This window comes from Rhodopseudomonas sp. G2_2311, from assembly GCF_047501505.1.
In the GTDB taxonomy this organism is placed as follows: Bacteria; Pseudomonadota; Alphaproteobacteria; order Rhizobiales; family Xanthobacteraceae; genus Rhodopseudomonas; species Rhodopseudomonas palustris_H.
Map to the genome: position 1 here is coordinate 1 of NZ_JAZDRK010000022.1, position 55,411 is coordinate 55,411.

At 65.7% G+C, this 55,411-nt stretch carries 55 protein-coding genes, 1 other RNA gene and 1 riboswitch (1 of these 57 cut by a window edge); of the genes, 23 read left to right on the forward strand and 33 right to left on the reverse strand.

Annotated elements, in window-relative coordinates; genetic code table 11:
* Window positions 1-826 precede the first annotated feature (826 nt).
* Together VRZ08_RS21420 and VRZ08_RS21425 are read left to right on the forward strand one after the other, a co-directional pair.
* Window positions 827-2,857, forward strand: coding sequence for a M23 family metallopeptidase (locus VRZ08_RS21420; protein WP_107346000.1), 2,031 nt, complete (start codon window positions 827-829; stop codon window positions 2,855-2,857).
* Between the two features lie 145 nt (window positions 2,858-3,002).
* Window positions 3,003-4,631: a hypothetical protein gene (locus tag VRZ08_RS21425; protein WP_414533831.1), complete on the forward strand. Its 1,629-nt coding sequence runs from the start codon at window positions 3,003-3,005 to the stop codon at window positions 4,629-4,631.
* A gap of 150 nt (window positions 4,632-4,781) precedes the next feature.
* Here the strand turns inward: VRZ08_RS21425 and clpB are convergent, their stop codons facing one another.
* On the reverse strand, window positions 4,782-7,421 hold the full coding sequence (clpB, locus tag VRZ08_RS21430) for an ATP-dependent chaperone ClpB (RefSeq protein WP_414533832.1): 2,640 nt from the start codon (window positions 7,419-7,421) through the stop codon (window positions 4,782-4,784).
* Between the two features lie 225 nt (window positions 7,422-7,646).
* On the opposite strand from clpB, the gene VRZ08_RS21435 reads away from it, so the two are divergent.
* Entirely contained in the window at window positions 7,647-8,435 is a 789-nt protein-coding gene (locus VRZ08_RS21435; protein ID WP_414533833.1) for an MOSC domain-containing protein, read from the forward strand.
* 188 nt (window positions 8,436-8,623) lie between these two features.
* Here the strand turns inward: VRZ08_RS21435 and VRZ08_RS21440 are convergent, their stop codons facing one another.
* The 3 genes from VRZ08_RS21440 to metX all read right to left on the reverse strand — a co-directional run bounded on the left by VRZ08_RS21440 (window position 8,624) and on the right by metX (window position 11,487).
* The gene (locus VRZ08_RS21440; RefSeq protein WP_414533834.1) at window positions 8,624-9,364 is read right to left on the reverse strand and encodes a TIGR02594 family protein; all 741 of its coding nucleotides are present in this window, start codon (window positions 9,362-9,364) and stop codon (window positions 8,624-8,626) included.
* Window positions 9,365-9,586: 222 nt separating this feature from the next.
* Window positions 9,587-10,282 carry a methionine biosynthesis protein MetW gene (metW, locus tag VRZ08_RS21445; protein ID WP_414533835.1) on the reverse strand — a complete coding sequence of 232 codons (696 nt, stop codon included), beginning with the start codon at window positions 10,280-10,282 and terminating at the stop codon, window positions 9,587-9,589.
* Between the two features lie 2 nt (window positions 10,283-10,284).
* Window positions 10,285-11,487, reverse strand: a complete 1,203-nt coding sequence (gene metX, locus VRZ08_RS21450; RefSeq protein ID WP_107356956.1) for a homoserine O-acetyltransferase MetX — start codon at window positions 11,485-11,487, stop codon at window positions 10,285-10,287.
* A 104-nt stretch (window positions 11,488-11,591) separates the two neighbouring features.
* Window positions 11,592-11,671, reverse strand: a riboswitch (SAM riboswitch).
* Between the two features lie 170 nt (window positions 11,672-11,841).
* On the opposite strand from metX, the gene VRZ08_RS21455 reads away from it, so the two are divergent.
* The 5 genes from VRZ08_RS21455 to VRZ08_RS21475 all read left to right on the forward strand — a co-directional run bounded on the left by VRZ08_RS21455 (window position 11,842) and on the right by VRZ08_RS21475 (window position 15,894).
* Complete coding sequence (locus VRZ08_RS21455; RefSeq protein WP_107356957.1) at window positions 11,842-12,687, forward strand: chorismate mutase; 846 nt, start codon at window positions 11,842-11,844, stop codon at window positions 12,685-12,687.
* 42 nt (window positions 12,688-12,729) lie between these two features.
* Window positions 12,730-13,827, forward strand: a complete 1,098-nt coding sequence (hisC, locus tag VRZ08_RS21460) for a histidinol-phosphate transaminase (protein ID WP_107357621.1) — start codon at window positions 12,730-12,732, stop codon at window positions 13,825-13,827.
* The gene (locus VRZ08_RS21465; protein WP_107356958.1) at window positions 13,824-14,765 is read left to right on the forward strand and encodes a prephenate/arogenate dehydrogenase family protein; all 942 of its coding nucleotides are present in this window, start codon (window positions 13,824-13,826) and stop codon (window positions 14,763-14,765) included. The genes hisC and VRZ08_RS21465 overlap by 4 nt, the downstream gene beginning before the upstream one ends.
* Before the next feature lie 585 nt (window positions 14,766-15,350).
* Complete coding sequence (locus tag VRZ08_RS21470) at window positions 15,351-15,629, forward strand: BrnT family toxin (protein ID WP_414533836.1); 279 nt, start codon at window positions 15,351-15,353, stop codon at window positions 15,627-15,629.
* Window positions 15,616-15,894 carry a BrnA antitoxin family protein gene (locus VRZ08_RS21475; protein ID WP_414533837.1) on the forward strand — a complete coding sequence of 93 codons (279 nt, stop codon included), beginning with the start codon at window positions 15,616-15,618 and terminating at the stop codon, window positions 15,892-15,894. The genes VRZ08_RS21470 and VRZ08_RS21475 overlap by 14 nt, the downstream gene beginning before the upstream one ends.
* A gap of 80 nt (window positions 15,895-15,974) precedes the next feature.
* Here VRZ08_RS21475 and VRZ08_RS21480 read toward each other — a convergent pair whose 3' ends face one another.
* Window positions 15,975-16,955, reverse strand: a complete 981-nt coding sequence (locus tag VRZ08_RS21480; RefSeq protein ID WP_107346012.1) for a magnesium transporter CorA family protein — start codon at window positions 16,953-16,955, stop codon at window positions 15,975-15,977.
* A 345-nt stretch (window positions 16,956-17,300) separates the two neighbouring features.
* On the opposite strand from VRZ08_RS21480, the gene VRZ08_RS21485 reads away from it, so the two are divergent.
* Window positions 17,301-17,984 carry a L,D-transpeptidase gene (locus VRZ08_RS21485; RefSeq protein ID WP_107346013.1) on the forward strand — a complete coding sequence of 228 codons (684 nt, stop codon included), beginning with the start codon at window positions 17,301-17,303 and terminating at the stop codon, window positions 17,982-17,984.
* A 290-nt stretch (window positions 17,985-18,274) separates the two neighbouring features.
* On the opposite strand, the gene VRZ08_RS21490 is transcribed toward VRZ08_RS21485, so the two are convergent.
* A complete protein-coding gene (locus VRZ08_RS21490; RefSeq protein WP_414533838.1) occupies window positions 18,275-19,354 on the reverse strand; it encodes an extensin family protein in 1,080 nt (359 codons plus the stop codon).
* A gap of 120 nt (window positions 19,355-19,474) precedes the next feature.
* Here VRZ08_RS21490 and VRZ08_RS21495 point away from each other — a divergent pair, with 120 nt between their 5' ends.
* The 3 genes from VRZ08_RS21495 (at window position 19,475) to VRZ08_RS21505 (ending at window position 22,818) form a co-directional block, all read left to right on the forward strand.
* Complete coding sequence (locus VRZ08_RS21495) at window positions 19,475-21,103, forward strand: fatty-acid--CoA ligase (protein WP_414533839.1); 1,629 nt, start codon at window positions 19,475-19,477, stop codon at window positions 21,101-21,103.
* A gap of 207 nt (window positions 21,104-21,310) precedes the next feature.
* A complete protein-coding gene (locus VRZ08_RS21500) occupies window positions 21,311-21,679 on the forward strand; it encodes an endonuclease domain-containing protein (protein ID WP_408018776.1) in 369 nt (122 codons plus the stop codon).
* A gap of 293 nt (window positions 21,680-21,972) precedes the next feature.
* Window positions 21,973-22,818: a DUF1499 domain-containing protein gene (locus tag VRZ08_RS21505; protein WP_107346016.1), complete on the forward strand. Its 846-nt coding sequence runs from the start codon at window positions 21,973-21,975 to the stop codon at window positions 22,816-22,818.
* Between the two features lie 71 nt (window positions 22,819-22,889).
* On the opposite strand, the gene VRZ08_RS21510 is transcribed toward VRZ08_RS21505, so the two are convergent.
* The 5 genes from VRZ08_RS21510 to VRZ08_RS21530 all read right to left on the reverse strand — a co-directional run bounded on the left by VRZ08_RS21510 (window position 22,890) and on the right by VRZ08_RS21530 (window position 25,111).
* Window positions 22,890-23,177: a cysteine rich repeat-containing protein gene (locus tag VRZ08_RS21510; RefSeq protein ID WP_414533840.1), complete on the reverse strand. Its 288-nt coding sequence runs from the start codon at window positions 23,175-23,177 to the stop codon at window positions 22,890-22,892.
* A 96-nt stretch (window positions 23,178-23,273) separates the two neighbouring features.
* Entirely contained in the window at window positions 23,274-23,717 is a 444-nt protein-coding gene (locus VRZ08_RS21515) for a periplasmic heavy metal sensor (protein WP_107346018.1), read from the reverse strand.
* Window positions 23,714-24,133, reverse strand: a complete 420-nt coding sequence (locus tag VRZ08_RS21520; protein ID WP_414533841.1) for a hypothetical protein — start codon at window positions 24,131-24,133, stop codon at window positions 23,714-23,716. Before VRZ08_RS21520 ends, VRZ08_RS21515 begins: the two co-directional genes overlap by 4 nt.
* Complete coding sequence (locus VRZ08_RS21525; RefSeq protein ID WP_414533842.1) at window positions 24,130-24,756, reverse strand: RNA polymerase sigma factor; 627 nt, start codon at window positions 24,754-24,756, stop codon at window positions 24,130-24,132. Before VRZ08_RS21525 ends, VRZ08_RS21520 begins: the two co-directional genes overlap by 4 nt.
* Before the next feature lie 4 nt (window positions 24,757-24,760).
* The gene (locus tag VRZ08_RS21530) at window positions 24,761-25,111 is read right to left on the reverse strand and encodes a hypothetical protein (protein ID WP_414533843.1); all 351 of its coding nucleotides are present in this window, start codon (window positions 25,109-25,111) and stop codon (window positions 24,761-24,763) included.
* 535 nt (window positions 25,112-25,646) lie between these two features.
* Here VRZ08_RS21530 and VRZ08_RS21535 point away from each other — a divergent pair.
* From VRZ08_RS21535 to VRZ08_RS21550, 4 genes are all read left to right on the forward strand, one after another.
* A complete protein-coding gene (locus tag VRZ08_RS21535) occupies window positions 25,647-27,338 on the forward strand; it encodes a methyl-accepting chemotaxis protein (protein WP_414533844.1) in 1,692 nt (563 codons plus the stop codon).
* Between the two features lie 209 nt (window positions 27,339-27,547).
* Window positions 27,548-29,140, forward strand: a complete 1,593-nt coding sequence (locus VRZ08_RS21540) for a hypothetical protein (RefSeq protein ID WP_414533845.1) — start codon at window positions 27,548-27,550, stop codon at window positions 29,138-29,140.
* The gene (locus VRZ08_RS21545) at window positions 29,130-30,365 is read left to right on the forward strand and encodes an ATP-grasp domain-containing protein (protein WP_264074693.1); all 1,236 of its coding nucleotides are present in this window, start codon (window positions 29,130-29,132) and stop codon (window positions 30,363-30,365) included. Before VRZ08_RS21540 ends, VRZ08_RS21545 begins: the two co-directional genes overlap by 11 nt.
* Window positions 30,362-31,822, forward strand: a complete 1,461-nt coding sequence (locus tag VRZ08_RS21550; protein WP_414533846.1) for a pyridoxal phosphate-dependent decarboxylase family protein — start codon at window positions 30,362-30,364, stop codon at window positions 31,820-31,822. Before VRZ08_RS21545 ends, VRZ08_RS21550 begins: the two co-directional genes overlap by 4 nt.
* Window positions 31,823-32,088: 266 nt before the next feature.
* On the opposite strand, the gene VRZ08_RS21555 is transcribed toward VRZ08_RS21550, so the two are convergent.
* From VRZ08_RS21555 to ssrS, 3 genes are all read right to left on the reverse strand, one after another.
* Window positions 32,089-32,916 (reverse strand): TIGR00282 family metallophosphoesterase, encoded by an 828-nt coding sequence (locus VRZ08_RS21555; protein ID WP_013504318.1) that lies wholly within the window; start codon window positions 32,914-32,916, stop codon window positions 32,089-32,091.
* A gap of 1 nt (window position 32,917) precedes the next feature.
* The gene (locus tag VRZ08_RS21560; protein WP_414533847.1) at window positions 32,918-33,511 is read right to left on the reverse strand and encodes a 5-formyltetrahydrofolate cyclo-ligase; all 594 of its coding nucleotides are present in this window, start codon (window positions 33,509-33,511) and stop codon (window positions 32,918-32,920) included.
* 83 nt (window positions 33,512-33,594) lie between these two features.
* Window positions 33,595-33,755: non-coding RNA, 6S RNA (gene ssrS / locus VRZ08_RS21565), on the reverse strand.
* Between the two features lie 164 nt (window positions 33,756-33,919).
* Here ssrS and VRZ08_RS21570 point away from each other — a divergent pair.
* Window positions 33,920-34,384, forward strand: a complete 465-nt coding sequence (locus VRZ08_RS21570; RefSeq protein WP_107346026.1) for a hypothetical protein — start codon at window positions 33,920-33,922, stop codon at window positions 34,382-34,384.
* 13 nt (window positions 34,385-34,397) lie between these two features.
* Here the strand turns inward: VRZ08_RS21570 and VRZ08_RS21575 are convergent, their stop codons facing one another.
* The 13 genes from VRZ08_RS21575 to soxY all read right to left on the reverse strand — a co-directional run bounded on the left by VRZ08_RS21575 (window position 34,398) and on the right by soxY (window position 45,400).
* The gene (locus VRZ08_RS21575; RefSeq protein ID WP_414533848.1) at window positions 34,398-34,577 is read right to left on the reverse strand and encodes a cadmium ABC transporter ATPase; all 180 of its coding nucleotides are present in this window, start codon (window positions 34,575-34,577) and stop codon (window positions 34,398-34,400) included.
* Window positions 34,578-34,690: 113 nt separating this feature from the next.
* Window positions 34,691-35,140 carry a hypothetical protein gene (locus tag VRZ08_RS21580; RefSeq protein WP_414533849.1) on the reverse strand — a complete coding sequence of 150 codons (450 nt, stop codon included), beginning with the start codon at window positions 35,138-35,140 and terminating at the stop codon, window positions 34,691-34,693.
* Between the two features lie 152 nt (window positions 35,141-35,292).
* Complete coding sequence (locus VRZ08_RS21585) at window positions 35,293-35,682, reverse strand: rhodanese-like domain-containing protein (protein WP_414533850.1); 390 nt, start codon at window positions 35,680-35,682, stop codon at window positions 35,293-35,295.
* A 23-nt stretch (window positions 35,683-35,705) separates the two neighbouring features.
* Window positions 35,706-36,182: a methyltransferase family protein gene (locus VRZ08_RS21590; RefSeq protein WP_414533851.1), complete on the reverse strand. Its 477-nt coding sequence runs from the start codon at window positions 36,180-36,182 to the stop codon at window positions 35,706-35,708.
* A 24-nt stretch (window positions 36,183-36,206) separates the two neighbouring features.
* On the reverse strand, window positions 36,207-37,499 hold the full coding sequence (locus VRZ08_RS21595; RefSeq protein ID WP_408018787.1) for an FCSD flavin-binding domain-containing protein: 1,293 nt from the start codon (window positions 37,497-37,499) through the stop codon (window positions 36,207-36,209).
* Window positions 37,500-37,538: 39 nt separating this feature from the next.
* Window positions 37,539-38,804, reverse strand: coding sequence for an FCSD flavin-binding domain-containing protein (locus VRZ08_RS21600; RefSeq protein ID WP_414533852.1), 1,266 nt, complete (start codon window positions 38,802-38,804; stop codon window positions 37,539-37,541).
* Between the two features lie 27 nt (window positions 38,805-38,831).
* Window positions 38,832-39,251 (reverse strand): c-type cytochrome, encoded by a 420-nt coding sequence (locus VRZ08_RS21605; protein ID WP_414533853.1) that lies wholly within the window; start codon window positions 39,249-39,251, stop codon window positions 38,832-38,834.
* Window positions 39,252-39,290: 39 nt separating this feature from the next.
* The gene (locus tag VRZ08_RS21610) at window positions 39,291-40,403 is read right to left on the reverse strand and encodes a YeeE/YedE family protein (RefSeq protein WP_414533854.1); all 1,113 of its coding nucleotides are present in this window, start codon (window positions 40,401-40,403) and stop codon (window positions 39,291-39,293) included.
* A 210-nt stretch (window positions 40,404-40,613) separates the two neighbouring features.
* Window positions 40,614-41,381, reverse strand: a complete 768-nt coding sequence (locus VRZ08_RS21615; RefSeq protein ID WP_414533855.1) for a c-type cytochrome — start codon at window positions 41,379-41,381, stop codon at window positions 40,614-40,616.
* Window positions 41,365-42,660, reverse strand: a complete 1,296-nt coding sequence (gene soxC, locus VRZ08_RS21620; RefSeq protein WP_414533856.1) for a sulfite dehydrogenase — start codon at window positions 42,658-42,660, stop codon at window positions 41,365-41,367. The genes VRZ08_RS21615 and soxC overlap by 17 nt, the downstream gene beginning before the upstream one ends.
* A gap of 69 nt (window positions 42,661-42,729) precedes the next feature.
* On the reverse strand, window positions 42,730-44,427 hold the full coding sequence (gene soxB / locus VRZ08_RS21625) for a thiosulfohydrolase SoxB (protein ID WP_414533857.1): 1,698 nt from the start codon (window positions 44,425-44,427) through the stop codon (window positions 42,730-42,732).
* Between the two features lie 142 nt (window positions 44,428-44,569).
* The gene (gene soxZ, locus VRZ08_RS21630) at window positions 44,570-44,899 is read right to left on the reverse strand and encodes a thiosulfate oxidation carrier complex protein SoxZ (RefSeq protein WP_013502840.1); all 330 of its coding nucleotides are present in this window, start codon (window positions 44,897-44,899) and stop codon (window positions 44,570-44,572) included.
* A 36-nt stretch (window positions 44,900-44,935) separates the two neighbouring features.
* Window positions 44,936-45,400 carry a thiosulfate oxidation carrier protein SoxY gene (gene soxY, locus VRZ08_RS21635; protein WP_107356982.1) on the reverse strand — a complete coding sequence of 155 codons (465 nt, stop codon included), beginning with the start codon at window positions 45,398-45,400 and terminating at the stop codon, window positions 44,936-44,938.
* 185 nt (window positions 45,401-45,585) lie between these two features.
* Between soxY and soxA the strand changes: the two genes are divergently transcribed.
* From soxA to VRZ08_RS21650, 3 genes are all read left to right on the forward strand, one after another.
* Window positions 45,586-46,407: a sulfur oxidation c-type cytochrome SoxA gene (gene soxA, locus VRZ08_RS21640; RefSeq protein WP_414533858.1), complete on the forward strand. Its 822-nt coding sequence runs from the start codon at window positions 45,586-45,588 to the stop codon at window positions 46,405-46,407.
* Between the two features lie 13 nt (window positions 46,408-46,420).
* On the forward strand, window positions 46,421-47,164 hold the full coding sequence (soxX, locus tag VRZ08_RS21645; protein ID WP_264074707.1) for a sulfur oxidation c-type cytochrome SoxX: 744 nt from the start codon (window positions 46,421-46,423) through the stop codon (window positions 47,162-47,164).
* A 164-nt stretch (window positions 47,165-47,328) separates the two neighbouring features.
* Entirely contained in the window at window positions 47,329-47,826 is a 498-nt protein-coding gene (locus VRZ08_RS21650; protein WP_264074708.1) for a GlcG/HbpS family heme-binding protein, read from the forward strand.
* 143 nt (window positions 47,827-47,969) lie between these two features.
* Here VRZ08_RS21650 and VRZ08_RS21655 read toward each other — a convergent pair whose 3' ends face one another.
* Together VRZ08_RS21655 and VRZ08_RS21660 are read right to left on the reverse strand one after the other, a co-directional pair.
* A complete protein-coding gene (locus VRZ08_RS21655) occupies window positions 47,970-48,563 on the reverse strand; it encodes a SoxW family protein (RefSeq protein ID WP_414533859.1) in 594 nt (197 codons plus the stop codon).
* A 28-nt stretch (window positions 48,564-48,591) separates the two neighbouring features.
* On the reverse strand, window positions 48,592-49,335 hold the full coding sequence (locus VRZ08_RS21660; protein WP_414533860.1) for a cytochrome c biogenesis CcdA family protein: 744 nt from the start codon (window positions 49,333-49,335) through the stop codon (window positions 48,592-48,594).
* Between the two features lie 40 nt (window positions 49,336-49,375).
* On the opposite strand from VRZ08_RS21660, the gene VRZ08_RS21665 reads away from it, so the two are divergent.
* The 3 genes from VRZ08_RS21665 (at window position 49,376) to VRZ08_RS21675 (ending at window position 51,466) form a co-directional block, all read left to right on the forward strand.
* Window positions 49,376-49,774, forward strand: coding sequence for a thioredoxin fold domain-containing protein (locus VRZ08_RS21665; protein ID WP_414533861.1), 399 nt, complete (start codon window positions 49,376-49,378; stop codon window positions 49,772-49,774).
* Window positions 49,775-49,812: 38 nt separating this feature from the next.
* Entirely contained in the window at window positions 49,813-50,187 is a 375-nt protein-coding gene (locus VRZ08_RS21670) for an ArsR/SmtB family transcription factor (protein WP_011160008.1), read from the forward strand.
* A gap of 76 nt (window positions 50,188-50,263) precedes the next feature.
* Window positions 50,264-51,466 (forward strand): YeeE/YedE family protein, encoded by a 1,203-nt coding sequence (locus VRZ08_RS21675; protein ID WP_414533862.1) that lies wholly within the window; start codon window positions 50,264-50,266, stop codon window positions 51,464-51,466.
* On the opposite strand, the gene VRZ08_RS21680 is transcribed toward VRZ08_RS21675, so the two are convergent.
* The 4 genes from VRZ08_RS21680 to VRZ08_RS21695 form a co-directional block, all read right to left on the reverse strand.
* Entirely contained in the window at window positions 51,381-51,833 is a 453-nt protein-coding gene (locus VRZ08_RS21680; RefSeq protein ID WP_346295717.1) for a hypothetical protein, read from the reverse strand. The genes VRZ08_RS21675 and VRZ08_RS21680 overlap by 86 nt on opposite strands.
* A gap of 237 nt (window positions 51,834-52,070) precedes the next feature.
* Complete coding sequence (locus VRZ08_RS21685; RefSeq protein ID WP_414533863.1) at window positions 52,071-53,126, reverse strand: YeeE/YedE family protein; 1,056 nt, start codon at window positions 53,124-53,126, stop codon at window positions 52,071-52,073.
* A gap of 203 nt (window positions 53,127-53,329) precedes the next feature.
* A complete protein-coding gene (locus VRZ08_RS21690) occupies window positions 53,330-53,635 on the reverse strand; it encodes a DUF3240 family protein (protein ID WP_107346047.1) in 306 nt (101 codons plus the stop codon).
* Window positions 53,632-55,411, reverse strand: the 3' portion of a protein-coding gene (locus tag VRZ08_RS21695; RefSeq protein ID WP_414533864.1) for an efflux RND transporter permease subunit. The gene runs 1,310 nt beyond the window's last position; 1,780 of the gene's 3,090 nt are visible here — the last part of the coding sequence; its start codon lies off the right edge, out of view; it ends in the stop codon at window positions 53,632-53,634. Before VRZ08_RS21695 ends, VRZ08_RS21690 begins: the two co-directional genes overlap by 4 nt.

Below are 55,411 nucleotides of genomic sequence, written 5' to 3' on the forward strand. Positions count from 1 at the left end.
GTCTTTCGTCCGGTCCCAATCCCAGAAAGCCGAAGCTTCCTAAAACCGAGACCCGCAAGGACTTCGCCGTCCACGTTTCTCTTTCTTCTTCTTCACTTGTCAAACAGCCCGAGATCCAAAGATCTCAACAAAGCCTGAGGTCACAGAGACCTTCGAGACTTCAACTCCTACACTTAATAGGAGTTTGGAAATCCAAACCGACGGCGAATGGCAACCGACAACTATCGGCTGCTGTTGCACTCATCGAATTCGATGGATGTTCCAGAGGCACGGAAGCTCGCTGGGGCCCGGAGGGCTCAGCGGCGCCGCGCTCAGTGGCCGTCTTATAGGCCCGCCCCCTTGGAGCTGTCAACGGCCTCGTCAGAAAAATGTCGTGCAGGTTGGGATGATTCAATTTCTGTAGTTTTCCCAAGGCTTTCTCAGACCCAACGCCGCACTCAGGCCACATTCCGGAGGCGTTCTCCCCAGGCAGATCGAAAAAAACTGTTCGGCTCTCCGGGTCGGCGGACGGGGTCTTTGGGCCTCGGCGAGGCTCCTTCGGGTGAAGACAGCCGTCTCGGAGCCAGCAGACTGCGGCAATTGCCGCTTTCGATTGACGCAAATCGCCGGCGCCAGCACTTTGGCTGCCCGTGACAAGTGTCAGACCTGTGACTGTTGGCGTACGCCGTCAGAGGCGGACAAGCCGGCGGCAATCAGGTAGAAGGCTCCGGTCCGCGGGCGCGGAACGGAGACGTTTGATCGGCCGATGGCCTGATCGTTCAGACTAGCCGACCGGCCGCGAGCGCGGCCGATTGCGAAATCGGGGGACGACGGATTGAGCCAAAGGGTGTCACGCGGGCGCAGCACCGGGCGCGAGGTCGGCTATATCGACCTTGGTCACGAGCCGCCGCTTTCCGTCGACGGCTCCGAGGCCGCAGTCATCGATCGCCGACGCGTATCGGTGCAGTGGTTCAGCGGCACGATCCTCACCGGTCTCTGTGGTGCCGCGCTGATTGGTGGCGCGGTATTCGCCTCGCTCGACGGCGAGACCACCTTCGCCAAAGCTCCCGAACTGGTTCAGGCCGCCCTCCGCGGCGCGTTCGGAGCCGACAAGACCGCCGCCCTGCATAAGAGCGACCGCCTGCCGCCGCCGAGCGAAGCCGCTTTGGCGCGCAGCGTGATCCGAGTCTCCACGGTTTCGCGGGTCGGCCAGCGCGACGTCGTCCGGGTCCGCCCCTTCGTCAAGATTTCCGGCAACCTGTCGCTGACCACCAGCGATCTGTCCGCCAAGATTCCCGCCTTCAATGCCCAGCGCATGCTGAGCGACGTCGGCGCCCCGGCGCAGAGCGCCGAAGATGCGCAGAATCCCGACGCGGTCGAGCCCGACGCCGAAGTCTCCTTCGTCACCCGCGATCTCGGCACCGTACTGCCCCGCGCCAAGATTGCCGGCCAGATCGCACCCGATGAAATCCTGATGCGCGTGCGCGACGCCGCGAACTGGAAGGGCAACAGCGGCGTTCGCTACGCCAGCGCCGCCGGCGATTTCGGCGGCGACGTGAAGCTCGCTTACGCCCCCGAAGGTCCGTCCGCCGATCCTTACGCCGGCTTCGAAACCCGGATCATCCCGGAAAACGTGACGCTGCTGCCGAAGACCAAGGAGCAGGTCACCGGTGGCAATCCGACCGGCGAACGAACTCACATCGTCAAGAAGGGCGACAGCGTCGTCTCGGTGCTGCGCGATCAAGGTGCCGCCGAAGAAGATGCCCGTGCGGTCGCCGCTGCGCTTGGCGCGCGCGGTCGCGACGGCGGCCTGAAGGAAGGCCAGAAACTACGCATCCTGATGGAATCGTCAGGCCCCGGCAAAGCGCCCCAACCGTTCCGCGTGATCGTCGCAAACGACTCCGCGGTCGAAGCGGTCGCAGCGCTCTCCGATCTCGGCCGCTACGTCGCCGTCGACGTTCAGAGCCTCAACACCGTCAGCGACACCGCCGACAACAGCGATGAGGATGAGGACGACGGCACCGGCGTCCGGCTGTATCAGTCGATCTACGAGACCGCGCTCCGCAACAAGGTGCCGCAGTCGGTGATCGACGACATGATCCGGATCTACTCCTACGACGTCGATTTCCAGCGCAAAGTCCAGGCCGGCGACTCGTTCGAAGTGTTCTACGCGGGCGACGACGAAACCACTTCCACGGTCGAAAAGAACGACGTGCTGTTCGCCTCCCTCACCGTCGGCGGCGAAACCAAGAAATACTACCGCTTCCAAACTCCCGATGACGCCGCGGTCGATTTCTACGACGAGACCGGCAAGAGCGCGAAGAAGTTCCTGGTCCGCAAGCCGGTCAATCAGGCGATCATGCGCTCCGGCTTCGGCGCCCGCCGCCATCCGATCCTCGGCTACGTCAAGATGCACACCGGCGTCGATTGGTCGACTCCCTACGGCACGCCGATCTTTGCCTCGGGCAACGGCGTCGTCGAAAAGTCCGGCTGGGAAGGCGGTTACGGCAAGTACATCCGTATCAAGCACGCCAACGGCTACGAGACCGCCTACGGCCATATGTCGGCGTTCGCCAAGGGCATGGAGCCCGGCAAACGCGTGCGCCAGGGCCAGGTGATCGGCTTCGTCGGTTCGACCGGCCTGTCGACCGGCGCGCACGTCCACTACGAAATCATCGTCAACGGTCGCTTCGTCGATCCGATGCGTGTGCGCCTGCCGCGCGGCCGGTCGCTCGAAGGCCCGATGCTCGCCGGCTTCGAGAAAGAACGCGACCGGCTTGACGCGATGATGACCGGCCGCGGTGGCGGACGACTGGCGGAAGATCTCACCGCCTCGGCCCCGGTTCGCACCTCCTCCACCGCGCAAGCGCGGCGCTGATCCTCGCTTAGTTCGAAGCCTGTCCCGCCGCGCAGCATTCCGCGGCGAGGAATCTGCTGCAGCGCGGCTTCGATTCCATTTGCCAACTTCCTAGCCCCGCCGAATACTCTCGCCATAACAACGAGAAGATCTCGGAGGGAATGCAATGAAGGGCAAACTTGCGCGCGGCGCGAGCGCGTTGACGATCGGCCTGCTGATGCTGTCCGCCGCACACGCCGACAGCTATCAGGTGACCAAGCTGGTCCCGGGCTCGGCGTTTCACGGCGTGCACGGCCTTGCGGTCGACAAGGCCGGCAAACTGTTCGCCGGCAGCGTCGCCGGCGCGGCGCTGTATGAGGTCGATCGCGCCGCCGGCACGGCCAAGATCGCGGTGCCAACGCCGGAAGGCATGGCCGACGATATCGCGATCGCGCCGGACGGCACGATGGCGTGGACCGGCTTCCTCACCGGCGATCTCTATGCACGCAACGGCGACGGCCCGATCAAGAAGCTCGCCTCCGGCCTGCCCGGCATCAACTCGCTGGCCTTCCGCAAGGACGGGCGGCTTTATGCGACCCAGGTGTTTCTCGGCGACGCGCTGTACGAGATCGACGTCGAGGGCGCCAAGCCGCCACGCAAGATCATGGAGAAGATGGGCGGTCTGAACGGCTTCGAGTTCGGCCCCGACGACAAGCTGTACGGCCCGCTGTGGTTCAAGGGGCAGATCGTCAAGGTCGACGTCGACAAAGGCGAGCTCAGCGTCGTTGCCGACGGCTTCAAGGTGCCGGCAGCCGCGAATTTCGACTCCAAGGGCAATCTGTGGGCGCTCGATACGGCGCAGGGTCAGCTCGTCAAGATCGATCCGAAGACCGGCGCCAAACAGATGGTGGCGCAGCTCAAACCGTCGCTCGACAATCTCGCGATCGATGCCAATGACCGCATCTACGTCTCCAATATGGCCGACAACGGCATCCAGGAAGTCGATCCCGCAACCGGCGCGGCCAAGCAGGTGATCATCGGCAAGCTGGCATTTCCCGGCGGCATCGGCGTCGTGTCCGACGGCGGCAAGGACACCATCTATGTCGCCGACGTCTTCGCCTATCGCACCGTCGACGGCGCCAGCGGCGACGTGCGCGAAGTGGCGCGGATGCACGCTGACGGCACCACGCTCGAATATCCGATGAGCGCCACCGCCAAGGGCGACGAGGTGATCCTGTCGAGCTGGTTCACCGGCACGGTGCAGACGATCGACCGCAAGACCGGTCAGAGCCGCGACATGCTGCATGGCTTCAAGGCGCCTTACGACGCGATCCGGCTCGGCGACGGCAAGCTGCTGGTTGCCGAACTCGGCACCAAGTCGCTCGTCGAAGTCTCCGGCGAGCACGGCAAGGACCGCAAGGCGATCGCCACCGATCTGGCTGGTCCGGTCGGCCTGGTGCTCGGCAAGGACAACGCGGTGTATGTCAGCGAAGCGTTTGCCGGCCAGATCAGCAAGATCGACCCGGCGACCGGCGCCAAGACCGTCGTCGCCAAGGACCTGAAGATGCCCGAAGGCGTTGCGCTGGCGCCATCCGGCAAGCTGATCGTCGCCGAAGTCGGCGCCAAGCGTATCGTCGAAGTTGATCCGGCCAGCGGCAGCGTCACCGAAATCGCCGGCAATCTGCCGATCGGCCTCGTAGGCGCCCCCGGCCTGCCGCCAACCAACATGCCGACCGGCATCGGTGTCGGCGCCGGCGGCACGATCTACGTGTCGTCCGATATCGAGAACGCGATCTACAAGATCGAAAAGAAGTAGGCCGAAACGCGACGTGCTCCGCAGCGATCGCTTCGGAGCACATCGTCAACTTCTCATCCTGTCATTGCGAGGAGCGAAGCGACGAAGCAATCCAGGCTCGGTTCGCGGAGCCTCTGGATTGCTTCGCTGCGCTCGCAATGACGGCGCGCGTCAGTTCAGCATCCGCTTCGGCGGGCGTCCCGTGAACGGCTCGATGTCCGCGCTGTGCGGCGGCTTGCCGTTGAAGGTCAGGACACCGCCTTCGGCCGAGATCGCGACGTGGTCGCCGTCCTTGACGGTGCCTTCCAGGATCATCTCGGCGAGCGGGTCCTGGACGCTGCGCTGGATCACCCGCTTCAAGGGACGGGCGCCGTAAGCCGGATCCCAGCCCTTCTCGGCCAGCCAGTCGCGGGCCGCAGCATCGAGATCGAGCACGATCTTGCGGTCCTCGAGCAGCTTGGTGAGCCGCGCGAACTGGATGTCGACGATCCGGCCCATCTCGCTCTTCTGCAAGCGGTGAAACAGGATGATCTCGTCGACGCGGTTGAGGAATTCGGGGCGGAAGTGCGCGCGCACCATTCCCATCACCTGCTCGCGCACCGCGCCGGTGTCCTCGCCCTCCGCCTGGGCGACCAGATACTCCGAGCCGAGGTTCGAGGTCATCACGATCAGCGTGTTGCGGAAGTCCACGGTGCGGCCCTGACCATCGGTCAGGCGGCCGTCATCGAGCACCTGCAGCAGCACGTTGAACACGTCCGGATGCGCCTTTTCGATCTCGTCGAACAGGATCACCTGATACGGCCGGCGCCGCACCGCTTCGGTCAGCACGCCGCCTTCGTCATAGCCGACGTAGCCGGGAGGTGCGCCGATCAGCCGGGCCACGGAGTGCTTCTCCATGAACTCCGACATGTCGATGCGGACCATCGCGGTCTCATCGTCGAACAGATACTCGGCGAGCGCTTTGGTCAGCTCGGTCTTGCCGACGCCGGTCGGACCTAAGAACATGAACGAGCCCATCGGCCGGTTCGGGTCCTGCAGGCCGGCGCGCGCGCGGCGGACCGCGGTCGAGACCGCGTGCACGGCTTCGAACTGCCCGACCACGCGCTGGCCGAGCTGCTCTTCCATCCGCAGCAGCTTTTCCTTCTCGCCTTCGAGCATCTTGTCGACCGGCACGCCGGTCCAACGCGACACCACTTGGGCAATGTGGTTGGCGGTGACCGCCTCCTCCACCATCGCGCCGGCGTTCTCGTTGGTTTCGATCTCGGCGATCTTCTTCTCGAGCTCCGGAATCCGGCCATAGGCGAGCTCGCCTGCGCGCTGATACTCGCCGCGGCGCTGCGCATTGGCGAGTTCGATCCGCAGAGCGTCGAGTTCGCTCTTCAGCTTCTGGGCATCCGACAGCTTGTTCTTCTCGGCACTCCAGCGCTGGGTCAGCGCCGCCGACTTCTCTTCGAGATCGGCGAGCTCCTTCTCAAGCGTCACCAGGCGCGCCTTGGAGCCCGGATCGCTTTCCTTCTTCAGCGCCTCCTGCTCGATCTTGAGCCGCACGATTTCGCGGTCCATCGAGTCGAGCTCTTCGGGCTTGGAGTCGACCTGCATCTTCAGCCGCGCCGCGGCTTCATCCATCAGGTCGATCGCCTTGTCGGGCAGGAAGCGGTCGGTGATGTAGCGGTTCGACAGCGTGGCCGACGCCACGATCGCCGAGTCGGCGATGCGCACGCCGTGGTGCTGCTCGTACTTGTCCTTCAGGCCGCGCAGGATCGAGATGGTGTCCTCGACCGTCGGCTCGGTGACGAACACCGGCTGGAAGCGCCGCGCCAATGCAGCGTCCTTCTCGACGTGCTTACGATACTCGTCGAGCGTGGTGGCGCCGATGCAGTGCAATTCGCCGCGGGCAAGCGCGGGCTTGAGCAGGTTCGAGGCGTCCATCGCGCCGTCCGCCTTGCCGGCGCCGACCAGGGTGTGCATCTCGTCGATGAACAGGATAATGCCGCCCTCGGCCGCAGTGACCTCGGTGAGCACGGCCTTCAGCCGCTCCTCGAACTCGCCGCGATATTTCGCGCCGGCGATCAGCGCGCCCATGTCGAGCGCGAGCAGCTTCTTGTCCTTCAGGCTCTCGGGCACGTCGCCGTTGAGGATGCGCAGCGCCAGGCCCTCGACGATCGCGGTCTTACCGACGCCGGGTTCGCCGATCAGCACGGGATTGTTCTTGGTGCGCCGGGACAGAACCTGGATGGTGCGGCGGATCTCCTCGTCACGGCCGATCACCGGGTCGAGCTTGCCGTCGCGCGCCGCCTGGGTCAGGTCGCGGGCGTATTTCTTCAGCGCGTCATAGGCATTCTCGGCGGTCGCCGAATCCGCAGTGCGGCCTTTGCGCAGGGCATTAATGGCTGCGTTGAGGTTCTGCGGGGTGACGCCGCCCTTCGTGAGCAGCTGGCCGGCCTCGCTGTCCTTATCCAGCGACAGCGCCAGCAGCAGTCGCTCGACGGTAACGAAGCTGTCGCCCGCCTTTTCGGCGGCCTTCTCGGCAGCGTCGAACGCCCGGGCGGTCGCCGGGGCCAGATAGACCTGGCCGGCGCCCGAGCCGGACACCTTCGGCATCTTGCCGAGCGCCTCTTCGGTCGCCTTCAGGATCGCACGCGAATTGCCGCCGGCACGGTCGATCAGACCGCCCGCCAGCCCTTCGGAATCGTCGAGCAGCACTTTCAGAATGTGCAGCGGCGAGAACTGCTGATGGCCCTCTCGCATCGCCAGCGATTGCGCCGACTGGATGAAGCCGCGCACACGTTCGGTATATTTTTCTACGTTCATTGGTTCGGTCCCTCAGCCTGCCCTCGGCGCCTTCGAAAAGCACGCCCGACGGCATCTTCATTGGGGTTCCGCCGGCCGCGCTGACATTCCTCAGCCGGAGGCGGTCGTCACCGTGCGGACCGCATCGGCTTGACGGAAATGTGGGCATCTGTTCCGGCAAACGGAAGGCCCCGGCTCACATTTTCGTGGGCTGCCGAAGCCGGCGCGATCCCTTAAAGACCCGCCATGACAGACCCTGCACTCGCCTCCGTCGCCTCGATCTATCGCTATCCGGTCAAGGGCTTGTCGCCCGAGCCGTTACCCGCCGTCGCCCTGGATGTCGGCCAGACCTTGCCCGGCGACCGGGCGTTCGCGATCGAAAACGGGCCGATCGGGTTCGACCCGGCCAATCCCCGCTACTTCCCCAAGATCAGGTTTCTGATGCTGATGCGCAACGAGCGGCTCGCCGCCCTGCGCAGCCGCTACGATGCCGCGACCGGCGAGCTCAGCCTCTCCCGCGACGGCGCCGAACTGGCCCGCGGCGATCTTCGGACCGAACCCGGCCGCGCCGCGATCGAACGGTTCTTCGCCGGCTATTGCGCCGACGAGCTGCGCGGACCGCCCAAGCTGTTGGCCGGCCAAGGCCACAGCTTCTCGGACGTCGCCCGCAAGGTGGTGTCGATCATCAACCTGGCCAGCGTCGCGGCGCTGGAAGCCATGATCGGCCGCGCTGTCGATCCGCTGCGCTTCCGCGCCAACCTCTATGTCCAGGGCTGGCCGGCCTGGCATGAATTCGACCTGATGGACCAGACGCTGCTGATCGGCAACGCCAAGCTCAAGGTGGTCAAACGCATCGTCCGCTGCGCCGCCACCAATGTCGATCCGCAGACCGCCGCCCGCGACATGTCGATTCCCGAGACCCTGCAGCAGAACCTCGGCCACGCCGATTGCGGGGTTTATGCCGAAGTGATCGAAGCCGGCGACCTCGCGCAGGGCGATGCGGTGCAGGTCGAGCAGCCGGCGCTGTTCGCGTAGCGTGCTTGCAAGATCGCGCTCAACACCCCTGAGGTCATCGCCGGGCTCGACCCGGCGATCCATCTTCTTCGAAGAGGCGCGCTCCGCGCGCGATGGATCCGCGGGCCTTCGCCGCGCCGAAGCGGCTTCGGCCGCGCAGGCGGGTCAAGCCCGCGGATGACGTTGTGCCTTGAGGGAAGCGCCTCGTATCAGCTCGACGGCATCACGTAAGCGTAGATGCGGCTCTTCGAATACACCGACTCGGCGACGCGGTGGCTGTGATTGCCGGACACCACGATCGGGTTGCCGTTCGCATCGATGCCGCTGACGACGCCGACGTGGCCGCCGCGCTTGCCGCGCGACATCACCGCGATCGCGCCGACCTGCGGACCGGAGATGCGCTGGCCGTAGCGCGCGAACGAGCTCGCCATGTCCGAACCGGTGCCCTGATGGCCGGTGCGCTCAAGCACCATGTTCATGAACCGCGCGCACCACAGCGCACGACGGCCGGTCGGATTGCCGCTGCCGATGTAGCTGCGCGCAGCTTCCACCAGGCTCGAGCCGGTACCGCCGCCATTCCACGACTGCGTTTGGAAGTCTTGGGCGGCGAGGCGCTGACGACGACTGGTGCGCTTCTGCGTCGCGGGCTGCAGCTGCGGCTGCGCCATCGCGGCCGAGACATCCATGGCCGGATCGTTAGCGGGGAAACCGAAAGCCGACGGCGCGACCTCCGCCTGCTGCTTCGCGATGCGGCCGTGACGGCGCCACGCGTGCGAGCGACGATGATGGTGCGCGTGACGAGACGCGGAGTGATGCGAATAGCTGGACGCGTGAGCGTGGTGACGATGCAGCGGCTTGGCCGATGCGGGAGCGGCGATCGCCGCGAGCGCCACGAACGACAGGGCGGCAGCGACGAAGCGGAACAATCCAAACGCAGAAAACACAACCATACAGTCTCTCTCTCCCGGAACTCCTCGAGACGCGCCGACCCGCACGGGCCAACATCGGGGTCGACGCGTTAATCGATCAGGGATGGCGAGAGGATGGCTTTGAGAAAGCGAGAGTCAGATTTTAGGGGAAATTTCGAGGAAATTTCATGATACGCAACATTTTTACACGTATCGCGTGCGGTGAACTGATCACCGCACGTATTAACGACTTATTAAGTACGACTAAGGTGCCACGTAGTCGGCGGCCTGCAGCGGCGGTTTTTTCTGCGCGCGGCTGAGCAAAAACACCCCCTGCTCACCAAACATATTCCAGAACCACCACGGCGCATTCAGCCGCAGCGGCCGACCGTAGCGGTCGAGCGCCACCGCGCGCTCCATCTTGACGCCGATCTGATCGCACAGCCCGATGAAGTCTTTGATCGTGCAGAAGTGAATGTTCGGCGTGTCGTACCAGGTCGCCGGCAGGTTCTCGGTGCGCGGCATCTGACCGTGGATCAGCAGCTGCAGCCGCATGTTGATGTAGCCGAAGTTCGGAAACGACACGATCGCGCGGCGGCCGATCCGCAGCAGATTCTCCAGCACCTCTTTCGGCTGCCGCGTCGCCTGCAGCGTCTGCGACAGGATCACGTAGTCGAACGCATCGTCGACGTAGTGATCGAGGTCGGTGTCGGCGTCGCCCTGCACCACCGCAAGGCCGCGCGCGACGCAGCGATTGACGCCCTCGCGCGACAGCTCGATGCCGCGGCAATCGACGCCGCGAGACTCGAGGAGCTGCATCAGATCGCCTTCGCCGCAGCCGACGTCGAGCACCTTCGAGCCGGTCTCGACCATATCGGCGACCAGCAGATGGTCGGCGCGATGCACGCGCAGTTGCGGACGCGCGTGATCTTCCAGCGGCAAGCCTTCCTGCACCGACATGATCAGTGCTCCGCCTTACCGAGGCCGCGCGCAGTGCCGGCCGATTGCAGGAAAGCGCGCGCGATATCGATGAATTCCGGCTCGTCGAGCAGGAACGCGTCGTGTCCCTTGTCGGTGACGATCTCGGCGAACGAAACCCGTGCGCCGCCGGCATTCAGGGCATGCACGATGGCGCGCGATTCCGAGGTCGGAAACAGCCAGTCCGACGTGAACGACACCACGCAGAACCGCGTCTGCGTGCCGCGGAACGCGGCAGCCAGTACGCCGTCATGGTCGGCCGCGATATCGAAGTAATCCATCGCACGGGTCAGATACAGATACGAGTTGGCGTCGAACCGCTCGACGAAGGACGAGCCTTGATAGCGCAAGTAACTCTCGACCTGGAAATCGGCGTCGAACGAGAACGTCGGCAGGTCGCGATCCTGCATCTTGCGGCCGAACTTGCGATGCAGCGCCGCGTCCGACAAGTAGGTGATGTGCGCGGCCATCCGCGCGACCGCGAGTCCGCGATGCGGGAAGCAGCCGTGCTCGAAGTAGCGGCCGTGCTGCCAATCCGGATCGGCCATCACCGCCTGGCGGCCGAGTTCGTGGAAGGCGATGTTCTGCGCCGAGTGCCGGGTCGCGCAGGCGATCGCCAGCGCCGAGAACACCCGCTCCGGGAACGCCACCGACCATTGCAGCACCTGCATGCCGCCCATCGAGCCGCCGACGACGCAGAACAGTTTGTCGATGCCGAGCCGGTCGATCAGCATCGCCTGGGCACGCACCATGTCGGGGATGGTGATGACCGGGAAATCCAGCCCCCAGGGCTTGCCGGTGGCGGGGTTGGTGGAGGCGGGGCCGGTGGAGCCCATGCAGCCGCCGATCACGTTCGAGCAGATCACGAAAAAGCGGTCGGTATCGATCGGCTTGCCGGGGCCGACCAGGGTCAGCCAGCCGCCGGGTTTGCCGGTAATCGGATGCACGTTGGCGATGTGCTGATCCATCGTCAGGGCGTGGCAGACCAGGATGGCGTTGCTCTTGTCGGCGTTCAGCGTGCCGTAGGTCTGGTAGGCGATCTGGAATGGGCTGAGCTCGATGCCGCAATCCAGCGGCAGCGGCTGGTCGGCCCCGAACTGCGCGATGAGCGAATGCGGGTGGTCGACCTCCTGGGTCCGCTCGCCGGCGGCGATCTTCTGCCCCTTCACCGAATGGATATTCATCATACGCCTGCCAACGGCCTCGACATCCCGGGGACGCCCCGGTTCGACCTCAGATAAGAACGGCAGGGCGAATAAAAAACCCGGCCTGAACATTGGTTCGGCCGGGATCGGAACTGTCCCCGGCCTGTTTAGCGAGTTGTTTAACGTGGCTGCAAGCCGGCCGGCTCAAATGACCACGAGTTCTGGCCCGGACGATAATTGCAAAGCCGAAAGCCGTCAACACGACGGCCGCGCAGCCTGGCCCGGAAAGGGTCAATGTTTCCTTTGCCTTCGCTGCCCCCGTTTCTTAAGCAGAAGGACGCACCGCGGCACCGCCGCGACTGCCGATCCCCGTTTCTGTCCGAGGTTCTAAAAGCAATGACCAAGCCGCCCTCGCCGCCGTCGCTCGCCGACCTGCGCCAGGAGATCGACAGCATCGACGAGCAGGTGCACCAGCTGCTGATGCAGCGCGGCGAGATCATCGATCGGCTGATCGCGGTGAAGCAGACCCAGGAGGTCGGCTCGGCATTCCGCCCGGCGCGCGAGGCCGACATGATGCGGCGCCTGGTGCAGCGGCACCACGGCATCCTGCCGCTCGACACTGTCGAGAGCATCTGGCGGGTCATCATCGCGACTTTTACCTATGTGCAGGCGCCGTTTGCGGTGCACGCCGACCAGTCACTCGGCGAGTCGGCGATGCGGGATTCCGCCCGCTTCCATTTCGGCTTCACGGTGCCTTACGTGGCGCACTTCTCGGCTTCGGCGGCGGTCGAGGCGGTGGCGAAGTCCAAGGGCGACCTGGCGTTGGTGTCGGCGACCTCGGGCAACAATCCGTGGTGGCTGGCGCTGGAAGCCGACGGCGCGCCGAAGATCATCGCCCGGCTGCCGTTCATCGAGCGCGCCGACCACCCGGCCGCACTGCCGGTCTTCGTGGTGTCCCGGGTCGCCGACAGCGCCATGGTCACCGAGGTCGAGACCTGGAGCATCCGAGTGTCGGGCTGGAGTGCCGATACCGCCCGGGCACTGTCACCGCTGGCCGACGTCGTGGCGGTCCCGGACACCGCTTTTGACGGCGCCGCCCTGCTGGTGTCGATCCCGGCGCCTGGCGGCCTCGATCAGATCAAGGCTGCCCTGATCGCAGCGGGGGCCTCCCTCCGTTCGTCGGCCCTCGTCGGCAGCCACGCAAGGCGCTATACGGTGCCCCCGAGCGGCAAGTCCGCGTAATTACCGGCTCTCAGCCGCCCGACGATTTTTCCGGAGTTGACGATGTCACGTCCCGTGCCGAATCCCGGCATCCTCGATATTGCGCCCTACACCCCTGGCAAGAGCCCGGTGGCCGAACCCGGCCGCAAGGTGTTCAAGCTCTCGGCCAACGAGACCCCGTTCGGCCCGTCGCCGCACGCGATCGCGGCCTATAAGAGCGCGGCGGATCATCTCGAGGACTATCCGGAAGGCACCTCGCGGATTCTACGCGAAGCGATCGGCAAGGCCTACGGCCTCGATCCCGACCGCATCGTCTGCGGCGCCGGCTCGGACGAAATCCTCAATTTGCTGGCGCACACCTATCTGGCGCCCGGTGACGAGGCGATCTCCAGCCAGCACGGCTTCCTGGTGTATCCGATCGCCACGCTGGCGAACGGCGCCAAGAACGTGGTCGCGCCCGAGAAGAACCTGACCACCGACGTCGACGCGATCCTGGCGGCGGTGACGCCGAACACCAAGCTGGTGTGGCTCGCCAACCCGAACAATCCGACCGGCACCTACATCCCGTTCGACGAGGTCAAGCGGCTGCGCGCCGGCCTGCCCAGCCATGTGGTGCTGGTGCTCGACGCCGCCTATGCCGACTACGTGATGAAGAATGACTACGAGCTCGGCATCGAACTGGTATCGACCACCGAGAACACCGTGCTGACCCACACCTTCTCCAAGGTGCACGGCCTCGCCGCGCTGCGCGTCGGCTGGATGTTCGGTCCGGCCAACATCGTCGATGCGGTCAACCGCATCCGCGGGCCGTTCAATGTCTCGGTGCCGGCGCAGCTCGCTGCGGTCGCGGCGATCCAGGACACCGGCCATGTCGAGCGCTCGCGCGCCCACACCGACAAGTGGCGCAACACCCTGGCCGAAGAGCTGCCGAAGCTCGGGCTGACGGTGACGCCGAGCGTGTGCAACTTCGTGCTGATCCACTTCCCGACCACAAAGGGCAAGACCGCGGCGGAAGCCGACGCGTTCCTGACCAAGCGTGGCCTGGTACTGCGCGCGCTCAACAATTACGGCCTGCCGCATGCGCTGCGCATGACCATCGGCACCGACGAAGCCAACGCGCTGGTGCTCGAGAACTTGCGCGAGTTCATGGGCCAGCCATGAACTCTGCGCCGATGTTTCGCAAAGTTGCGCTGATCGGCTTCGGCCTGATCGGCGGTTCGATCGCGCGTGGAGCGAAGTCGCTCGGCCTCGCCGGCGAAATCGTCACCACCGCGCGTTCGGCAGAGACCCGGGCGCGGGTGCGCGAACTCGGCATCGTCGACCGCGTGGTCGAGAGCAACGCCGAAGCCGCCGAGGGTGCCGATCTCGTCATTCTGTGCATCCCGGTCGGCGCCTGCGGCGATGTCGCCAAGGAGATCGCGCCGCATCTGAAGCACGGCGCGATCGTCTCCGACGTCGGCTCGGTCAAGGCCGCGGTCGTCAAGGCGATGGCGCCGTTCCTGCCGGAGGACGTTCACTTCGTGCCGGCGCATCCGGTCGCCGGAACCGAGAACTCCGGCCCGGATTCCGGCTTCGCCGAGCTGTTCATCAACCGCTGGTGCATTCTCACCCCGCCCGAAGGCACCAACGCCGAAGCGACCGAAAAGCTCGCCGCGTTCTGGCGCGCGCTCGGCGCCAATGTCGAGATCATGACGCCCGAGCACCACGATCTGGTGCTCGCGGTGACCAGCCATCTGCCGCATCTGATCGCCTATACGATCGTGTCGACCGCCGAAGAACTCGAAGGCGTGACGCAATCGGAAGTGCTGAAGTTCTCGGCCGGCGGTTTTCGCGATTTCACCCGCATCGCCGCGTCCGACCCGACGATGTGGCGCGACGTGTTCCTGACCAACAAGGACGCGGTGCTGGAGATGCTCGGCGAATTCCAGGAAGACCTGTCGAAGCTGACCCGCGCCATCCGCCGCGGCGACGGCGACGCACTGTTCGACCACTTCACCCGCACCCGCGCCATCCGCCGCGGCATCGTCCAGATCGGCCAGGACGAAGCCGCCCCGGACTTCGGGCGGCGGCACAAGCAGCTCGGCCAAGGGGCGGAGTAAGCGGGCAATCTTCCGCCGCTCTTACCTCGCCTCTCCGCCGTCTCACGTCGTCCCTCCACCTCTCACGTCGTCCCCCGCGCAGGCGGGGGACCCAGTATCGCAGAGCATTCGTAGTCAGCATCGAGCGCTCCCAGCGAGCGCTCTGGAATACTGGGTCGCCCGGACAAGCCGGGCGAGGACGGTGGAGATTGGAGCGCGCGCTCTGCGCCGTATCGTCTCTCTATTCAGATATCAAACAGCCACACCCATCCGTTCTCGCGGCTCCGCTGAGCCCTAGCTATGCGCCCGTCGTCATCACGACGAGGGGCGGGGGCGCGCCGCTTGGCGCAGGTTGGTGGATGGATCGCGATGGCTTGCGAACCATCGCGCAGGCGCCGCGGACTATAGTCCTTGCAGGAATGTCAAGACCACCTTTGCACGCCCTCGCGTCGTCCCCGGGCTTGACCCGGCGACCCATCGCTCTGACGATGGCAACGATTGGACACACCGAACAAATTGCACCCGCCGCCCAGCCTTTAAAGCCTCGCGTCAAATGACTTGAAAACCCCTTTTTTGTATCTACAATAATTAGCAGAAGAGACTGCCTTGAGGATCACGTTCGATCCTGCCAAACGCCAAGCGACGCTGCAGGAACGTCAGCTCGACTTTATCGATGCCGCGGAGGTCTTCGCCGGGAAATGCATCTACATCCCGGACGACCGGCGCGACTACGGCGAGGAGCGGATCATCACAATCGGAAAACTGCTTGGCCGGATGGTGATCGTGGTGTGGACACCCCGCGGTGAAGCGCGGCATGTGATCTCGATGAGGAAAGCCAATGACAGGGAAAAAGCGCGCTTTGGGCAGCGACTTGAAGAAGGTTGATGCCCACATCATCGCGCCGGAAGAGTACGACGAGATTCCGGAACTAACGGACGAAGACTTCGCGCGCGGCGATCTCTATCACGGCGACAAGCTGATCAGCCGCGGTCGGCCTAAATCCGACGATCCCAAGCAACTGGTTTCGCTGCGCCTCGACGCGGAGGTGCTGCGCTGGTTCAAGTCGACCGGTCCCGGCTATCAGGCGCGGATGGGCGAGGTGTTAAAGTCGCACATGACTCGGAAGAAGGCGACGGAGAATGAAGCGTAGCGTGGGTTGAGCGCAGCAAAACCCACGGACGAGGTGCAATGGGTTTCGCCTTCGTCTCACCCCATCCGACGACAACTTCATCACAACCACTTTTTCCACTTGAAGAACATGTACGGCAGCACTGCTGCCAGCAGCATCATGCCGAGTGCCATGGTGTACCCGTGCTGCCATTCGAGTTCGGGCATGATCTTGAAGTTCATGCCGTAGATCGAGGCGATCAGGGTCGGCGGCATCAGCACGACGGCCATCACCGAGAACAACTTGATGATGTTGTTCTGCTCGAGATTGACGACGCCGAGCATCGCATCGAGCGTGAAGGTGATCTTGTTCGACAGGTAGCTGGCGTGGTCGGTCAGCGACAGCACGTCGCGCTGCATGGTCTTGAGCTGGGTGCGCAGTTCCTTGGTGCGCTTGACGCCGTCGCCCTCGACCGAAAGGAACGCCACCACCCGGCCGATCGAGACCAGGCTTTCGCGGACCTTCGACACCAAGTCGCCCTTGCGGCCGATTGCGATCAGGATGTCGGAATAGCGCTTGGGGTGGCCGGTGCGGGCGGCCCCCTCCGGCTCGAAAATCTGGCGGCTGACGTCGTCGACGTCGGCACCGGCGCGCTCCAGGATGTCGGCGCAGCGGTCGATCACCGCGTCGAGCAGTTCGAACAGCACGCTTTCGCCGCTGCTGCCCGAGCCGGGCGCCCGTGCCAGCCGGCTTTCGACCACCGCGAACGGGCGCGGCTCGTCATAGCGCACCGTCACCAGCCGGCGGCCGGCCAGAATGAAAGTCACCGGCGAAAGCCGCGGCGAGGTGGTGTCGGCGCCGCACATCAAGCTGGCGGTCATGTAGCGGGCACCGTTCTCGATATAGAGACGGCTGGAGATCTCGATCTCCTGCATGTCTTCGCGGGTCGGAACCTCGATCCGTGCCAGCCGCTCCACCGCCTTGTCCTCGTCGGCCGTCGGCCGATCGAGGTCCACCCACACCGTGTCCTCAGGCAGCGCCGCGAGATCCTCCGCAGTGGCGCGCTTCAGGGTGGCTTCGGCGGGGGCGAAGAAAGCAAGCATGGCAACTCCAGGCTGGGACAGGATTGGTCAGAGGGGGCGCGGCCGGGGACCGCGGCCGCCGGCGGCAAGTGTGACACAGCGCGGCGGGACAGCCGACGCATTTTGTGGCCAGGGCGTGGCAGCGGCATGACAATGCACCGCCGAACACCGCACCCGTTGCTCGAAAATTAATCGGCGGCCGGATTCTATGCGGCAGAAATGCAACAACGCTGCGGCCACGTTACGAACGGCTCGCCGAAATGCTGGCAAACCAGCGTGTTTGCGAGATACTAACAAGAAGAATCGTGGAGTTTCGCGGTGTCTCCCGGCGTGCGGTGGCGCGCCTGATCGTGATTGGAATTGATAATGGCCTTGAACGGAACGAAGCTGGGACTGCTGGCGCTTGCCGGCTTGCTGCTGTCGGGTTGCATGCAGACGACCTATCAGGCCGCCCCGGAAGCCAACCTGAAACCCAATGACAAGGCCCAGCTCGCCAAGGCGCGCTATGCCAAGGTGTCGGTGCCGGAACCGTTCCGTCGCGCGATCGTCGATTATCATCGCAAGGAAGCCCCCGGTACCATCGTTGTCGATTCGGACAACCACTTTCTGTATTACGTGCTCGATAACGGCAAGGCGCTCCGCTACGGCGTGACCGTGGGCGAAGAGGCGCTGGCGTTCTCCGGCATCGCCCGGGTCGGCAACATGGCCGAATGGCCGAAGTGGACCCCGACCGCCGACATCCACAAGCGGATCGAAGGCCTGCCGGCTTCGGTGCCCGGCGGCATCGACAACCCGCTCGGCGCCCGCGCGCTGTATCTTTACCAGGGCAACAAGGACACCCTGTTCCGGATCCACGGCACCAACCAGCCGGAATATATCGGCGCCTCGATCTCGTCGGGCTGCATCCGCATGACCAACGAGGACGTGATCGACCTGTACAACCGGGTGAAGATGGGCACGATCGTCGTTGTGCTCGACCCGAAGCAGGGCGACTCGCCGATGAACTCGAAGATGGCCCTGCAGGGCGGCAGCGGCACCGCGACCCAGTAATCGCGCCGCGGCCTTCCCGCCAGAGTTTGAAAAAGCGCCGGGTTGCCGGCGCTTTTTTTATTGGCGGTGAGGTGATGGTGGGGCTCGGCCCAGCGGTGGGCCGCATGTTATCCGCGGTGGCTGCGCAGTCGCTGAGCGCTCCCTCGCCCGCTCTTCGCGGGGAGAGGGGCGGACGCAAGCACTGAGTCTCGGCTGGCGGAAACGCCCCCTCAGCCGACCGGCTTCGCTTCGCTCACCCCGTCGACCTCTCCCCGCGAGCGGGGAGAGGTCAGCCTCGCCGCGGGGAAAGATCAGGCCGGTGGGCGTGCCGGCGCGGGCTTGCTGCGCGCCGCCGGCTTTGCGGGCGGCGCCGCTTGTGGCTTGAGATCGATCGGCTTGCTCGCGGCCGGCTTCGCGGCGGCAGCTTTGGCCTTGGCGCGCTTGGTCGGCTTCGGCGGCGGAGGCGGCGGGGCCTCGGCCTGCTCGCGTTCGGCCTCTTCGCCCGGGACCTGCTCGGCAGCCTCGGGCTGTGACGGAGCAGCTTGCTGCGGCGCGCGCTCCTCGTCGGCGGCGACTTCGCGCGGCGGCGCTTCGGCCGGCCGCGGCAGCGGCATCACCGGGGCAATATTCGGCAGCCCCTCGTACAGGGCCCATTGGCACATCCGGTAACCGCCGCGACGCTCGGCGAGATCGAGGTGGATGTGGTCCTCGTGATAGCCGTCCGAGCCCGGGCCGAGCACGGTGGTGAAACGCGCGCACACCGACTGCATCACCGCTTCGCGGGGGGCGCGCGGGGCGTCGCGGTCGGTCAGCGAAATCATCCGCCCGTCGGCCAGCTTGATGCCGCGGACGTCGAGCGCGTTGGCGCGGCCATGCTCGCTGAGCTTGGCACCGCGCACCCGGTTGCGACCGCGGCACTCATAAGAATCGAAATTGTCGAGATCGGCGACGCGGCTGCCGAGCGAGGCGCCCAGCGGCGCGATGTCGGCGCGCACCCAATCGGCGATCGCCCGCGCCATCCCGCAGCGCAGGGTCGCAGCCGGCGACACCGACACGCGGCGGCCGTCCGACAGCACCACCGCTTCGAGCCGCACCAGATCCGGCCCGCCGCAGGCGCCCGGCCCGGTGATATCCGGAATGCTCGGCGCGATCGCGATCTGCTCGGTCAGCGCCAGCCGGCATTCGGACGGCGGCTTGGCAGCCGGCGCCGCGTCGGCTCTGGCGGCGGGCGCGCTGTCCGGCGCAGCGGCTTCGGCGGGCGCTGGCTCGTCCTCGCCGGGCTCGGCCTCGCGTGCATTGATCTGCGGCGCTTCGGCCGGACGCGACTTCGGCAGCGGCACGTGTTCTCGCGCGCCGGCGGCCGAGGTGCCGCCTGCAACCAGCGCGATCATCAGCCCCCAGAATGGCGCTTTGCCGCGGAGCGCCTGAAAACAAGACCGTTTTCCGCAAAGCGGGTAAGCGCTAAAGTCAGCACCAATCCCAAGGGGATAACGAACAGGAGGAAAATTCGGATGCTTGGACTGATGCAAGACTGGCCTTTGCTGTGTCATCGGATCATCGAGCACGCGGCCCGGATCCACGGCAACCAGGAGGTGGTCACCCGCTCGGTCGAGGGTCCGATCGTCCGCACCACCTATGCGCAGATCCATCAGCGGGCACTGAAAGTCAGCCAGATGCTGGATCGCGCCGGCATCAAGCTCGGCGACCGCGTCGCGACGATCGCCTGGAACACCGCCCGGCATTTGGAATGCTGGTACGGCATTATGGGAATCGGCGCGATTTGCCATACGGTCAATCCGCGGCTTTTTCCGGACCAGATCGCGTGGATCGTGAACCACGCCCAGGACCGGGTGATGATCACCGATCTCACCTTCGTGCCGGTGCTGGAGAAGATCGCCGACCAGATTCCGAGCGTGGAGCGCTTCGTGGTGCTCACCGACGCCGAGCACATGCCGCAGACCACGCTGAAGAACGCGGTCGCGTATGAAGAGTGGCTGAAGGAAGCCGACGGCGACTTCGAATGGAAGACCTTCGACGAGAACACCGCGGCGGCGATGTGCTACACCTCGGGCACCACCGGCGATCCGAAGGGCGTGCTGTATTCGCACCGTTCCAACGTGCTGCACGCGCTGATGGCCAACAACCCGGACGCGCTCGGCACCCGCGCCGCCGACACCATGCTGCCGGTGGTTCCGCTGTTCCACGCCAATAGCTGGGGCATCGCGTTCTCGGCTCCGTCGATGGGCACCAAGCTGGTGATGCCCGGCGCCAAGCTCGACGGCGCGTCGGTTTATGAGCTGCTGTCGACCGAGAAGGTCACCCACACCGCCGGCGTGCCGACCGTGTGGCTGATGCTGCTGCAATATATGCAGAAGGAAAAGCTGACGCTGCCGCATCTGAAGATGGTGGTGTGCGGCGGCTCGGCGATGCCGCGCTCGATGATCAAGGCGTTCGTCGACATGGGCGCCGAGGCGCGCCACGCCTGGGGCATGACCGAGATGAGCCCGCTCGGCACGCTCGCCACGCTGAAGCCGCCGTTCGACCAGACCACCGGCGACGCCCGGCTCGACGTGCTGGCGACCCAGGGCTACCCGCCGTTCGGCGTGCAGATGAAGATCACCGACGACGCCGGCAAGGATCAGCCGTGGGACGGCAAGACCTTCGGCCGGCTGAAAGTCTCGGGCCCGGCGATCGCCAAGGCGTATTACCGCGTCGACAAGGAGATCCTCGACGACGCCGGCTTCTTCGACACCGGCGACGTCGCGACCATCGACAAGGACGGCTATATGCGGATCACCGACCGCTCCAAGGACGTGATCAAGTCCGGCGGCGAGTGGATCTCCTCGATCGACCTCGAAAACCTCGCGGTCGGCCATCCCAAGGTGGCGGAAGCGGCGGTGATCGGCGTGTATCACCCGAAATGGGACGAACGCCCGCTGCTGATCTGCCAGCTCAAGCCAGACGTCACCTGCACCCGCGACGAGATCCTGCAGTACATGGACGGCAAGATCGCCAAATGGTGGATGCCCGACGACATCGTCTTCGTCGACGCCATCCCGCATACGGCGACCGGCAAGATCCTGAAAACCGCGCTGCGCGATCAGTTCAAGACCTACACGCTGCCTGGGGCAGCAGCGTAGGCACTCGGTCAGGGCGCAGGCTCACTGCCCGGGTCGCCCTCACCCCAACCCTCTCCCGCAAGCGGGAGAGGGTTGGGGTCGGAGCAATTACTTACCTTCCCCACTAACAGAGTGACTACTCGTCCGCCGCGCCCTAACCTCTCCCCGCTCTTGGCGGGGAGAGGTCGGATCGCATCGTGAGATGCGATCCGGGTGAGGGGCATGGCAATGCGTGGGCCCAGCCGAAAGACCATCGGATTTGCACGGCGGCTGCGCGGCAATCAGACCGACGCTGAGAGCGCGTTGTGGCATCGCTTGCGCAATCGCCAGATCGACGGACGCAAATTCGTCCGGCAGATGCCGATCGGCTGCTACATCTGCGACTTTGTCTGCCGCGAGCGGATGCTGATCGTCGAGGTCGATGGTGGCCAGCATGCGGGCTCATCCCGCGACGCCGTTCGCGACCGATTCCTCCGCGAAAAGGGCTACCGCGTGCTGCGGTTCTGGAACAACGAAGTGCTTGGCAATGCTGAGGGCGTGCTGGACGTGATCGCGGGCGCGCTCCGGGATCACGGCCAGCAGGACGAAGCTGGCTGAGCGCGCCAGCGTCTTTGAGGCCGTGCCCAGCCCCTCACCCCACCCCTCTCCCCGCCAAGAGCGGGGAGAGGGAGCGCGCTGCGTTCGCGACAACTACTTACCTTCACGGCGGACGAGGCGATTCTCGTCCTTGGGTCCCGATCGCCCTCTAACTCTCCTACAGAACGGCCGCCCTGCGCGCCCGTCAGACAAGCGGTTCCCTCTCCGGCCTTGAATTCGGCTGCCGCCCGTGGTCTCAACGGAGGCTCCTGCGGCGCGATGTCTGCCGCGATCAACCCGGCAGTCCTCACGCGATGGCGCGCAGATTTTCCGCTCCGTATCTGAAGGAGCCTGTCTCCGGACTCGCCACCTGGGCGCGCAATCTCGCGGTGTTCTCCGCGGTGGCGACGCTGGTGTCGATCGGTGTGGTGCGATTCGGCTTTCTCGAAATGCGCCCGGCGATGGCGACCTGGTTCGGCGCGCTAGCGCTCGCCGGGGTGTCGATCCTGCTGGCGCTCGCCGGCTTCGCGGCGATCTGGCAGAACGGCTCGCGCGGCATCCCGCGGATTCTGCTGGCGCTGCTGCTCGACGCGCTGATCCTCGCCTACCCGGCCTATCTCGGCTGGCAGTACCGCAGCCTTCCGGCGATCCACGACATCACCACCGATTCGATCGATCCGCCGCAGTTCGAGACCCTGGCGCGGCTGCGCGTCGGCGACGACGTCAACACCGCGGTCTATGCCGGCCTGTACTCCGCCGAGCGGCAGCGCGCCGCCTATCCGAACATCGAGACGCTTCAGGTCGAGATGCCGGTGCAGCGCGCCTATGACATCGTGCTGCAGCTGGTGAATCGGCGGAAATGGCGGGTGGTCGACGAGCGCCCGCCGCAGCTGCCGAAGCGTGAAGGCCATATCGAGGCGGTGGCCCGCACCACCATCCTGAGCCTGCCCGAAGACGTGGTGATCCGGCTGCGGCCGGACGGCGAGGACACCCGGATCGATATCCGGTCGTCGTCGCGCTATTTCGAAAGCGACCTCGGCAGTAACGCGGCGCGGATCGCCAAGCTCACCGAGGACATCAACACCGCGGTCGAGAACGCGCCGACCCCGAAGGCCGAGCCGGCCGCCAAGCAGCCTGCCAAGGCGAAAGCCAAGAAATAATCAGGCGCCGGCGCAATCCGCACCGACGCCCGCAATGGACTGAATTCAGCAGAGGCCGAGACCCGCGCCGCTTACTTGTCGGCGCCGCCGAGCGCCTGCTTGCACGGATCGGACAGCGCGCTGAAATTGTCGTTCAGGCACTTCTTGATGCGGCCGCCGCCGGGCGACACCCCGTTGCAGAGCTTCTGATAGTCCGCCTTGCAGGCTTCGCGCGCCGCACCGCGATCTTGCGCGCTCGCCATCTGCAGGGTCAGCATCAGGCCCGCAACCACGCAGGCCGCGGCGAGCGTCGCGCGCACCAGCACGTCGGGCGCACGAAACAGCGGCGCGGGACGATCGGACCGATTCGAAGTGTTCATTCGTTGCACAATGGCGAATCCTTGGGTTCGAAGTGGACGCCGTCGAGGCGGATGTAATTGATACCTTCGAGCCCGTCCGATCCTTCGCGCGCCAGTTCAGCGAAACAGCCGGCCGGCGAGTTGCCGGCGTCCTTCCGGAGAAATCTGCTCCAGCGTCTCGACGAAGGTGTCGATCATCGCGTCGCCGACCTTGCTGCGCTTGTCGCGCGCGTTCTCGACCGCAGCGCGGAGCGCCGGCTTGTCGAGCTCGGGCTGCGCGGCGAGATTCAAGGTGGTGCGCAGCGCCGCCACATAGTCGCGCTGCAGCGGCTGCAGCGTCACTTGCTTGGCGTTGAAGTTGCGCCACAGGATGTCGGCATCAGCCGGCGGCAGGCGCGAGGCGACGCGCTCGATCAGCCGCATCGGCATGCCGGCATGCGGGGGCGTCCATTGCGGCCGCAGCCACTGGGCGCCGATATAGGCGCCGAGCGCGACGTTGATACACAGCGAGGCCAGCAGCAGCCAGCGCTCCGGGGTGAAGCGACCGAGCGAGATCGTCATTGTGGACTCCACAGCGTCACGGCGGAGGAATCGAACACCGCATCCATCGCCGCGATCGCCTCCTGCGAATGGTGATAGGGCAGCGTGCCGGCGAGCCACAGGCCGACCAGCGCCGAGCAGGCAAGGCTGCCGGCCGGCAGCAGCGAGGTGGGCTGCAGCAGCCGGCGATACCAAGGCTCGCGCGCTTCGCCGGCGCCGATCCGTTGCAGCACCCCCAGCGCGACCCGCCCTGCCCGAGCCGGCATCACCTCCGGCGGCATCGCCAGCAGCGCGTCGAACGCGCTCGCTTCGCGCAACACCGCCGCGCCCGGTTCGGTGGCCGCGACCACCCGCGCGGCGCTCCGCGCCTCCGCCGGCCAGCGTTCGATGTCGCCGCCCCAGGTGTCGGCCAACTGCCTGAATTGATCGAGCGTCATGCCCGCCTCCTGTCGTCCTGTCGTTTCTCGACTGCTTTCTTGAGTGTCAGCCGCGCCCGTCCGAGCAGCGACTCGAACGCCTTCGCGCTGAGATTCATCGCGCGGGCGGCCTCTTCGCCGGACAGCCCTTCCATGTGAAACAGCGCGATCGCGCCGCGCTGCCGCTCCGGCAGATCGGCCAGCGCCGCCTCCAACAGCCGCTGCTGCTGCGCGGCGATAAGCGTTTCGACCGGCGCCGGGTCGGCCGACGCCACCTCGGCGGCGTCCTCGATCGGCGCATGCCGCGGCTTGCGGGTGCGATCGAAGCTGAGGTTCAGCACGATCCGGTACAGCCAGGTCGAGAACCGCGCGATCTTCGGATCGAACGACGACGCCTTATTCCAGACCCGCAGAAACGCCTCCTGGCCGATATCGTCGGCTTCGGCGGGATCGCGGACGATGCGCTGCGCGAGCCGGATGGCGCGGGGCATGTGCCGCGCCATCAGCACGCGAAAGGCCTGCTGTCGGCGCTCTGCAACCGCCAGCATCAGCACCTCGTCGCTATCGTGTTCGATGCTCAACGGTCGCAGCCCGCCGGCCTGAACCGGCGCCGCGCGGTCGAGCTTGATGATGACAGCCGACACGCGGTCAGCACGGCCGCCAGGCGCCGGCGATCCAGCATTGCCGCGGCACCGGCACCACGGGCGCGCCCGCGACCACCACCGGCGCGCCGTAAACCGGCGCCACTGCATACGGCCGCACCACATAATAAGGTGCGGGCCGGTAGTACGGCCGGCGATAATAGCCGCAGCCGGGGTACACCCCGACGCCGCGCCAGCCGCCCCGGACGCAGGCCACGGTTTCGATCGGCAGCGCGGTTGCGGCGGCAACCGCCGCCGAGGGGCTCACGGGCGCCAGCGGCGCCGCGATCGCGGCCGAGCCGGCGAAGGCCAGTGTTGCAGAGACGGCGAGCGCCGCAGTCCTGATCGGTTTGCGCATCACGACATCCTTCCCTGGTTGGAGCCAGACCCGGCGAGCCGGGCCGATGTCGGGAATACGGGACCAAGGCGGATTTCCTTCGCGAGGGCGGCGACGAGTCTGCGACTAAAGGTATCACTTCGTAGAATACCGGAGTACGGAATGCTCAATCACGGTATCCATGTGTAGAATTCCGAACCATTCTCAAGCTGAAGTTGAGTAGCACTCTTATTAGTTGAGACCCGTCTTTACTAAAACGATAATGTTTGGATCGCATGGTTTGTGGAAATACTGGCCCTGCTACCTATTCGTCGCAACGGCCAGACCTGCTGATACCCTTGGGTGACACAGGAGGTCTCCTCATCCGCATCCGCTGGGCGTTGCGTGCGCGCGCCCGACGAGTCCGGACCGATCAGCATCGCGATGTCGATGCGATCCCGAGTGAGACGCGAGGCAAGACACAGGGCGCGAGCCGGCCTGTGAGCACCCATCGGAAATTATGCTGCGCACGGACCAGCTGCGAGGCCGGCCGCATTGTTATTTTGGAGCACGATTAATGCTGTCTCGACTGCACTTGACGATCGGCCGACGCATCTACTTGCTGATCGGTCTCGGTTTTATCGGCCTTCTCGGCCTCACCTTGCTGGACTCGCGCGAATTAGCGACCAGCCTGCAGCAGCAGAAACAGATCGAGCTCAAACACCTCGCCGAGCTGGCGATCAGCTTCGTCAAGGACGAATACGACGCCGCACAGCGCGGTGAAATCAGCACCGACGAGGCGCAGAAGCGCGCCCAGGCGCGGATCGCCAAGCTGCGCTACGGCGGCAACGAGTACTTCTTCATCACCGACATGCAGAGCAAAATGCTCATGCACCCGATCGCCAAGCAGTTGATCGGGCAGGATCAATCCAATGCCAAGGACCCGAACGGCAAGATGCTGTTCGCCGAGATGGTCAACACGGTTCGCCGCAGCGGCAGCGGCTTTGTCGACTACGTCTGGCCCAAGCCCGGTTCGGATAAGCCGCAGCCCAAATTGACCTTTGTGGCCGGCTTCGAGCCGTGGGCCTGGGTGATCGGCACCGGCGTCTATATCGACGACCTCGACGCCCAGACCTGGAGCGCGATGCAGCGCTCGCTGATCGCGGCGATCTTGGTGCTGCTGATCACCATTGCGGTGTCGGTGTTCATCGCGCGGCGGATCACCAAGCCGATCCTGGCGATGACGGGCGCGATGAAGGATCTGGCCGGCGGCCGCATCGACATCGAGGTGCCGGGCATCGGCCGCCACGACGAAATCGGCGAGATGGCGGAAGCCGTCGAGGTGTTCAAGGTCAACGCGCAGGAACGCCGACGTCTTGAAGGCGAGCGGCAGGAGATGGAAGCGCGCGCCGAGGCTGAACGCCGGGCCCACGCCAATCAGGTCGCCGAAGCGTTCGAGCGCGCCATCGGCGAGATCGTCGAGACCGTCTCGGCGGCCTCGGACGAACTCGAAGCCTCGGCCACCACGCTGACCCGCACCGCCGAACAATCGCAGGAACTCGCGACCGCCGTGGCCGCGGCCTCCGAAGAAGCCTCGACCAACGTGCAGTCGGTGGCGTCGGCGACCGAAGAGATGTCGTCCTCGGTCAACGAGATCAGCCGCCAGGTCCAGGAATCCGCCCGGATCGCCCACGAGGCGGTCGACCAGGCGCGCCAGACCAACGGCCGGGTCGAAGAGCTCGCCAAGGCGGCGTCCCGGATCGGCGACGTGGTCGAACTGATCAGCACCATTGCGGGTCAGACCAACCTGTTGGCGCTGAACGCCACGATCGAGGCGGCGCGCGCCGGTGAAGCCGGCCGCGGCTTCGCGGTGGTTGCCAGCGAGGTCAAGGCGCTGGCCGAGCAGACCGCCAAGGCCACCGGCGAGATCACGCTGCAGATCAACGGCATCCAGGCGGCGACCGACCAGTCGGTGGCGGCCATCAAGGAGATCGGCGAGACCATCGCCAAGATGTCGGAGATCTCGTCGACGATCGCCGCTGCGGTCGAGGAGCAAGGCGCGGCGACCCAGGAGATCTCCCGCAACGTTCAGCAGGCTTCGCTCGGCACCCAGCAGGTGTCGTCGAACATCGCCGATGTGCAGCGCGGCGCCACCGAGACCGGCGCGGCCTCGTCCCAGGTGCTTGCGGCGGCGAAGTCGCTGTCCGGCGACTCCACGCGGCTCAAGGTCGAAGTCTCGAACTTCCTGGACTCGGTCCGCGCGGCCTGACCGTCTCCGATCCCATTACTGCGGCCGGCGCCCCCAAGGCGCCGGCCGTTTGCATTTCGGGGTCATTAAGCCGGCCCGCCTGCCCCTACCCGTAACCGCACGAGGTCTTGGTAAAGCCGGCATTAACCAAGCCCGTTTACAGATTGGTGAGGTTCCACCGTCGCCGCCTCTCGGCGCGACGGATCAGCGCCGGGCGAGGTAAGCGAACAATGGCTCATCCCGGAAGTCTCATCCGCCCGGCGGACAGCCGTCCGGCGATCAATCCGGCCCTGCGGCCGCAATCACCGCTGCGCGAGCTGTTCGCTCCGCTGGACCAGCTGCTCGCCTGCGGCGGCGACGCCCGGATCGACCTCGATCCCGCGACCCGCCGCAACGCCTATGGCTGCAGCCTGTCGCCGGCGCCGGCGATTCCCAGTTTCTCGTCCTGCACCGCCAGCACGATCTCGCTGCGCGGCTACGAAGCCGCCAGCCGCGCCCGCGACGCGCTGATGTCATCGGCGATGCTGCATGGCCTGATCGAATGCTTCGATGACCGCGTCGAAGCGATGCGCGGCGAATTGAAAGCGCTGCTCGGGCTCGATCACACCGCCACCGAGATCGTGTTCACCTCCTCCGGCACCGACGCGCAGTTGGTGGCGCTGGCGATCACCCGCGCCCTGCTCGGCGACGACCTCGTCAGCGTGATCGCGGCCTCCGATCAGACCGGCACCGGCACCGCCTTCACAGCCCGCGGCCTGCATTTCGGTGCCCGCAGCGCCAATGGGGTTGTCGCCACGCGCGGTGCACCGATCGCCGGACTCGGACCGGTGCGCAGCATCGGACTGCGATTGCGCGACACCGACGGCCGCATCCGCTCGCCCTCGATGCTGGACGCCGAGACGCTCGACATCGTCGAATCCGCAGTGGCGCAAGGCGCGCGGGTGATGCTCGAAGCGATGGACTGCTCCAAGCTCGGCCACACCGGGCCGAGCGACCGCTGCCTCGCCGAGATCGCCACACGCTGGCCCGGCCGGGTGCAGATCGTGATCGACGCCTGTCAGGCCCGGCTCGGCAACCGCCGGATCGCGGCGCTACTCGACCGCGGCTTCATCGTGCTGCTGACCGGATCGAAGTACTTCGCCGGTCCCGCATTCAGCGGCGCGGTGCTGCTGCCGCCGCAGCTCGGCCAACCCCTCGGCGCGCAGCCGCGGCTGGCGCCGGGACTTGCCGACTATCTCGGCCGCAGCGACTGGCCGCAGCGCTGGCAGGCGTTGCGCGCGCAATTTCCGGCCGAGCCGAATTTCGGCCAATGGCTGCGCTGGGAAGCTGCGCTCGAAGAGATCCGCGCCTACGCGGCGGTGCCCGCAAAGCTGCGCCGCGATGTCGTGCGCCAGCTCGGCGAGGACTTCGCCAAACTGATTGTCGCCTCGCCGTCGGCGCGGCTGCTGCCGCCGCAATCCCCCGCCGGGCGCGGCGACGAATTCGCCCGGCCGACGATCTTCGCTTTCACGCTGCATAGCGACGGGCATCCGCTCTCGCTGGCCGATTGCCGCGCGCTGCATCGCGCCCTCGCCGAAGGCACCTCGGGCCACGCCGCGTGCCTGCTCGGCCAGCCGGTCGGCTGGGGCGGCCGCCATGACGACGCCGTGGCGGCGCTGCGGCTGTGTATCAGCGCCCGCCACATCATCGACATTCACGCCGATCCCGGCGCGCAGGGCCGCATCGTCGCGGATGCCGCAGCCGCGATGGCCACGCTCGAAGCGCTGCTGCGCCAGCCCTCTGTTTCCACCGACAACGCCGCCAAGGAACATCATGTCCACTAACCCCTCCCAGCTTGTCGCCGCCGATCGGATCGGCTTCGCCCGCCTGACCAAGCGCGCCTTCGACGGCGAGAATCTGTATCCGCTGTGGCAGGAGCTGATGAGCAAGACCGACGCCGGCACCGCGACCCCCGGCGAGCAGCTCGATCTCGCGCTGATCACGCAATTGTTCGGCCACAAGCAGGCCGGCCTGTCGGTGCAGACCGAGACGCTGAAGCAGCAGCAGCTGTTCCGCTCGCCCTGCGCCAGCGACAATCCGCGGCTGCGCGTGCTGGCGCTGGCCGCCGACATCGACATGGGCGGCAACACCCCGATCGAATTCCTGCTGCAGGATTCCGGCATCGAACTGCAGACGCTGTATGTGGTCGACGGCGTGCCGCTGCCTGATCCGCTGCCGGCGCACGACGTCGCGATAGTGATCGCCTCCGACTCCGACGAATGCATGAGCGCGCTCGCGGCGATCGAAGCGCGCGTCGCCGACTGGCCGGCGCCGCTGCTCAACCCGCCGCATCTGATCCGCCATCTCGACCGCGACAAGCTGTACCGGCTGATCGGCGACATCGAAGGGCTGGAGATCCCCGACACCATCTCGGTCGGACGCGATACGCTGGTCGCCGCCGCCAACGGCTCGGCGATGCTGCCGGAGATGACCGGCGGGGTCGATTTCCCGATCATCGTCCGGCCGCGCGGCTCGCATGCCGGCTTCGGCCTCGCCCGCATCACCGACAGCGTCGCGCTGCTCGACTATCTGCGCGATCGCCAGGAGAGCGATTACTTCATCGCCCGCTACGTCGATTACGCCAGCGACGACGGCCAGTTCCGCAAATATCGCGTCGTGGTGGTGGACGGCAAACCGTATGCCTGCCACATGGCAATCGCCGACCGCTGGGACATCTGGTACCTCAACGCCGGGATGGCCGAGGACGAGGTCAAGCGCCTCGAGGAAGCTGCGTTCTTCCACACCTTCGATTTCGGCTTCGCGCTGCGCCACAAGACCGCGCTCGACGGCATGATCGAGCGGATCGGGCTCGATTATTTCACCATCGACTGCGCCCAGACCCCGCGCGGCGATCTGCTGGTCTTCGAAATCGACAACACCGCGGTGGTCCACGACATGGACAGCCCGGAGCTCTATCCCTACAAGCCGCCGCAGATGCACAAGATCTTCGACGCCTTCGCGTCGATGCTGGAGCGCCGCGTGGCGTCGCGTCTGACGAGCGTGGCGTGAGCGACGCGGACCGCGCCGGCGCGAAGGCCGGCGCAACGAGCCTCGATCCTGACAATTGGGACGCGCTGCGCGCCGATGCGCATCGCATGCTCGACGACATGCTCGACTACATCGCGGGCGTGCGTGACCGTCCGGTGTGGCAGCCGATTCCGCCCGCAGTGCGTGCCGGCTTTGCCGAGCCGTTGCCGCGGCAGGGCACGCCGCTGCCCGAAGTCTATCGCCGCTTCACCGACGAGATCGCGCCTTACGCCACCGGCAACGTCCACCCCGGCTTCATGGGCTGGGTGCATGGCGGCGGCACTGCGGTCGGGATGCTGGCCGAAATGCTGGCAGCCGGGCTCAACGCCAATTGCGGCGGCCGCGACCACATCGGCATCGAGGTCGAACGCCAGATCGTGCGCTGGCTGCGCGAATTGTTCGGCTTTCCGCAAACCGCCAGCGGCGTGTTCGTCACCGGCTCGTCGATGGCGAACTTCATGGCGCTGCTGGTCGCGCGCACCGCAGCCGTCGGCCCCCAAGTGCGCGAGGGCGGGCTGCCGGGCGAACGGCTCACCGCCTACGCGTCCGCGGCGGCGCACGGCTGCGTGGTGCAGGCCGCCGATCTGGCCGGACTCGGCCGCGGCGCGCTGCGGCGGATTCCATTCGGCAAGGATCATCGCATCGATCTGGATGCGCTGAAGCGGCGGATCGCGCAGGATCGCGCCGCCGGCTGTCAGCCGTTCCTGGTGACCGGCTCGGCCGGCACCGTCGATGTCGGGGCGATCGACGATCTCGCAGCGCTTGCAGACCTATGCCGCGACGAAGGGCTGTGGTTTCACGTCGACGGCGCCTACGGTTCGCTCGGCATGCTGTCCGACGAGATCGCGCCGAAGCTGAAGGGACTGTCGGAGGCGGATTCGGTCGCGCTCGATTTCCACAAATGGGGCCAGGTCAACTATGACGCCGGCTTCCTGATCGTGCGCGATGGCGAGCAGCACCGGGACACGTTTGCGGCGCCGGCCGCTTACTTGCGGCGCGAGACCCGCGGCCTCGCCGGCGGCTCGCCGTGGCCGTGCGACTACGGCCCCGACCTGTCGCGTGGCTTCCGCGCGTTGAAGACATGGTTCACGCTGAAGACCTTCGGCGCCGACCGGATGGGCGCGATGATCGCCAAGACCTGCAAGGTGGCGCGCTATCTCGAAGCCCGCGTCGAACGTGAGCCGCAGCTCGAGATGCTGGCGCCGGTGACGCTGAACATCGTCTGCTTCCGCTATCGCGCCGCACCGAACGTGATGGACTCGCTCAACGCCGAGATCGTCGCCGACCTGCACGAGTCGGGAATCGCCGCGCCATCCTCGACCACGGTCGACGGCGCTTTGGCGATCCGCGCCGCAATCGTCAACCACCGCACGACGTTTGCGGATGTCGACCGGATGGTGGATGCGGTGCTGCAATTCGGAGCGCAGCGGGTCGAGTAGTCCGCTCTGCCCCCCTTGAGCTCTAGGACAAATGACCTCTCGTTCGTCATTCCGGGGCGCCGCGCAGCGGCGAGCCCGGAATCCATCATCACCGCGCTTGCGGTGAAGAACGGCGCCTGACGCGCGGTGCCTTATGGCGAGTCCCGGGAGTATGGATTCCGGACTTGCGCGCGTTGCGCGCAATCCGGAATGACGACGGAGAGGTAGAGTAGAGATTTCGGGTTCGCTCACTACGTGAGCGCCCCGGCATGACGATGGAGAGGTTGTTAGTTCGCCGTCCAGAACGCCGGCTTGGCGGGCTCCAACCTTCCGCCGATGCGGACCGGGGCGATCTTGATGGCGAGGCCGGTGGCGTTGTCGGTTTCGACCGCGACGCCGCTCAGCGTGGCGTCGCCGTTGGCCGGTTCGAACCGGCCCTGCGGAATCCCGGTGAGGAAGCGATGCACCGGCTCGTCCTTGTGCATGCCGATCACGGAATCATAGTCGCCGGTCATGCCGGCGTCGGTCATGTAGCCGGTGCCGTTCGGCAGGATCTGATGATCGGCGGTCGGCACATGCGTATGGGTGCCGACCACGAGGCTGACGCGGCCGTCGCAGAAATGGCCCATGCCCTGCTTTTCGCTCGACGCCTCGCCGTGGAAATCGACCACGATGGCATCGGCGGCATCGCGCAGCGGACAGGCTTCGAGTTCGCGCGCGATCGCGGCGAACGGATCGTTCAGCGGCTCCATGAACACGCGGCCCATCGCGTTGATCACCAGTACCCGCGCACCGCTGCGGGTATCGACCAGCGCGGCGCCGCGGCCCGGCGTGTGGCGCGGAAAGTTGATCGGGCGGACCAGGCGCGGCGCGCGCTCGATGAACACCAGCGCTTCTTTCTGATTCCAGGCGTGGTTGCCGAGCGTCACCGCGTCGGCGCCGGCATCGATGAAATCGTTGTAGATCGCCTCGGTGATACCAAAACCGCCGGCGGCATTCTCGCCATTGACGATGGTGCAATCGAGCTGCCAGTCGCGGATCAGGCCAGGCAGATGCTCGGCGATTGCGGTGCGGCCGGATTTTCCGACCACGTCGCCGATGAACAGAATGCGCAAACTATCGACTCCGGAAAGTGAGCAGGCCTTGCTCCGTTAGCACATAATCCAGCACCACGTCGTGGGCGGCGGCCGGAACGGTGGGGATTTGCTGCATTGCGAACGCCAAGCCGATTGCCACCACCGAACCGCGCGCGCGCAAATAGTCCAGCGTGCAGTCGTAGTGACCGGCGCCGTAGCCGATGCGATGGCCGCTCTCGTCGAATGCGGCGAGCGGCACCAGGACGATGTCGGGCGTCACCTCCGGCGCATCCGGGGACGGCTCACGAATTCCGAGCGCGCTGCGCGGCAACGCATCGCCGTCGCGCCAAGCCCTGAACACCAGGGGCGTGCCCTGCCGCGTCACCACCGGCAGCGCCAGCCGGGCCCCGCGGGCGGCGAGCGCGTGCATCAACGGAAACGGATCGAGTTCGCCGCGGATCGGCGCATAGCCTGCGACAATCGCTCCGTCCGGCAGCGGCACCGGCAGCCCGCGCGCAGCGATCGCCGCGGCTGCGGCGCTGCGGTCGTCCTCGCTCAATGCCGACCGGCGCGCCAAAGCGGCGGCGCGCAGCGCGGTCTTGGCATCGCTGGGAGCGGCGGAAAGATCAGACATCGGCGGGTTATAGGCGGCCGCGGCGCAGGGATGAAGCTCGGGCGACCGTCAGTCCGGCTTGCCGCCGGACAAGATGGTTAAAGTGCGAGGCCGCGGTGACCGTTGAAGCACTCGATCCCGGAGTTCCCTACGAAAGTAGGTGGGCACCATATGACCGGGTCCACGGACCCGGCCAGGGACAGTTCCCGAAAGGATCGATAAGGCCCCGGGGATATATGGCTCCTGACGCGTCCCGCAGCTTCGCCCTGCCAATGTAGCGATCATACCGGCGGTTCGCCAGCCCGCTCCGGGGAATTCGCGGCAACGATGAACCACCTGACGTGGACAACCGTTTCGGCTATCAAGAGCTGTCCCACGATCGCCACGAAGCTCGGCGACTCAAAGCGAGGACGCTCAACCCGGATCGCCATGGCCTCGAAGTCCAGCACCACCATCGCCCGCAGAGCCCGAACCCGGGCCGAAGCTGATTTCGCGACCTGGCTGATGATGGCCAAGCTCGGCAGCTTCGATACCCTGCCCGACAATGCCCAGAAGGTGCTGAACGGCTATCGCGAGCGGCTCGACCGGATGAGCGAGATCGAGTCCAAGACGATCGCAGTGCGCGAGACCTATCAGGCCTATTACAGCGACATGGGCGGCACCGGCGAAGCCCCGGAGCCCGAGCCGCGCTCGCCGCCGCCGGCCGACCGCGGCGAGGCAGTGGTCGACAACGTCGTCCGCTTCAAGAAGCCGCAGAAGCCGAAGGTGACGCGGATGGCCGATCGCGGCGCCCGTCCCGCACCATCCGGCGGCGCCCGTCGCCCGATCCCCGCGCTGCTAATCTTCGCCGCCCTGTGCGCGATCGTCGTAGCGTGGAAGTTTCTGACCAAGTAGCGCAGCCGGCAGCTCAGCGCCGGCGCCCCAGTTCTCGATACTTCCCCAAACGCACCACGCGCGGACCGCGGCGGAAGATGCCGCCGAGCCGGCCGAGCAGCCGAACGCTAATCACCGCCGCGTAGGAAAACATCGCCGCGAGGAACAGCACGCGCACCGCGATCTGGAACCAATTCAGGTCCTCACCCGTCATCTGCCGACACCTTCGCAAAGAAGGTCAAGGACAGGTGGACTGAAACGTTCCTCAGCCGAGCCAAGCGCGGGAGACAGCAGCGTGAACGAGAGCGTGAACGACGACGGGCGCGATCAGGCGCCGAACCGGGACAAAGCCGCGGCGGGGCCGCGCAAATCCGCCGAGAAACGCCTGCCGCTGGTCGACAATCTGATCGACATGGTGGTGGACGGCGCGGTGGAGATTACCAAGGTCGCGGCCAAGCGCGCGGTGCGGCGGCTGGTGAGCGGTCCGGTCAAGGCCACAGTGACGAAGGCCGCGGCGCGCGCCGGCCTCGCCGAATTCACCAAACCGCTGGCCAAGCCCTCGCCGAACAAGAGCAAGACCGCCGTGAAGGCGGGAGCAACGTCCGGCGCGAAGACAGCAGCCAAGACCGCGGCGAAGTCGGCCGCCAGCAAATCTGGAGCTTCCAAGGCCAAGACGTCGAAAGCCAAAACGACGAAGTCCAAAACCTCGACGTCAAAGACTTCGCCATCAAAGACTTCGCCAGCAAAGACTGCCAAGGCGTCGAGCGCGAAGTCCAAGACGACGAAGTCTGCGGCTTCGAAAGCAAAGACGAAGTCCGCGAAGACTGCAAAAGCGAAAAAGCGGTGAGAGGCGAGAACGTTAGTTCATCGTAGTGAGCGAAGCGAAGCAATCCAGCGTCTCGCACCGCTGGATTGCTTGGTCGCGGAGATTACATGCCGCGTTCGATCGGCTGTTCGACGGCGCCGCCGGCTTCAGCCCAGTCCTTGAAGGCGCCGAGGTTGAACACCTTTTCGTAGCCGAGATCCTTCAGCACCTTGCCGGCCAGCGCCGAGCGGCCGCCGGAGGCGCAGTACACGATCACCGGGCGATCCTTGGCGAGGTGCTTGTCGTGGAACGGCGAATCCGGATCGGAGCGGAATTCCAGCATGCCGCGCGAGATGTTGACGGCACCGGCGACCTTGCCGGTGTTGCCGACTTCCGGCGCATCGCGGACGTCGATCACCAGCGCGCCCTGCTCGATCAGATGGCGTGCGTCGTCGACGCTCACCCGCGGCACCGCGGCGTTGGCGGCTTCCATCATCTGCTTCAACGTGGTCATGGCAGTCTCCTGTGGGACATGGCTCAGCGGATCAGCCAGCGCGGCGTCGCCGCCGCGTAGTCGATCCAGGCATTGCCGAAACGAATCGCGAGATGGCGCTCCTCGCGGCGAATTGCCAGCCGGTCCACCAGAACCGCCATCAACAAAGCGAGCGGCACGAACCAGCCATTACCGGCCGCAAGCCCTATGCCGATCAACAGTAGCGTGTTGGCGAGATAGATCGGGTTGCGGCTGAAGCGGAATGGGCCCCAGGTCACCAACCGGTCGGCGGCGCGGTGCGGCAGGATGTTGGTGCGGGCAGCCCGCATCGTCAGGATCGCCCAGCCGTCGATGGCAAAACCGAGTGCGGCGACAAGATAGCCGGCCCACACCACGAGGTCGCTGCGCGGCAACGGCAGCGGCAGCACCATGCCGAGCCCGATCGCGATCACGGCCGCGATCGCCAGCAGCATCGGCGGCCACGGCAGTCTGTTCGGGCGGGTGCCCTCGGAACCAGTCATTGCAACTCGTCGGCGTACATTCGATCAACCGAATATATCGGTGGTCATGCCGATATACCAGCCGGCCGCTTCACGCGCCTGTTTGGCGCGGAGCTGCGGGCTCTCGTCGAGCTGCGAGGTATAAGGGTCGGACATCACGATCTTGCCGTCCTGCGGCGTATAGCGCGCGCCATTCTTGATCGCGTCGTCGGGCGCGATGTCGCTCCAGCAATGGTTGGTGAAGCGCACCGGCATCCGGCGGTCGCCGATCAGATCGGCGCGGATGATCATCGCGGCGGTCTTGCCCTCGTTGTTGGCGGCGAAGCCGGACTTGGGAAACTCGCCGCCGGTCGCAGAATCGCCGATCACATGGATCGACGGATCGATCAACGATGCCATGGTGCCGGCATCCACCGGGCAGAATCCGCTGGCATCGGCGAGCCCGGCGTCGCGGCCGAGCTTGCCGGCGATCTGCGGCGGGATGACATTGACCAGCGCCGCTTTGTGGGTCTCGAAATCGGTGGTCACGGTCATCGCCTTCGGATCGACCGCCTTGATGCCGCCGTGGATGGTTGGATCCTGCCACTCGATCATGCCGGAGTAGTGCCGCTCCCAGCCGTCGATGAACAAGGTCTGCATCGCGAAGTGATCCTTGGCGTCGAGGATCACGATGCGGGCGTTCTTGACGCCGCGGCTCTTCAGCGCGTGCGCCATCATCGAGGCGCGTTCGTACGGCGCCGGCGGACAGCGATACGGATTCGGCGGCGCGATGATCACAATCAGCGCGCCATCGCCGAGCGCATCAAGCTGGCTCTTCAGCAATTGAAACTGCGCGCCGCCGCGATAGCCGTGCGGCATCCGCTCGGCAGCGGCTTCGGAATAGCCGGGGACCGCATCCCAGCGGAAGTCGATCCCCGGCGACAGCACCAGACGGTCGTAGCCGAGCCGCGCGCCGCTGGCGGTGCGGACTTCCTTGTTGTCGCGATCGATCGCCGAGACCTGGTCGAACACTAGGCCGACGCCATGCGCGGCGACGCCTTCGTAGCCGAACGACAGGGTGTCGAACGGCTTCAGGCCGCCGAGATACAGATTCGAGGTGAACGGCGTCACGTAGCGGCGATTGGCTTCGATCAGCGTGACGTCGATCGCATCATTGCCGTGACGCAGATATTTCGCCGCCGTCGCGCCGCCCGCCCCGCCGCCGACCACGACCACGCGCGGCTTGGCTTTGGCAATCACCGGACAGGCGAACATCGCCGTTGCCGCCGCGGCGGCGCGGATCACGCCGCGGCGGCTGATCAGGTTCGGCTTGGACACGTCGTAGCTCCGCAAATTCAAGCGCGGGCCGACGCGCCAAGGCGCCGACCCGCAGTGACGTCAGGAGAAGATGTCGGCGGTGATGCCGGCATACCATCCCATGTTCTCTTCGGAGGTCTGCAGCCGAATGCCGGCGTCTTCGCCAGTCTTCGACACAAACCCTTCGATCTCGGCGATCTTGCCGTCCTTCGGCTCATAGCGACCGCCGATCTTCACCGTATCGTCCTGGGCCAGCACCGACCAGCAGGTGTTGGCATAACGCGCCGGGAAGGTGCGCGATCCTGTCAGCTCGCCGCGCACCGCATTGGCAACCACCTTGGCTTGACTGTTGGCCGAGAACGCCGACTTCGGCATCGCACCGGCGATCGACGCGTCGCCCAGCACATAGATGTTGGGATCGATCGCCGACTTCATGTTGGTGGCGTCGATCGGGCAATAGCCGGTTTCGTTGACGAGATTTGCCTCGCGCGCGATCTTGCCCGCCATCTGCGCCGGAATAACGTTGACCATGTCGGCCTTGATGGTCTCGAAATCGGTGGTCACCGTCATCGCGGCCGGATCGACGCCCTTGATGCCGCCGTGCATCTTCGGGTCCATCCACTCGACCATGCCCGGATAGTGCTTCTGCCAGCCTTCCTGGAACAGCGCCATCTTGGAGAATTTGTCCTTCGGATCGAGCACGATGATCTTGGACTTGGTATGGCCCTTGGCCTTCAGCACCTTGGCCATCACCGAGACGCGCTCATACGGACCCGGCGGGCAGCGATACGGATTCGGCGGCGCCACCATCACGATGGTCGCGCCATCCCGCAGCGCGTCGAGCTGCTGCTTGACCAGCTTGGTCTGCGCGCCGGGCTTCCAACCGTGCGGCATGATTTCGGCAGCGGCTTCCGAATAGCCGGGCACCGAGTCGAACTTGATATCGATGCCGGGTGCCATTACCAGCCGATCGTAGGACACGACAGAGCCGTCGGCGAGCCTAACCTCCTTCTTGTCGCGATCGATCGCCGCCGCGAACTGCCGGACATGCTTCACGCCGTAGCTGCCGAGCTTGTAGCCATGACTGATCGACTCGAACGAACGCATGTCGCCGAGATAGAGGTTGGAGTGGAAGCAGGTGACGAACGTCTCCAGCGGTTCGATCATCGTGACCTCGACCGCGCCATGCGAGTCCCGCGCCACATATTTCGCCACGGTGGCACCGCCCGGCCCGCCGCCGATCACCACTACGCGCGGCTTGGCCTGTGCACGCAGCACGCCGGGCATTCCGACCGCACCCGCGGCCGCCAATAAGCCAGCCGAAAACTGGCGCCGATTGATCCTCATCTCGTCCCCTCCAATTATGTTGATCGACTACCGGATGTCTCCACTCCGGTCCGCGGTGCGCTCGATTTGTTGTTTTTCGATGCTGCCGAAGTAGCTCGCGAGCGCCGCGATCTCTTCGTCGTTGAACTTGGCGGCGATCGCCCGCATCACCGGATTGTCGCGGACCTTGTCGCGATATTCGGTGAGCGCGGCGATCAGCTCCGGCTCGTCGCGACCGACGATCGACGGGATACCGTCGAACCGGCCGCTGATCTGATGGCAGGTGACGCATTCGCTCGACAGATATTCGCCGAGTTCGCGGTCGCCGCCGGCCAGCGCCGGCCCCGCAAGCACGCAGACCAGCAGCATCGCCGCGGCGCCGAGCCGCGCCCGCAACACGGCACGCATCTGCAGCGCCGGCGAGCGGGCGCAATCCGAACGATCGAAATATCGGCCGAGCACGGCCATCGTCATCCTCCCGAGACAAAGTCGTCGTGGCGTGCCGGCTTAGTTGCCGGTCTGTTTCGCCGAAAGAGCCGGCTCAATCGCCGGGGCCGCGCCTGCTTTGGCCGCCGCTCTCGCGTCGAGCAGCGTATGCGTCGCCAGCGCGCCGAGCCACATCGAAGCCAGCGCCAACCAGGCGGTGACCGCAAAAATCGAACCGCCGGTGACGCCGGCGCCAACCGCGCAGCCGCCGGCCAGCATGCCGCCGAATCCCATCAGGAAGGCCCCGGCCGCATAGCGACCCATGCTGAGACCATCATGGAAGCCCTGCAGCTTCCAGTCCCGCCCGATCAAGGCGGCGAGCAGCGAGCCGGCGAACACGCCCGGCACCAGCCCGATGTCGAAGCCGAGCGGCACCGAGGGCGAGTTGATCAGCCCCATCAACGTATCGGCCGAGGGCCCCGTGAAGCTGACGCTCTTGATCTGGGTCGGCGCGAACGAATGCTGGGCCAAAATGTAGGTCACCAGCCAGCCGCCGGTGACCGCGAGGCCGACACCGATCGCGGCGATGCCGGTGATGATGCCGATCCGGTTGCGCCAGCCGAGCCACAATGCCCACACCAGCACGGCGAAGCCGAAGGCGGCGCCAATCACCGGACCGGCATGAACCACGGTGAGCAGGTTGCGCGACGCGCCGCCCGGCAGCGTCCACAGCGACGTGAGGAACTCGCGCACCGGCGACAGCACGCCGCGCAGTGACGCCTGTGCCACGATGGTGAGGATCAGTCCGGTGACCAGGGCGCGCAAGTTCCCGGTGCCGGATAGCACCAACAGCCGGCTGGCGCAGCCGCGCGACAGGATCATGCCGGCGCCGAACATCAGCCCGCCGATGATCGCGCCCGACAGGCTGCCGGTAGCGGCAAGCTGCCGCGCTTCGGACACGTCAAGCACGCCGGAGGTGATTGCGACTTGCGTTGCGGCAACCGCGGCCGAGAACGTCAGCAGCCACACCGCGAGCTTGGGACCGAACGAGCTTTCGGAAAACTCGATGACTGCCGAGCGCAGGCAGAACTTGCTGCGTTCGGCGGTCGCGCCGAACACCAGCCCCACCAGCAGACCGCCCGCGGTCAGCAGTGTGGTTTCGCCGAAGCGCTCGATGAGAGGGTCGAGATCCAAATGAAGCGTTCCTCGTCTTTGCGGCACGCTCGACTGCAACCCGTCGTCGGTCGTCTTCGATCTTCCGAACAGCGGCCGCGGAACGACAGATTGTCCTCCGCATGCGCCGATCGACATTGATCTGGCGCAACCGAACTAATCAACCAGCCGAACGCTGGTGCAATTACTTGGCGCGCGCCGCGCTGAAACCGCGGCGTACGCCATCACGTATCAATCGACTTTCGGCCCGGCCTTGTCGTCGGGCGTGACGTCGACTGCGATCGCGCGGCCGATCACCTTCGGGGCAGGCCCGCAATCCTTCATGCACGGATTCTTGTTCCAGAATGCCTTCTCGGCCGTATCGCGATCGTCTTCGTAGAAACCATCCGCGTTCGGCATCTTCACCTTGGCGAGATTGGTCTGGTTCAGCTCGAAGTCTTGATCCTTGATGACGTCGTTCATGTTGAGGATGTACGCCGTCAGCGCGTAGATCTCGTCGTTGCTCAGCGAGCGCGCGTTGCCGAACGGCATCGCGTGGCGGACGTAGTCGTACACCGTGGTGGCGTCCGGCCAGTACGAGCCGATGGTCTTGTCGGGACGATCCGCCTTCAGCGTGCCGTGACCGCCGGACAGCACCGGATAGCGACCGACACCTTCGCCGAATTCACCGTGGCAGGTCGAGCACTTCTCCTGAAACAGCGCATCGCCTTCCTTGGCGGTGCCGCGACCCGGCGGCAGCCCCTGACCATCGGGACGGACATCGATGTCCCAGGCCGCGATCTCTTCCGGCAGCGCCGGACGGCCCAGACCGAGCTTCACCGGCGCGGGCGGCGCAGCCGGCACGGCGGCCTGCGCCGGTGCTTTGGCTTCCTTCACCGCGTCTTTGGCCTTGTGACTTGGCTTGTGCTCGGCGCCGGCCTGCGCCAGCGGCAGCGGCAGCGGCAGCGCCATTGCGGCTATGACGGCGAACCCAGCGAGAGCCTTAAGCGATTTCGACATTTTCGGTCACTCCATCGGGATGCACGAGCCAGGTCTGGATGCCGTTGTTGTGGTACACGGAGTTGACGCCGCGGATCTTGCGCAGCTCCGCCTTGGTCGGCTGCACATACCCGGTCTCGTCGATCGCGCGCGATTGCAGCATCAGCTCTTCGCCGTTCCAGTCGAAGTCCACATAGAACCGCACGATCGATTTGTTCAGCACCGGGCCGTCGATCCGCGCTTCGTACCAGTTGCGGCCGCCATCCATCGACACGTCGACGCGCTTGACGGTGCCGCGGCCCGACCAGGCGATGCCGGTGAGCACATTGCGCCCCTTGAACTTGAGCGGCATCTGCGGCGACGGGCTGGTGATCACGCTCTTGGCGTCCATCACGAAGGTATGCTTGCGCGCACGGCCGTCGGGCATCAGGTCGGTGTACTTCGATGTCTCTTCGCGGGTCTGCCACGGCATATCGCCGACTTCGATCCGGCGCAGCCACTTCACCCACAGATTGCCCTGCCAGCCGGGGATCACCGCGCGCAGCGGATAGCCGTTCTCCGGACGCAGCGCTTCGCCGTTCATCGCATAGGCGATCATCACGTCGTCGAGCGCCTTCTCCAGCGGCAGCGACCGATCCATGCCGGCGGAATCCGCGCCTTCGAGCAGCAACCATTTGGCGTTCGACTTCACGCCGGCCTGGTCGAGCAGCGTCTTCAGTGTGACGCCGGTGTACATCACGTTGTGGATCATGCCGTGGGTGAATTGGCAGCCGTTGAGCTGCGCGCCGCGCCACTCCATGCCGGAGTTCGCCGCGCACTCCAGGAAGTAGACCTTGTTGACGCGCGGCATCCGCTTGATGTCGTCCATGGTGAACACCAGCGGGGTGTCGACCAGGCCGTGAATCATCAGACGGTGCTGCGCGGGATCGATCTCGGCGACGCCGCCGTGATGCCGTTCGAAGCACAGGCCGGACGGAGTGATGATGCCGTCGAGCGCATGCAGCGGCGTGAAATTGACCGAGGACTCCGGCGACGCGGTGAGCCACGACACGTCGCGGCGGATCACGTCCTTCTCGAATTTCGACGGCACGCCGTAGGGACGCTTGTCGACGCCGTCGCCGAGATAGCGATTCCAATCCTGGATCTCGGTGATCGCCGGATCCGGCTTGGCCGCCTCACCGGCCTTGGCCGCAAGCGACGGCAGCATCGAACCAGCACCGGCGAGGCCGGCCGCACCAAGCCCCGCCGCGCCGAGAAACCGCCGGCGGTTGAGGACGTCGGATGTGGGCTTTTCACTCATGCCGCTAGCCTCTTTCTCATTGCGATACGTGAATGTATGGAACGCACTGGTCCATTGCTCCGGCGCGGATCAGGCGCCGGAGACTTTGACCGCGCTGTTGGGCTCGATGTTCACGGGGCCGGCGCCGGCGACGTGCTTCTCCAGCACCTCCCAGATCGGCGGGCCTTCGGTGCCCTGATTGACGCTGGCCCAGCCGGACACGGTGTACTTCTTCGACGCCTCGATCGGCTTGCCGGTCGCCAGATGCGTCATGTTGGAGATGCGCGAGCCCATCTGCTTGGAGACGTCGATCGCGTAGCCCATGCCGCCGGTGCGCACCATGTCGCCGCCCCCCTGATAGTAAGGGTCGGGATGGAAGATGTTGTCGGCGATGTCTTCGAGCACGTTCTTGAGCTGCTCGCCGGTCATCTCGGTGCGGTAGCAGTTCGGATAGGTGATCGCGGTGGCGTTGGTGATCGCCTCCCAGGTGATGCTCTGTTCCGGCAGCAGCGTGCCGCCCCAGCGGAAGCCGGGCGACAACGCGATCTCGGTGTCGCGCTGCTTCAGCATCGCGTCGCAGATCAGATCGTCGAAGGTGCCGTTGAAATTGCCGCGGCGATACAACAGCGAGTCGGTCTTGCCGACGACGCGGGCAAGATCCTTGGCGTAAGGCTCGCGCAGCTTCTCGACCAGCTTGGCCATCTCCGGGTCCGGCGCGATCGCGTCGGCAAACACCGGCATCAGCTTGAAGCGGATGTCCGCAACCTTGCCGCCGTCGACCTTGATGTCCAGCCGCGACACGAACTTGCCGTGCGAGCCCGACGCCACCAGCACGGTGTCGCCGACCTTGATCACGCCGGGCATCGCGTCGTGGGTGTGGCCGGTGAGGATGACGTCGAGGCCCTTCACTCGGCCGGCGAGCTTGCGGTCGACGTCGAAGCCGTTGTGCGACAGCAGCACCACGACCGCGGCGCCTTCGGCGCGCGCATCGTCGACCTGCTTCTGCATGTCCTCCTCGCGGATGCCGAACTCCCAGTTCGGAAACATCCAGCGCGGATTCGCGACCGCGGTACGCGGCAATGCCTGGCCGATCACCGCGATCTTGACGCCACCGCGCTCGAACATCTTGCGCGCTTCGAACACCGGCTCCTGCCATTCGATATCGCGGACGTTCTGCGCCAGGAAAGCAAACGGCGCCTTCTCGGCGATCTCCTTGACGCGGTCGGCGCCGTAGGTGAACTCCCAATGACCGGTCATCGCATCGACCTTGAGGCCGGCGAGGGCGTCGATCATGTCCTGGCCGTTGCTCTTCAGCGAACTCCAACTGCCCTGCAACGCGTCGCCGCCGTCGAGCAACAGCACCTTGTCGGCGCCGCGCTCGGCGCGGATCGCCTTGACCAGCGTGGCGATCCGGTCGAAGCCGCCCATCTTGCCGTAGTTACGGGCAAGCGCGGTGAAGTCGTCGGCGGTCAGCGCGAACGCATCCGGCGAGCCAGTGGCAATGTGGAAGTACTTGCGGAATTCCTCGTCGGTGAGATGCGGCGGCTTGCCCTTGACCTCGCCGACGCCGAGATTGACCGAGGGCTCGCGGAAATGCAGCGGCACGAGCTGGGCGTGGGTGTCGGTGATGTGCAGCAGTGTCACCGTGCCGAGCGGATCGAATTTCAGGATATCGGCCTGCGTCAGCCGCTGCTGAGCCGCCACCCGCCCGATCGGCCCCAGGCCGCCGGCGATCGTCAGAGCCGATGCGGCAGCCGTCGCCTGCAGGAATTCCCGCCTCGAGATCATCGTTTCATCCCTTGCTTCGCGCCGCGTTCGGCACCGCCGCCGTGACAGGCGGCCGTTGATTCAGCCGCAGATCCTCGTTCCGGGAGCCGATCCGGCTCCCGGTGGTCTGCGACGGATAGTTAGGTCGTGACGTTGGTCGCGATCAGGCGACGGTCAGCTTGTGCTTGGACTCGTACACCGAGCCGTCATCGTCCTTCCACAGGAAGGCAAACTCGCCGCTCTCCGACGCCTTGTAGAAGAACGACTGATACGGGTTGGCGGAGATCGCCGGATTCCACTCGGCCTCGAACACCATCTTGCCGTTGAACTGGGCCGTGAAGGTGTTGATGATCTTGCGCGGCACGATCTTGCCGGACGCGTCCTTGCGCTGGCCGGATTCCATTTCGTGCGAGATCAGCGTCTTGATTTCGATCAGTTCGCCCGGCTTGGCCTGGGTCGGAACGCGGACGCGCGGAGTCGGTTTGACGGACATTGGAATTTCCTCGCCTGGATTGTTGCCGTTGCCGGATTAGCCGCCGCAGCCGCCGATGGTGACCTTCACGCTCGACTTGGTCGAGTACAGCTTGCCGTCCGACATCTCCGCGATGCAGATGATGTTCTGGGTCTGCGCCAGCCGCATCCGGGTCGAGGCCGAAGCCTTGCCGCACGCCGGAGTGAACTTGTAGCTGACGATGCCGGGCAGCGGATTGCCATCGGCGAACACGTGAACGGCCTTGACGTAGTCCGCATCGGTCATCGGGCTTTCGACATCGACGGTGATCGGCACCACCAGGCCGTTCTCGGCGATCTCCGGCACGTCGAGCTTGATCTTGCCGCTGTCGAACTTCTTGTCGCCGTACAGCTTCTTGATCTCGGCATCGACCATCGCCGCATCGGCGAAGGACATCCGCGGCGCCAGGAGCGCGGCAAGGCCGGCGATGCCCGCCAGCGCCAACGCCTCGCGACGGCTCGTCTCGGTCTTCATGAACACCATTGGGCATCCTCCATCAGGGAGTCTTTCGCGTCCCTTGCCATACTAACGCTTGACGATTGCAAGCGCGATCGGTCATGATCCGCAAACATCATTATATTGTTTTTCTTGAATGTAAAGATGCCAGGCAGCGCGCCGAGGTATCGTCGGCCGCAACTCACAAGACGGTCGCCGAGGAGGGAGGACACATGAGACCCATCACCGCTCTATCGGCGGTGATCGTCGTTGTGCTTTGCACAATGCCGATCGTCGCAAAGGCGCAGGACGCCAGCGAGAAGGAAATCGAGCGCTATCGCGAGATGATTTCCGACCCGATGTCCAATCCCGGATTCCTTGCGGTCGATCGTGGCGAACAATTGTGGGCGGAGAAGCGCGGCACCAAGAATGTCTCGCTCGAAAGCTGCGATCTCGGTCTCGGCGCCGGCAAGCTCGAAGGCGCGTTCGCGCAGCTGCCGCGCTACTTCAAAGATGCCGACCGCGTGATGGACCTGGAGCAGCGCCTGCTGTGGTGCATGCAGAACCTCCAGGGGCTCGACACCAAGGACGTGGTCGCGCGCCGCTTCTCAGGTCCGGGCAAACCTTCCGACATGGAAGACCTGGTGGCGTTCATCGCCAATAAATCCAGCGGCATGAAGATCGAGCCGCAGCTCAGCCATCCTAAAGAGCAGGAAATGGCTGCTGTCGGCGAAGAGTTGTTCCACCGCCGCGGCGGCGTGATGGATTTCTCGTGCTCGACCTGCCACGGCGCCGAAGGCAAGCGCATCCGCCTGCAGGCCCTGCCCTACCTCGCCGGCCCCGGCAAGGACGCGCAAGTCACGATGGCGAGCTGGCCGACTTATCGCGTGTCGCAGAGCGCGCTGCGCACGTTCCAGCACCGGCTGTGGGACTGCTATCGCCAGCAGCGCTGGCCGGCGCCGGAATACGGCTCCGACGGCATCACCGCGCTGACGCTGTATCTCAACAAGATCGCGGCGGGCGGCGAACTCGCCGTGCCGTCGATCAAGCGCTGAGGGAGGCGACGCCATGACGAAGTTGCACGTTTCGATGCTGGCGCTCGCCCTCGGCGGCGCACTGAGCTGCGCCACCCCGATCGCGAGCCTCGCCGCCGACCAGCCGGTCAGCAAGCCGGCCGGCGCGATGAGCAAGGCCGCCGACAAGACAGTCGAGGCGACGAAGCCCGGCCCCTCGCCGGCTCCCGCCAAGACCGCAAGCGCCGCCGCGAAGATCTCGCCCGAAACCGTCGACGGTTACATCAAGGCGACGTTCGGCAAGGCGCCGGAAGACTGGCAGCAGCGCATCGTCCCCGACGAGACGATGCAGGCCTGCAACACGTATCGCAACGACGTGCCGCACGAGGTCGGCGATGCGATCATGAAGCGCGAGATCACCAAGGTGGTGTATCCGGCCGATGGCAAATTCCTCGGCAATTGGAAGGAAGGCGCCAAGATCGCCAATAACGGCCAGGGCGGCCAGTTCTCCGACAAGCCGGAAACAGTGCATGGCGGTAATTGCTACGCCTGCCATCAGATGGCGAAGTCGGAAGTGTCGTTCGGCACGCTCGGCCCAAGCCTCACCCACTACGGCAAAGACCGCAACTACACCGAAGCCGAGATCAAGCAGGCCTACACCAAGATCTACAATTCGCAGGCAGTGGTGCCGTGCTCGAACATGCCGCGGTTCGGCACCAACGGCTTCCTCACCGAACAGCAGATCAAGGACGTGATGGCGTTCCTGTTCGATCCGGAATCGCCGGTGAACAAGGAATAGGACCACCAAAACTTGCGTCATTGCAGGCGAAGCGATCCAGCTCCTTATCGACACGGATTGCTTCGTCGCGGAGCCCGTGCCTGGACGACGCGAAGCGTCGATCCGGGTGCTTCTCGCCATGACGGCGAACCAGACACATTCCTCATCGAAGGTGGAGCAGTCTGATGCTCAGTAGGATCGGATTAATCGTGGTCGGCCTCACGCTGTTGGCCGCACCAGCCCGCGCCGACGACGCGCTGGTAACCAGCAAGTCGCTCAGCCCGGAACTGGCACTCGACGCCGCCAAGGCGGCGCTCGGCGAATGCCGTAAGCAGGGCTTTCAGGTCGCAGTGACCGTCGTCGATCGCAGCGGCCTGCCGCAGGTGATGCTGCGCGACCGCTTCGCCGGCGCTCACACCCCAAGCACCGCGACCGGCAAGGCCTGGACCGCGGTGTCATTCAAGACCGGCACCAGCGAGCTCGCCAACATGACCAAGCCAGGCATGCCGCAATCAGGTTTGCGCGACCTGCCCGGCGTCGTGGTGCTCGGGGGCGGACTGATCGTCGAAGCCGCCGGTTCACTGGTCGCCGGCATCGGCGTCTCCGGCGCTCCCGGCGGCGAAGCGGACGAAGCCTGCGCCAAAGCCGGCATCGAAGCGATCAAGGACAAGCTGGATTTTTAAAAGCCACACCCAGTCATTCCGGGGCGCGCCGTCAGGCGCGAACCCGGAATCCAGAAGTTAGTGTGCGAGGCAACTACCAAGCCGTGCTCTCTGCAGATTCCGGGTTCGCTCGCTGAGCGCGAGCGCCCCGGAATGATGAGTTGCTACACCGGCCGTTTCAGCCAGTCGGTGAACGGCATCGACTGATAGCCGTTCTCGCGCACGTATTTGAACATCGCCAGGAATTCCGGCGGCTCGAGCAGGCCGGGCATGCGGGCGACTTCGCGGTCCTGCGGCTTCTTGGCGGCGAGGCCGTCGGCGCTCTCGGGGAAGAATTGCAGCGAAGGGGTGAAGCGGATGCCGTAAGCCTGCGCAAATGCCTTCTCGCTCAGTTTGCCGCCGCCGAAATCGGTGACTTCGCGGGCGCCGATGTGATTGAGATGCACAATCTCGAAATTATCGCGGATGTAGCTCTCGATCGCCGGATCGCGCATGTGCACGTCGTGCAGCTTCTTGCAGTATGGGCAGCCCTTGAGCCCCCATAGAATCGCGAAGCGCTTGCCCTTGGCTGTGGCGCCTTCGAGATCTTCCTTCAGATCGAGGAAGCTCTGCAGGTACCAGTCGAGCTGATACAGCCCGTCGTCGCCCAGCACCGGCTCCGCCGCGCTTGCCGGCGCAGGACGCAGCGACATCGCACCGAGCGCGCCAAGTCCCAGCGTGGCAATGGCGCCGCGGCGCGAGACACCTGTCTTCGTCATCACCTGTCCTCCCTGTTGCCGGGCGCCGTCAGCCGATCTCGCCGAAGGCGGGAAAGGTCTGCAGCAGCCATCCGGAAATCTTCGGCATCGCACCGGTGAGAAACAGCACGCCGGTCAGCACCAATGCACCGCCCATCACTTTCTCGACCGTCGCCATCTGTGCCCGTAGCCGCGCCATCAGCCGGATGAACGCGCCGGAGAACAGCGACGCCAGCAGGAACGGCAGCCCGATCCCGAGCGAATACGCGCCGAGCAGCATTGCACCGTGCGCCGCCGAGCCCTCGACGCCGGCAACCAGCAGGATCGTCGCCAGCACCGGCCCAACGCAGGGCGTCCAGCCGAACGCGAAGGCGAGGCCGACGACGTAAGCACCGAGGAAGCCGACGCCGCGGCTGACGTTGTGAAACCGGGCCTCGCGATACAACAGGCCGATCCGGAACAGCCCGAGGAAATGCAGCCCGAGCACGATGATGATGACCCCAGCCACGATGCCGAGCGCTTCGAAATGATCGGTCACCGCCTTGCCGATCGCCGAGGCGGACGCCCCGAGCGCGACGAACACGGTCGAGAAGCCAAGCACGAACGCCAGCGAAGCGCCGACCACGCGCCCGTCGATCGCCTTGGACGGTTGATCGGCACCGCGGGTCAGCTGATCGAGGCTGACGCCGGCCAAAAAGCAAAGATAAGGCGGCACCAGCGGCAACACGCAGGGCGACAGGAACGACAACACCCCGGCCCCGAAGGCGCCGACCAGCGAGATATTCGAAACCACCGCGCTTCCGCCCCTAGTTTATACATGCGAATTCGTCTATATGTATCATAGAATGACCGGGAAGATGCTGAAATCGACTCTGATCGGCGCGATTCTGTTGGGTGCGGCGCAGCTATCAGCTGTGGCGTCGCATGCGGCCGAGTTGGTGATGTTCGAGCGCGATGGTTGCGTCTGGTGCGCGCGCTGGGATCGTGATGTCGGCCCGATCTATCCCAAGACCGATGAGGCCAAGTTGCTGCCGCTGCGCCGCATCAACATCGACCGCGACAAAGATCCTGGCCTCGGACTTGCAAGTCCGGTGCGGTTTACGCCAACTTTCGTGGTGATCGACCAGGGCCGCGAGGTCGGGCGCATCACCGGCTACATTAACGACGACGCGTTCTGGGGTCTGCTCGGCGCGCTTGCCACCAAGATCGCACCGCCGCGCAGTCACATCTGATCGTATCGCAACGCCAACGGAGACGTTAGCTGATCGCCATGCCCCCGATCCTCGAACCCGATATCGAGACCGAACTGCGCGACGGCGCGGAGTACTCGCCCGAGCTCGACATGCTGATGCGCCGGGCGCGCAAGGCGAGCAACTTCCTCAAGGCGGTGTCGCACGAGAACCGGCTGTTGCTGCTGTGCCTGCTCGCCGAACGCGAACGCTCGGTCAGCGAGCTGGAGAACATCCTGTCGCTGCGGCAGTCGGCGGTCTCACAGCAACTTGCCCGGCTGCGCTACGACGGCATGGTCGACACCCGGCGGGATGGTAAGACCATTTACTACAGCCTGGCCAATGATGACGTCCGTCGCGTGATCTCGGTGATCTATGATATCTTCTGCTCGTCCGCGCGGGACGGCCAGAAGTAAGCCATCCCTCGCGGCACGCTAACAACAAGCCGACGCAAGCGCGCATCGTACGCCTGCGCGCAAACGAGGGAACCCCATGCAGGATGCATCCGCCTGGATGCTCGCGCTGGCCGGCCTGTGCGTCGGCGTCACCGCTGGTTTTTTCGTGCGGTTGGCGCGGCTGTGCTCGTTCGGGGCGGTCGAAGACGCGCTGATGGGCGGCGATACGCGCCGCCTGCGCATCTTCGGTCTGGCGCTCGGCATCGCGCTGCTCGGCACTCAGGCACTGGTGATCGCCGGCCAGCTCGATCCCGCCCAGTCCAACTACACCGCCCCGGCGCTGCCGCTGATTTCGATCGCGATCGGCAGCGTGCTGTTCGGCATCGGCATGGCGTTCGTCGGCACCTGCGGCTTCGGTTCGCTGGTGCGGCTCGGCGGCGGCGATCTGCGCAGCTTCGTGGTGATCCTGGTGCTCGGCGGCGCTGCCTATGCGACGCTACGCGGGATGTTCTCCGGCTTCCGCATCACCGTGCTGGAGCGTTTCGCGATCACGATGCCGGAGGGCGTCAACACCGACCTCGCGGCGCTCACGCAGCATCTCTCTGGAATGGATCTGCGCGCGGTGATCGCCGCGCTGGGCGGCGGCGTGCTGTGCCTGATCGCGCTGGGCGACAAGCGGCTGCGGCGAACGCCGCGCCTGCTGGCAGCCGGCGTCGCGCTCGGTGTGCTGACGGTGGTCGGCTGGCTCGCGACCACCAAGCTCGCCGATCCGTTCGCCGGGCCGGTGCATCCGCAAAGCCTGACCTTCGTCTCGACGGTCGGCAAAGCGGTCTATGCCGGGCTGCTCAACGTCGCCAACTTCGCCGACTTCGGCGTCGGCACCGTGTTCGGCGTCGTCGCAGGCGCATTTCTAGCCGCGTGGCACACCGACGAGCTGCGCTGGGAAGCGTTCGACGATGACCACGAAATGCGCCGTCACGTCGCCGGCGCGGCGCTGATGGGATTCGGCGGCATCCTGACCGGCGGCTGCACCATCGGCCAGGGCATCACCGCCGGCTCGGTGATGGCGCTGTCGTGGCCAATCGCCATCGCCGGCATGATGCTCGGCGCCCGCATCGGCATCGCGGTGCTGGTCGACGGCTCACCGCGCGAGCTGATCCGCCGCCGGTTCGATGCCTGGCGTGAATGGCTACGGCGACGCCGGACGCCGGCCGTTACGGCCGCAAATAAGCCCAGCCGTCGTCCTGCAGCTCCATCAGACGCACCGCACCCGACGGCACCGCACTCGCTTGCGGAATGAGGCTGACGGCGTGGCCCTCATGCTTCTCCATCCCGGTCTTGGTGTTTTCGCAGGCCGCGAACTTGATGGCTGAGGGAAACGCGCCGTCGGCGATCTGCTTGATGCGGTCCTTCACCGGCGATGAATCGGCGCGCAGCATGTGCAGGCCGGGCCCGAAGGTGACGACTTCGACCTGAACGTCCTCGTTCTTGGCCTTGTAGTATTCGATGATGTTGGCGGCGTTGTTCAGCGCCAGGTTCATCACCGCGGGATCGTTCTGATCGACCTGGATCGCGACCCGGTGCAACTTGGCATCGGCCGCAAAGCCAGGGGCCGCAGCGGCGATCAGCAGCGCCGCCGCAGCGGCAGCCTTGAACAACGACTTCATCGTACTCCTCCCGGAAGGTTTGTTTGACGCGCACGCTAACCGCACCCGCTGCCGAAGTCATCTGCGAGCGAGCGGTGCCGGGTGATCACGTTGCCGTCAGGTCGGATGAGAGAACTCGGGTTCGTCATTCCGGGGCGCGCGTGAAACGCGTGAACCCGGAATCCCGAGATGGCTCGAAGAGAGATTCCGGGTTCGCGAGCTGCGCTCGCGCCCCGGAATGACTCTGGCGTGAGGGACTCACCGCGTCGCCAGCGCAGCGACCGGCGCGGAGCGGCGGATGCCGAGCGCGGCGCCGCCGACGATGCCGGCCACCGCGATGAACGACGGCAGCGCCAGCGTCGACAGGCCGGTGAGGCCCTGCCCGACCGAGCAGCCATAGGCCATCGCACCGCCGGCGCCCATCAGCGCGGCGCCCAGCGTCGAGCGCAGCATGTGCGGCGCCGAGGTGAAGCCCTCCAGTGCGAACCGGCCGGTGAGTAGCGCAGTCGTGGCGCTGCCGGCGAACACGCCGACAGCAAGCGCAACGCCGAAGCTCAGCGTCAGGCCGGTCGAGAACATCGCGTATTGCAGCGTATCGGCCAGCGGCGCGACGAAGCTCAGCGAGGTCGCCGGGATCGGGTTGAACTCGTCGGCGCCGAAGTAACCGGTCGCGAGCCAACCGGCGACGACCAGCAGACCGATCACTGCACCCGCGGTGATCTGGCCGGTGGCGCGACGGAACGAGCGGTCGGAGAATGCGAACACCAGCAGCGCACCGGCGGCGATCAGCACCGCGGCGATCTGGGCGAAGGCCTCACCGACGCCGAGCGCGCCGATCAGCGACGGCACCGAGACGTGCGGCGGCGATACCTGAGTCCACTGCAGGAAGGCGAGCCGCGCCGGCGCGATCAGGCCCTTCAGGGTCATCTGCGCAGTGACGGCGATGATCCCGACCACCAGCAGGGAGCGGAGGTTGCCCTTGCCGAGCAGCACCAGCGCGCGCGACGCGCAGCCGTTCGCCAGCACCATGCCAAGGCCGAACATCAGGCCGCCGAGAAAGATCAGCGGGGCGGAGAACGACGGCTGCAGATACAGCGACTTGCCGATGTCGACATAACCGAGGCCGGAGATCAGTTGCGTGCCGACGATCGCGACCGCCAACGCCACCGCGTAGCTGCGCAGCTTGCGGCCGTCGTCCTTGGTCCAGTAATCGCGCAGGCCGCTCATCAGGCAGAAGCCGCTCAGCAGCCCTGCGACGCCAAATGCGGCGCCGATCGCAAAACCCAACGCGATCACCAATTCGGGCATCTGCATCGACCGATCCTCCAGCCGGCGCGCCAATTGGCCGCGCCTTTCGAGGCTGGATGTACGCATCCCTCGGATACCGGTAAATACGGCCTGAAAATTAAGCAGGAAGTTGCCGGGGCCTTTCGGGGTGGAGAGAATCATGCTCTCGGGAAGGCGCGAAAGGCGAAATTATTCTCCGGGTTCCGATGCGGAACCGGCGGCCTGCCCGCCTACAGCGTCCCGACAGCGGGCGCAGGCACGATCCGCCAACGCAGACCGCGACCGCCGAATTCATCCCCGATCGTGTCGAGCAGGCCGCGCAGTTCGGCGTCGTCAGCCGTGACGACGATCTCGACCGACAGCGTGTGACCGCGGACCTGTTCGACCACGCTGTCGTAGTCGACGTCGCGGCCATAACCTTCGACCTCCCGCGCTGTGAAGCCGACGCGCGCGGTCGGCTCGTGTGACAGCATCGCGGCGATCACGTCGTCCTTCAGCGCCACCGGCACCAGCAGGGTCAGCACCATCGCGCTCATGGCTGGACCTCCGACGGTTTCGGCGGAATCCCGAAGCGGCGATACAGCACCGGCAGGATCACCAGCGTCAGCAGCGTCGAGGTGACGAGGCCGCCGATCACCACCACCGCCAGCGGCCGCTGCACGTCGGCGCCCGGACCGGTGGCGTAGAGCAGCGGCACCAGGCCGAACGCGGTGATACTCGCGGTGAGCAGGATCGGCCGCAGCCGCCGCTGCGCACCGATCTCGACGATCTGATCCGGCGGCAGGCCCTGGCTGCGCAGCATGTTGAAATACGACACCAGCACCAGACCGTTCAGCACCGCGATGCCGAGCAGCGCGATGAAGCCGACCGAGGCCGGCACCGACAAATATTCGCCGGTGATCAGCAGGCTGAACACGCCGCCGATCAGCGCGAACGGGATGTTGATGAACACCAGCAGCGATTGCCGCAGCGACGAGAAGGTGACGAACAGCAGCAGGAACACCAAAGCCAGCGCAATCGGCACCACGACGCCGAGCCGAGCCGCGGCGCGCTGCTGGTTCTCGAACTGGCCGCCCCAGACAATGCTGTAGCCTTCCGGCAGCTTGACCTTGGCGGCGACCGCCGCCTTGGCTTCATCGACGAAGCCGACCAGGTCGCGGCCCGAGACGTTGCTCATCACCAGTGCCAGCCGCTTGCCGTTCTCGCGGTCGATCTTCACCGGCCCGTCGATCCGCTCCAGCTTGGCGACGTTGGCGAGCGGCACCGACTTGCCGTCCGCGAGTACCAGATTGATGCCGGCGAGCCGCGCCGGCGACTCGCGGAGCGACTCGGTGCCGCGGATCAGCACCGGCGTGCGGCGACCTTCTTCGACCACGATGCCGGCCTGACGGCCTTCGATCTGGGTGCGCAGCGCCTCGGTGAGCGCATCGACATCGAGCCCGAGCCGGCCGGCCTGCAGCCGGTCGATGCCGACATTGTAGTACTCGAAACCTTCGTTCAGCGTGGTGCGGACGTCTTCGGCGCCCTTCAGCGTCTTCAGCGTCGCGGTGATCTGCTCGGCCAGCCTGTTGAGCGTCGGGATGTCGGTGCCGAAGATCTTCGCCACCACGTCGCCGCGGGCGCCGATGATCATCTCCTGCACCCGCATCTCGATCGGCTGGGTGAACGAGAAACCGATGCCCGGAAAGCCGGCGAGCGCCTTGCGCAGCTCGCCCATCAGCCAGTCCTTGTCGTGCGGCCGGCGCCACTCCGCCTCGGGCTTGAGGATGATGTAGGTGTCGGTCTGGTTGAGGCCCATCGGGTCGAGGCCGAGTTCGTCGGAGCCGACGCGCGCCACGATGCTCTTCACCTCCGGCACCGCGCCCATCACCGCCTGCTGGATCCTGAGGTCGAGATTGACGCTCTCCTCCAGGCCAATCGACGGCAGCTTCTCGACGCTGATGATCGGCGTGCCTTCTTCCATCGTCGGCATGAAGATCTTGCCGAGCTGCGCATAGGCGAACACGGTGGCGACCAGCGCCAGCGCCGACACGGCCAGTACCGCCTTCTCGTGATTCAGCGCGAACCGCAGCACCGGCGTGTAGCCGGCGCTGATCTTGCGCACCAGCCAGGTGTCGCCGTGACCAGCGGTCTTCAGTAGCAGCGACGCCAGCACCGGAATCACGGTGAGCGCCAGCAGCAGCGACGAGCCGAGCGCGAACACGATCGCCAGCGCCACCGGGATGAACAGCTTGCCTTCCAGCCCCTGCAGCGTCAGCAGTGGCAGGAACACGATGACGATGATGCCGATGCCTGAGGTGACCGGCACCACG

What these genes read in the sequence shown, in the direction of transcription:
- VRZ08_RS21665 (WP_414533861.1), top strand. Translation starts at nt 49,376, where the DNA reads ATGTATCATAGAATGACCGGGAAGATGCTGAAATCGACTCTGATCGGC.
- VRZ08_RS21510 (WP_414533840.1), bottom strand. Translation starts at nt 23,177, where the DNA reads ATGAACACTTCGAATCGGTCCGATCGTCCCGCGCCGCTGTTTCGTGCG.
- VRZ08_RS21530 (WP_414533843.1), bottom strand. Translation starts at nt 25,111, where the DNA reads ATGCGCAAACCGATCAGGACTGCGGCGCTCGCCGTCTCTGCAACACTG.
- VRZ08_RS21545 (WP_264074693.1), top strand. Translation starts at nt 29,130, where the DNA reads ATGTCCACTAACCCCTCCCAGCTTGTCGCCGCCGATCGGATCGGCTTC.
- VRZ08_RS21605 (WP_414533853.1), bottom strand. Translation starts at nt 39,251, where the DNA reads ATGGCCGTGCTCGGCCGATATTTCGATCGTTCGGATTGCGCCCGCTCG.
- VRZ08_RS21480 (WP_107346012.1), bottom strand. Translation starts at nt 16,955, where the DNA reads ATGCTTGCTTTCTTCGCCCCCGCCGAAGCCACCCTGAAGCGCGCCACT.
- VRZ08_RS21560 (WP_414533847.1), bottom strand. Translation starts at nt 33,511, where the DNA reads ATGTCTGATCTTTCCGCCGCTCCCAGCGATGCCAAGACCGCGCTGCGC.
- soxB (WP_414533857.1), bottom strand. Translation starts at nt 44,427, where the DNA reads ATGATCTCGAGGCGGGAATTCCTGCAGGCGACGGCTGCCGCATCGGCT.
- VRZ08_RS21655 (WP_414533859.1), bottom strand. Translation starts at nt 48,563, where the DNA reads ATGACGAAGACAGGTGTCTCGCGCCGCGGCGCCATTGCCACGCTGGGA.
- VRZ08_RS21590 (WP_414533851.1), bottom strand. Translation starts at nt 36,182, where the DNA reads ATGACTGGTTCCGAGGGCACCCGCCCGAACAGACTGCCGTGGCCGCCG.
- VRZ08_RS21685 (WP_414533863.1), bottom strand. Translation starts at nt 53,126, where the DNA reads ATGCAGATGCCCGAATTGGTGATCGCGTTGGGTTTTGCGATCGGCGCC.
- soxA (WP_414533858.1), top strand. Translation starts at nt 45,586, where the DNA reads ATGAGACCCATCACCGCTCTATCGGCGGTGATCGTCGTTGTGCTTTGC.
- VRZ08_RS21440 (WP_414533834.1), bottom strand. Translation starts at nt 9,364, where the DNA reads ATGGTTGTGTTTTCTGCGTTTGGATTGTTCCGCTTCGTCGCTGCCGCC.
- VRZ08_RS21675 (WP_414533862.1), top strand. Translation starts at nt 50,264, where the DNA reads ATGCAGGATGCATCCGCCTGGATGCTCGCGCTGGCCGGCCTGTGCGTC.
- VRZ08_RS21455 (WP_107356957.1), top strand. Translation starts at nt 11,842, where the DNA reads ATGACCAAGCCGCCCTCGCCGCCGTCGCTCGCCGACCTGCGCCAGGAG.
- VRZ08_RS21670 (WP_011160008.1), top strand. Translation starts at nt 49,813, where the DNA reads ATGCCCCCGATCCTCGAACCCGATATCGAGACCGAACTGCGCGACGGC.
- VRZ08_RS21690 (WP_107346047.1), bottom strand. Translation starts at nt 53,635, where the DNA reads ATGAGCGCGATGGTGCTGACCCTGCTGGTGCCGGTGGCGCTGAAGGAC.
- VRZ08_RS21615 (WP_414533855.1), bottom strand. Translation starts at nt 41,381, where the DNA reads ATGTCGAAATCGCTTAAGGCTCTCGCTGGGTTCGCCGTCATAGCCGCA.
- VRZ08_RS21535 (WP_414533844.1), top strand. Translation starts at nt 25,647, where the DNA reads ATGCTGTCTCGACTGCACTTGACGATCGGCCGACGCATCTACTTGCTG.
- hisC (WP_107357621.1), top strand. Translation starts at nt 12,730, where the DNA reads ATGTCACGTCCCGTGCCGAATCCCGGCATCCTCGATATTGCGCCCTAC.
- VRZ08_RS21425 (WP_414533831.1), top strand. Translation starts at nt 3,003, where the DNA reads ATGAAGGGCAAACTTGCGCGCGGCGCGAGCGCGTTGACGATCGGCCTG.
- metW (WP_414533835.1), bottom strand. Translation starts at nt 10,282, where the DNA reads ATGTCGGTGCAGGAAGGCTTGCCGCTGGAAGATCACGCGCGTCCGCAA.
- VRZ08_RS21465 (WP_107356958.1), top strand. Translation starts at nt 13,824, where the DNA reads ATGAACTCTGCGCCGATGTTTCGCAAAGTTGCGCTGATCGGCTTCGGC.
- VRZ08_RS21600 (WP_414533852.1), bottom strand. Translation starts at nt 38,804, where the DNA reads ATGAGGATCAATCGGCGCCAGTTTTCGGCTGGCTTATTGGCGGCCGCG.
- VRZ08_RS21520 (WP_414533841.1), bottom strand. Translation starts at nt 24,133, where the DNA reads ATGACGCTCGATCAATTCAGGCAGTTGGCCGACACCTGGGGCGGCGAC.
- VRZ08_RS21485 (WP_107346013.1), top strand. Translation starts at nt 17,301, where the DNA reads ATGGCCTTGAACGGAACGAAGCTGGGACTGCTGGCGCTTGCCGGCTTG.
- VRZ08_RS21540 (WP_414533845.1), top strand. Translation starts at nt 27,548, where the DNA reads ATGGCTCATCCCGGAAGTCTCATCCGCCCGGCGGACAGCCGTCCGGCG.
- metX (WP_107356956.1), bottom strand. Translation starts at nt 11,487, where the DNA reads ATGATGAATATCCATTCGGTGAAGGGGCAGAAGATCGCCGCCGGCGAG.
- VRZ08_RS21570 (WP_107346026.1), top strand. Translation starts at nt 33,920, where the DNA reads ATGGCCTCGAAGTCCAGCACCACCATCGCCCGCAGAGCCCGAACCCGG.
- VRZ08_RS21490 (WP_414533838.1), bottom strand. Translation starts at nt 19,354, where the DNA reads ATGATCGCGCTGGTTGCAGGCGGCACCTCGGCCGCCGGCGCGCGAGAA.
- clpB (WP_414533832.1), bottom strand. Translation starts at nt 7,421, where the DNA reads ATGAACGTAGAAAAATATACCGAACGTGTGCGCGGCTTCATCCAGTCG.
- VRZ08_RS21515 (WP_107346018.1), bottom strand. Translation starts at nt 23,717, where the DNA reads ATGACGATCTCGCTCGGTCGCTTCACCCCGGAGCGCTGGCTGCTGCTG.
- VRZ08_RS21500 (WP_408018776.1), top strand. Translation starts at nt 21,311, where the DNA reads ATGCGTGGGCCCAGCCGAAAGACCATCGGATTTGCACGGCGGCTGCGC.
- VRZ08_RS21585 (WP_414533850.1), bottom strand. Translation starts at nt 35,682, where the DNA reads ATGACCACGTTGAAGCAGATGATGGAAGCCGCCAACGCCGCGGTGCCG.
- soxY (WP_107356982.1), bottom strand. Translation starts at nt 45,400, where the DNA reads ATGGTGTTCATGAAGACCGAGACGAGCCGTCGCGAGGCGTTGGCGCTG.
- VRZ08_RS21505 (WP_107346016.1), top strand. Translation starts at nt 21,973, where the DNA reads ATGGCGCGCAGATTTTCCGCTCCGTATCTGAAGGAGCCTGTCTCCGGA.
- VRZ08_RS21650 (WP_264074708.1), top strand. Translation starts at nt 47,329, where the DNA reads ATGCTCAGTAGGATCGGATTAATCGTGGTCGGCCTCACGCTGTTGGCC.
- VRZ08_RS21680 (WP_346295717.1), bottom strand. Translation starts at nt 51,833, where the DNA reads ATGAAGTCGTTGTTCAAGGCTGCCGCTGCGGCGGCGCTGCTGATCGCC.
- VRZ08_RS21575 (WP_414533848.1), bottom strand. Translation starts at nt 34,577, where the DNA reads ATGACGGGTGAGGACCTGAATTGGTTCCAGATCGCGGTGCGCGTGCTG.
- soxC (WP_414533856.1), bottom strand. Translation starts at nt 42,660, where the DNA reads ATGAGTGAAAAGCCCACATCCGACGTCCTCAACCGCCGGCGGTTTCTC.
- VRZ08_RS21435 (WP_414533833.1), top strand. Translation starts at nt 7,647, where the DNA reads ATGACAGACCCTGCACTCGCCTCCGTCGCCTCGATCTATCGCTATCCG.
- soxX (WP_264074707.1), top strand. Translation starts at nt 46,421, where the DNA reads ATGACGAAGTTGCACGTTTCGATGCTGGCGCTCGCCCTCGGCGGCGCA.
- soxZ (WP_013502840.1), bottom strand. Translation starts at nt 44,899, where the DNA reads ATGTCCGTCAAACCGACTCCGCGCGTCCGCGTTCCGACCCAGGCCAAG.
- VRZ08_RS21495 (WP_414533839.1), top strand. Translation starts at nt 19,475, where the DNA reads ATGCTTGGACTGATGCAAGACTGGCCTTTGCTGTGTCATCGGATCATC.